Source organism: Citrobacter sp. Cf072, from assembly GCF_030334485.1.
Taxonomy (GTDB): Bacteria; Pseudomonadota; Gammaproteobacteria; order Enterobacterales; family Enterobacteriaceae; genus Citrobacter; species Citrobacter freundii.
The window spans coordinates 402,972-460,642 of record NZ_JAOWDX010000044.1 but is presented as its reverse complement, the minus strand read 5'-3'; the positions used below and the strand labels follow the sequence as shown (position 1 = coordinate 460,642).

Genomic DNA, 57,671 nt, shown 5'->3' with positions numbered 1-57,671 from the left:
GATGGTCACAAAGAAGTTGATACCGGTCAGGGTAGTACCAATACCGGACAACTGGACTGCCCATATCCAATAATCGACCCCGACGCTTGGACTGTACTCTATTCCCGAAAGTGGTGGATACGCCAGCCAACCGGTCTGTGCGAATTCACCTACGCCCAGAGACAGGTTAACCAGGATTACGCCGACAACGGTGAACCAGAAGCTCAGGTTGTTCAGGAACGGGAATGCAACGTCACGTGCACCGATCTGCAGTGGAACCACCAGGTTCATCAGACCGATAACAAATGGCATTGCCACGAAGAAGATCATAATCACGCCGTGAGCCGTGAAGATCTGATCATAGTGGTGAGGTGGCAAGAAGCCCGCTTCACCTGCAGAAGCCAGCGCTTGCTGACTACGCATCATGATGGCGTCGGCAAAGCCACGAATCAACATGACGATTGCAACAATGACATACATGATGCCAAGGCGTTTGTGGTCAACCGAAGTCAGCCACTCTTTCCACAGGTAGGTCCACTTACCGAAGTAAGTGATTAGGCCCAGTAAGGCCGCACCACCGATGATAATGGCAGCGATCGTAACCATGACAATGGGTTCATGGAACGGCACTGCATCCAGCGTCAATTTTCCGAACATCGTATTCTTCCTCGGCCCCTTAGTGAGCGGATTCCGCGTGGCTCATGTCCATGCCTTCCATGCCTTCGTGTGCGTTGTGCTCACCTTCGGGTTGGGTCATGTCCATGCTCTTACCGTGAGCCATAAATTTGTTAATAACATCTTTAAACAAATCGGGTTTCACGTTGGAGAAGTATTCCACCTGGTTGTATTCGCTTGGCACAGCCACTTTCTCGAACGCAGCCATGTCGCTCATGGTGTTCGTGGACTGTTTAGCTTTAGCAACCCATTGGTCGAATTCGGCGCGGTCCTTTGTTGCGATAGCCTTGAACTTCATACCGGAGAAGCCTGGTCCGCTATAGCTTGCGGAGATACCATCATAAGTACCGACTTCGTTGGCGATCAGATGCAGTCGAGTCTGCATACCGGCCATGGCATAAATTTGGCTACCCAGACGCGGGATAAAGAAGGAGTTCATCACGGAGTTGGATGTCACTTTGAACTCAACCGGAGTATTCGCCGGGAAGGCGATTTCATTCACGGTAGCGATACCCTGTTCCGGATAGATGAAGAACCATTTCCAGTCCATGGAAACCACTTCGATGGTAATGGGCTTCTCGTCATGCGCCAGCGGTTTGCTTGGCTCAAGAGCGTGAGTGGTTTTCCAGGTCAGAACGGCAAGGAAAATGATGATTAAGATCGGCACCGTCCAGACCACAGCTTCCACTTTATTGGAGTGTGACCAGTTCGGGCTGTACTTCGCATCTTTATTGCTTGCACGATACTTCCAGGCAAAACCAACAGCCATCAAGATGGCAGGAATAACGACAATCAACATCAGGCCAAATGCCGTCAGTATCAGTGAACGTTGTTCCAGTCCAATCTGTCCTTTAGGGTCAAGCAGCGCAGAATTACAGCCACTGAGTAACGCAGTGCCTGCAATTAATGACAACCATCCCAAACTTTTATTGTATTTCCTGAGTCTCATTTAACGACCTCAATTCCACGGGACCGGGTGGCGTTTAAAGTGTGAGGGCATTTTACGGGAAGGTTACATTACTGTAAACATCCTTGGATCTGTGTTACTGGGTTCTGCCGTGCATGTCACATATGTTGCAATATATGTCGCTTTGACTTTAAGAACCTGTTGCAACATCACGTTATAACGAAAGCAGGCAGGTGGGGGACAGGCTGAGGGCAATTGGTATAACCAATACGAAAATAAAACAATTGTTTAACAATTGATTATCAATAAAAAGACAATTTGGGAACAAAAAATAAATCTGTAGTGGCTGAATCGAGTAAGGAAAATAAAATATATAAAAGGCGTCAATAATTTCCAAATTCTTTGGCGCACAAAATAACAAATATTATTTTTATCAATTGTTGTTTATTTAGCCGTTATAATTACGCAAGGTGATTACAACGGCTTATTAATACGGTTTTTTACGCCAGACGGTTTTTGCGCAGAGCCAGATAATCCAGCAATCCGCCAAAAATCACCCCGCAGACCGCGACCGCCACCGAGACTTCAAGCAGTTCCGGCAGGAAGGAGAAGTTGGTGTAATCCAGCGCATTCATGGTTAACAGCAGCAGCCAAGCCAGCAGCAGGCAGCAGCCCACTACCAACGTCATTAATGCCAGACTGTACGCTCCACGAAATTCCGTACGCGGAATAAAGCTTTCATTTTTCCAGCTATGTTCCAGGGTCTGGCGACATACCAGCAGCAGTATGAGGCCGGGGATCGCTGCAAACACGGAGAACAGATAAAATGTCGGCCAGCCGTGTGCTTCGACAAACCAACCCGCCACCGGGCCAACATAAACGCGACCAACGGCTGAAAGCGCGGAGAGCAGGGCGAACTGGGTCGCTGAGAAGGACTTATTGCACAGCGTCATTAATAAAGCGACAAACGCCGCCGTGCCCATTCCGCCACACAGGTTTTCAAAGAAGACGGCAGCCGCCATACTGAACATGTGTTTGTCAGTGATGGACAATAGCCAGTAGCCTGCATTTGACGCCCCTTGCAGGATGCCAAATATCAGCAATGCGCGAAACAGTGAAAGGCGCTGCATCAGGATCCCGCCGTACAATGCACCAACGATGGTTGCCAGAAGCCCCAGCGTTTTATTCACCACGCCAACTTCACCTGCGTCAAATCCAACGCCGCGGATCAAAAAGGTGGTGGTCAGGCTCATGGCGAAGGCATCCCCGAGCTTATACAGCACAATAAGCAGCAGGATAAGCCAGGCGTTGTTACGACCAAAGAAGTCGCGCAGCGGAGCCGCAACCGCCTGTTCCAGCGTTTTAGGTACCGGAATGGTGTCAGTCGGTTCAGGTGCTAACAGGGTGGCGATGATACAAGGAATCAACAGCGCTGCCATCAGCCAGTACATCCCTTGCCAGCCCAGCCAGCGATCGGCCATCCACAGGGCCAGTCCGCCTGAAACCAGCATCCCTAATCGATAGCCCAGCACGCTGATAGCCGCGCCGGTGCCGCGCTCTTCTGTGGGCAACACGTCGGTTTTCCAGGCATCAAAGACGATATCCTGCGAGGCCGAGCAAAAAGCGATCACTACTGCGAGTGCGGCCATCCAGCGTAACTGTGTGCCAGGCTCCAGAAAGCCCATCGCGGCGATAGAAATTAACAACAGCACCTGGGTCGCCAGCAGCCAGCCGCGACGTCGACCTAAAAACGGTGGCGTGTAACGGTCCATCAACGGGGACCAGAGAAACTTAAATACGTAGGCCTGACCTACCAGGGAAAAGAAACCGATGGTTTTAAGATCGATATTCTCGACCGTCATCCACGCCTGAAGCGTACCGGAGGTGAGTGCGAGCGGTAAACCGGAGGCGAACCCCAGAATAAGCAGGATAGCTGAGCGTGGTTGCTGAAAAATACGTAAGTAATGACTGGACATGGGCTTCTATAGGCCCGACGAACGCCGGGCCATATGGGCAGAAATTAACGAGCGTTCTGCTTGATGAAATCGTGAACGCTGGTGTCCTGAGACATATCAGCGATGGTGTCGGTCAGCACGCTGTTAACGGCGTCAGCGATATTTTTGTTAGAGGCCTGCAGTGCACCTTCAACAGAATAGCTTGCGCGGTAGTTTTTGGTCATCTTGTTGCCGTTAGCAGCGGTCGCAATGATGGCGATATCTGCTTTGGTGGCAATGTTATAGCGCACGCTACCCTGAGACACGTCAGCGTACAGCTGGCTAACAATGATTTGCAGGTTTACAGCCCCGTTTGGTCCAATCATATAACCGCGTGCGGTCATCTGTTTTTCCAGTACTTCTTGCAGCAGGAAGCGCAGATCGCGGGACGCAGTCAGCGTAACCAGTTGGTTGTCGCGGGTGACTTTTGCCAGCGCTTGATCCTGACGCTGGTCGGCACCGTTGATGCTAACGGTCACGCCCATCAGGCTTGGGTCCTGCTGTGGCAGGGTAATTTTCGGGGAGACTTCAATAGTGGTCGGCGGCGTTGCGCATCCAGCTAACATGAACATTGCGACTAACGGGAAGAGGATTTTTTTAAACATGCCAGGGCTCTCAGCGAATCTAAATTGTATGGTTGGAGAAAATTCCCGCCATCATAACATCGCCAACGATGAGGGGAAGTGGGTAACGCATGTAAATTCATTGTGTTGTCCGTTTTATGGCTTTGTGGAGACCATAAACGGACTTTTTGCAATAAATCGAAGTGAGGATTCAGTGAACTTCATCCGTTTGGCTGAGAAAATCAGACAAGCGCTAATTTTTTGTTGCTAAGGTGTAATGAAAACGGTAAAAGCGGCTAGTATTTAAAGGGATGGGTGACATCTCAGCGTTGTCGGAGGAAAATTTCATGATGATTCGTGAGCAAATAGAAGAAAAATTAAGGGCAGCGTTCGAACCCGTGTTCCTCGAAGTTGTGGATGAAAGCTATCGTCACAATGTCCCGGCTGGTTCTGAAAGCCACTTTAAGGTTGTGCTGGTTAGCGATCGCTTTACAGGTGAACGTTTTCTTAATCGTCATCGGATGATTTACAGCACGTTAACGGCGGAGCTTTCCACAACCGTTCATGCTCTTGCCCTGCATACCTACACCATTAAGGAGTGGGAAGCGTTGCAGGATACGATTTTTGCATCGCCTCCGTGTCGTGGGGCGGGAAGCATCGCGTAAAACGGATTTGCAACAACCGACGCTTTTCCAGTATGTTGCTACAGATTATGTGAAAACGGCCTGCGGGCCGTTTTGTTTTGTCTGAATTCTGGGGCAGTCGTACAGTATTCAGACAAAAATTAGCCGGGAATTGTGAAAAAAGCCGCAGCAACGCGCGATAACCGTTCTCGACTCATAAAAGTGATGCCGCTATAATGCGCGTCTTATTTTTCGGAATGTCTTCGGGATGATTCTGACGACAGGGAATGTGATTGCTTATGAGAACATCCCAGTTCCGCGAAGCCAACAACCTGTGCTTGCGGAGAAGAGTTGACCGAGCACTGTGATTTTTTGAGGTAACAAGATGCAAGTTTCAGTTGAAACCACTCAAGGCCTTGGCCGCCGTGTAACGATTACTATCGCTGCTGACAGCATCGAGACCGCTGTGAAAAGCGAGCTGGTCAACGTAGCGAAGAAAGTGCGTATTGACGGTTTCCGCAAAGGAAAAGTACCGATGAATGTTGTTGCTCAGCGTTATGGCGCATCTGTTCGCCAGGACGTTCTGGGCGACCTGATGAGCCGCAACTTCGTTGACGCGATCATCAAAGAAAAAATCAATCCGGCTGGCGCACCGAACTACGTTCCGGGCGAATACAAACTGGGTGAAGATTTTACTTACGCGGTAGAGTTCGAAGTTTACCCGGAAGTTGAGCTGACTGGTCTGGAAGCAATCGAAGTTGAAAAACCGGTTGTTGAAGTCACCGACGCTGACGTTGACGTGATGCTGGATACCCTGCGTAAGCAGCAGGCTACCTGGAAAGACAAAGACGGCGCTGCTGATGCAGAAGACCGTGTAACCATCGACTTCACCGGTTCTGTAGACGGCGAAGAGTTCGAAGGCGGCAAAGCGTCTGACTTCGTACTGGCGATGGGTCAGGGTCGTATGATCCCAGGCTTTGAAGAAGGCGTTAAAGGCCACAAAGCTGGCGAAGAGTTCACTATCGACGTGACTTTCCCGGAAGAGTACCACGCTGAAAACCTGAAAGGTAAAGCCGCTAAGTTCGTTATCAACCTGAAGAAAGTTGAAGAACGCGAACTGCCGGAACTGACTGAAGAATTCATCAAACGTTTCGGCGTTGAAGATGGTTCCGTAGCAGGTCTGCGCGCTGAAGTACGCAAAAACATGGAACGCGAGCTGAAAGGCGCTGTGCGTAACCGCGTTAAGTCTCAGGCGATCGAAGGTCTGGTAAAAGCTAACGACATCGACGTTCCGGCTGCGCTGATCGACAGCGAAATCGACGTTCTGCGTCGTCAGGCTGCACAGCGTTTCGGCGGCAACGAGAAACAAGCTCTGGAACTGCCGCGTGAACTGTTCGAAGAACAGGCTAAGCGTCGCGTAGTTGTTGGTCTGCTGCTGGGCGAAGTGATTCGCACCAACGAACTGAAAGCTGACGAAGATCGCGTTAAAGGCCTGATCGAAGAGATGGCTTCTGCTTACGAAGATCCGAAAGAAGTGGTTGAGTTCTACAGCAAAAATAAAGAGCTGATGGACAACATGCGTAACGTCGCTCTGGAAGAGCAGGCTGTTGAAGCCGTTCTGGCGAAAGCGAAAGTGACTGAAAAAGCCACTTCCTTCAACGAGCTGATGAACCAGCAGGCGTAATTCGTCGCTTTTTTAGCACGAATTTCGTACGCAAGCCCGTCACCTTTTGGTGGCGGGTTTTTTTTTGTCACGCATTTTGCATGGGAAGAGTGCGAAAACAGCGTTTCAGTGTTAGCGTTACAACAAAAGATTGTTATGCTTGAATTATGGCGATGTCGTACCCATTACTGAGGGACTAGCTGATAATCCGTCCATAAGGTTACAATCAGCACAGCAGGTTTTTTCAAATTTTATCCAGGAGACGGAAATGTCATACAGCGGCGAACGAGATAACTTTGCACCCCATATGGCGCTGGTGCCGATGGTCATTGAACAGACCTCACGTGGTGAGCGCTCTTTTGATATCTATTCTCGTCTACTTAAGGAACGCGTCATTTTTCTGACCGGCCAGGTCGAAGACCATATGGCTAACCTGATCGTGGCGCAGATGCTGTTCCTGGAAGCAGAAAACCCAGAAAAAGATATCTACCTGTACATCAACTCCCCTGGTGGAGTGATCACTGCCGGGATGTCTATCTATGACACCATGCAGTTTATTAAGCCGGACGTCAGCACCATTTGTATGGGCCAGGCGGCCTCAATGGGGGCGTTCCTGCTGACCGCCGGGGCGAAAGGCAAACGTTTTTGCCTGCCTAACTCTCGCGTCATGATCCACCAGCCTCTGGGCGGTTACCAGGGCCAGGCAACGGATATTGAAATTCATGCCCGTGAAATCCTGAAGGTAAAAGGGCGCATGAACGAACTTATGGCGCATCATACGGGTCAATCTCTTGAGCAGATTGAACGTGATACCGAGCGCGATCGCTTCCTCTCCGCTTCTGAAGCGGTAGAGTACGGTCTGGTCGACTCGATTTTGACCCATCGTAATTAATGCCCAGTGCGCAGGTGTGCCGCTATAATTACCTGGAGCGGCACAACGCTGACTAGCGTCTTGCGCCTGAGAATGGCATTTGCGTCGTCGTGTGCGGCACAAAGAACAAAGAAGAGGTTTTGACCCATGACAGATAAACGCAAAGATGGCTCGGGCAAATTGTTGTACTGCTCTTTTTGCGGCAAAAGCCAGCATGAAGTGCGTAAGCTGATTGCCGGTCCATCCGTGTATATCTGCGACGAATGTGTTGATTTATGCAACGACATCATTCGCGAAGAGATTAAGGAAGTAGCACCGCACCGTGAACGCAGTGCGCTGCCGACGCCACATGAAATTCGCAACCACCTGGACGATTACGTTATCGGTCAGGAGCAGGCGAAGAAAGTGCTGGCGGTCGCGGTATACAACCATTACAAACGTCTGCGCAACGGCGACACCAGCAATGGGGTTGAGTTGGGCAAAAGTAACATCCTGCTGATTGGCCCGACGGGTTCCGGTAAAACGCTGCTGGCTGAAACGCTGGCGCGCCTGCTGGACGTTCCGTTCACTATGGCCGACGCCACCACGCTGACCGAAGCCGGTTATGTGGGTGAAGATGTTGAAAATATTATTCAGAAACTGTTGCAGAAGTGCGATTACGACGTGCAGAAAGCACAGCGTGGGATCGTCTATATCGATGAAATCGACAAGATTTCTCGTAAGTCTGATAACCCGTCCATTACCCGTGACGTTTCTGGCGAAGGTGTACAGCAGGCGCTGTTGAAACTGATCGAAGGTACGGTTGCTGCCGTTCCGCCGCAGGGTGGTCGTAAACATCCTCAGCAGGAATTCCTGCAGGTTGATACCTCCAAGATCCTGTTTATCTGCGGTGGTGCCTTTGCCGGTCTGGATAAAGTGATTGCTAACCGTGTTGAAACTGGCTCCGGCATTGGTTTTGGCGCAACGGTAAAAGCACAGTCTGATAAAGCCAGCGAAGGTGAACTGCTGTCGCAGGTCGAACCGGAAGATCTGATCAAATTTGGTCTGATCCCTGAGTTCATCGGTCGTCTGCCGGTTGTGGCAACCCTGAGCGAACTGAGTGAAGAAGCGCTGATTCAGATCCTCAAAGAGCCGAAAAATGCCCTGACCAAGCAGTACCAGGCGTTGTTCAATCTTGAAGGTGTTGATCTGGAGTTCCGTGAGGAAGCGCTGGATGCGATCGCCAAGAAAGCGATGGCGCGTAAAACCGGTGCCCGTGGTCTGCGTTCTATCGTCGAAGCCGCGCTGCTCGACACCATGTACGATCTGCCTTCTATGGAAGACGTCGAAAAAGTGGTGATCGACGAGTCGGTGATTGGCGGCCAGAGCAAGCCATTGCTGATTTACGGTAAGCCGGAAGCACAGCAGGCATCTGGCGAATAATTCATCAATTCATACAGACATTTAATTAAAAAGGGGGGATTTTATCTCCCCTTTTATTTTTCCGTAAACATGGCGTTGAATGTGTGGGAAACATCCCCATATACTGACATACATGTTAAAGGTGGTGTGAAGCACAGTCGTACCACCTGATTACCTGGCGGAAACTAAACTAAGAGAGAGCTCTATGAATCCTGAGCGTTCTGAACGCATTGAAATCCCCGTATTGCCGTTGCGCGATGTGGTGGTTTATCCGCACATGGTCATACCCTTATTTGTAGGGCGGGAAAAATCTATCCGTTGTCTGGAAGCGGCTATGGACCATGATAAAAAAATCATGCTGGTCGCACAGAAAGAAGCGTCAACGGATGAGCCGGGTGTAAACGATCTTTTCACCGTCGGGACCGTGGCCTCTATTTTGCAGATGCTGAAACTGCCTGACGGCACCGTAAAAGTGCTGGTCGAGGGGTTACAGCGCGCGCGTATTTCAGCGTTGTCTGACAACGGCGAGCATTTCTCTGCGAAAGCAGAGTACCTTGACTCGCCTGCTATTGATGAGCGCGAACAGGAAGTGCTGGTGCGTACTGCTATCAGCCAGTTCGAAGGCTACATCAAGCTGAACAAGAAAATCCCACCAGAAGTGCTGACGTCGCTGAACAGCATCGACGATCCTGCACGTCTGGCGGACACCATCGCAGCGCACATGCCGCTGAAGCTGGCTGACAAACAGTCCGTGCTGGAGATGTCCGACGTTAACGAACGTCTGGAATATCTGATGGCGATGATGGAGTCTGAAATCGATCTGCTGCAGGTTGAGAAACGCATTCGCAACCGCGTGAAAAAGCAGATGGAAAAATCCCAGCGTGAGTACTATCTGAACGAGCAGATGAAAGCTATTCAGAAAGAGCTCGGCGAGATGGACGATGCGCCGGACGAAAACGAAGCGCTGAAGCGTAAGATCGACGCGGCGAAAATGCCGAAAGAGGCAAAAGAGAAAGCGGAAGCGGAACTGCAGAAGCTGAAAATGATGTCTCCGATGTCGGCGGAAGCGACCGTAGTGCGTGGCTACATCGACTGGATGGTTCAGGTACCGTGGAATGCGCGTAGCAAGGTCAAAAAAGACCTGCGTCAGGCGCAGGAAATCCTCGATACCGACCATTACGGTCTGGAACGCGTCAAAGATCGTATCCTTGAGTATCTCGCGGTCCAAAGCCGTGTTAACAAAATCAAGGGACCGATCCTGTGTCTGGTTGGGCCGCCGGGGGTAGGTAAAACTTCTCTGGGGCAGTCCATCGCCAAGGCGACCGGGCGTAAATACATCCGTATGGCGCTGGGCGGCGTGCGTGATGAGGCTGAAATTCGCGGTCACCGCCGGACCTATATCGGTTCTATGCCGGGTAAACTGATCCAGAAAATGGCTAAAGTGGGTGTTAAAAACCCGCTGTTCCTGCTTGATGAGATCGACAAAATGTCTTCCGACATGCGTGGCGATCCGGCTTCCGCACTGCTTGAGGTGCTGGATCCAGAGCAGAACGTGGCGTTCAGCGATCACTACCTGGAAGTGGACTACGATCTCAGCGACGTGATGTTCGTTGCGACCTCTAACTCCATGAATATTCCGGCGCCGTTGCTGGATCGTATGGAAGTGATCCGTCTGTCCGGTTATACCGAAGACGAGAAGCTGAATATTGCAAAACGTCACCTGTTGCCGAAACAGATTGAGCGTAACGCGCTGAAAAAAGGTGAGCTGACGGTCGACGATAGCGCCATTGTAGGCATTATTCGTTACTACACCCGTGAAGCGGGCGTGCGTAGTCTGGAGCGCGAAATCTCCAAACTGTGCCGTAAAGCGGTGAAACAGCTGTTGCTCGACAAGTCGCTGAAACATATCGAGATCAATGGCGATAATCTGCACGACTATCTGGGCGTACAGCGCTTTGATTATGGCCGCGCGGACAACGAAAACCGCGTTGGTCAGGTAACCGGCCTGGCGTGGACGGAAGTGGGCGGCGATCTGTTGACCATCGAAACCGCCTGCGTACCGGGTAAAGGTAAGCTGACCTACACCGGTTCTCTGGGTGAAGTCATGCAGGAATCTATTCAGGCTGCACTGACCGTGGTACGTGCGCGTGCGGAAAAACTGGGTATTAATCCGGACTTTTACGAAAAACGCGACATTCACGTTCACGTACCTGAAGGAGCGACGCCGAAAGATGGCCCAAGTGCGGGTATTGCCATGTGTACCGCGCTGGTTTCTTGTCTTACCGGTAACCCGGTTCGCGCCGACGTGGCGATGACCGGCGAGATCACCCTGCGTGGTCAGGTTCTGCCAATCGGTGGTTTGAAAGAAAAACTGCTGGCGGCACACCGTGGCGGTATTAAAACGGTCTTAATTCCTGATGAGAACAAACGTGACCTGGAAGAGATTCCGGATAACGTAATTGCCGATCTGGACATCCATCCGGTGAAACGCATTGAGGAAGTTCTGGCTCTTGCGTTGCAAAATGAACCCTCTGGAATGCAGGTTGTGACGGCAAAATAGTGACCTCGCGCAAAGAGCATTAATAAAAACAGGGCTGGCAGGCCATTTCGGGCTTGCCAGCCTTTTTTTGTATAGCTAATTTAGATGACGGATTAGGCTTGCCATCATTAACGGGTGTTGTAAGGGCATGGCAGGCCTGATATAACTGCTGCGCGGTCGCACTTTGAAGGATTCAGGTGCGATATAAATTATAAAGAGGAAGAGAAGAGTGAATAAATCTCAACTGATCGACAAAATTGCTGCAGGGGCTGATATCTCTAAAGCTGCGGCTGGACGTGCGTTAGATGCAATTATTGCTTCTGTTACCGAATCTCTGAAAGAAGGTGATGACGTAGCGCTGGTAGGTTTTGGTACTTTTGCCGTTAAAGAGCGTGCTGCCCGTACTGGTCGCAACCCGCAAACAGGTAAAGAGATCACCATTGCCGCGGCTAAAGTACCGGGCTTCCGTGCAGGTAAAGCACTGAAAGACGCGGTAAACTAAGTGATTTCCCCTTTGGGGATGTGACGAAGTACAAGGGCGCATCGACTGATGTGCCTTTTTTATTTGTAATTCCGGTACTTTCTACGTGTTGTGGGCTGACAATTACCCCTGTTTCTTGTCACAATAGGCCTTTGTGCGCAGCGTTCAGGAAACGCTATGCTGCGTGAAGCATATATACTCATAATCCTTGCCGCCGTTGTTGTGTCAACGCGCAGGCGGCTTTAGAGATAACGCGTATAGTCATCTACAGCGGAGTGTGGTTACACCATGATGGACAGCTTACGCACGGCTGCTAACAGTCTCGTGCTCAAGATTATTTTCGGTATCATTATCGTGTCGTTCATTTTGACCGGCGTGAGTGGTTACCTGATTGGCGGGGGCAATAACTTCGCCGCCAAAGTGAATGGCCAGGAGATCAGCCGCGGGCAGTTCGAGAATGCGTTCAACAGCGAACGTAACCGCATGCAGCAACAGCTGGGCGATCAATACTCCGAGCTGGCCGCGAACGAAGGTTACATGAAAACGCTGCGTCAGCAGGTGCTGAATCGTCTTGTTGACGAAGCGCTGCTGGATCAGTATTCCCGCGAGCTTAAGCTCAACATCAGCGACGATCAGATTAAACAGGCTATTTTTGCCACGCCTGCTTTCCAGGTCGACGGTAAATTTGATAACAACCGCTATAACGCAATTGTTAATCAGATGGGCATGACTGCAGACCAGTACGCTCAGGCATTACGTAATCAGCTTACTACCCAGCAGCTGATTAACGGTGTTGCCGGTACGGACTTTATGCTGAAAGGCGAAACGGACGAACTGGCGGCGCTGGTCGCACAGCAGCGGATCGTGCGCGAGGCGACGATTGACGTTAACGCACTGGCCGCGAAGCAGTCTGTTACCGAGCAGGAAGTTGCCAGCTACTACGAGCAGAATAAAAACAACTTTATGACGCCGGAACAGTTCCGCGTGAGCTACATCAAGCTGGATGCTGCTGCTATGCAGGAGACGGCCAGCGATGCTGATATTCAGTCTTACTATGACCAGCATCAGGATCAGTTCACTCAGCCGCAGCGTAACCGCTATAGCATCATTCAGACCAAAACTGAAGATGAAGCCAAAGCGGTACTGGACGAGCTGAATAAAGGCGGTGACTTTGCTGCGCTGGCGAAAGAAAAATCTGCCGATATCATCTCTGCCCGTAAAGGCGGCGATATGGGATGGCTGGAAGATTCAACCACCCCGGATGAGCTGAAAAATGCCGGTCTGAAAGAAAAAGGCCAACTGTCTGGCGTAATTAAGTCTTCCGTTGGTTTCCTCGTTGCGCGTCTTGACGACGTACAGCCTGCACAGGTTAAACCGCTGAGCGAAGCCCGTGACGACATTGCGGCAAAAGTGAAGCAGGAAAAAGCGCTGGATGCCTACTATGCGCTGCAACAGAAAGTCAGCGATGCGGCCAGCAACGATAACGAATCTCTGGCGGGTGCAGAGCAGGCAGCAGGTATGAAAGCGGTTGAAACGGGCTGGTTTAGTCGTGACAGCCTGCCGGAAGAACTGAATTTCAAACCAGTCGCTGACATCATTTTCAATGGTGGTCTGGTTGGCGAGAACGGTACACCTGGCAGTAACTCCGATATCATCACCGTGGATGGCGATCGCGCGTTCGTGCTGCGTATTGCAGAGCACAAAGCTGAAGCCGTGAAGCCACTGGCTGAAGTGAAAGAGCAGGTAACTGCGCTCGTTAAGCACAATAAAGCAGAGCAGCAGGCGAAGCTTGATGCCGATAAACTGCTGGCGGATCTGAAAGCCGGTAAAGGTGATGAAGCGATGAAAGCTGCGGGTCTGAGCTTTGGCGAGGCAAAAACGCTGAGCCGTACGGGTCAGGATCCGTTGAGCCAGGCTGCCTTTGGTCTGAGCCTGCCGGCGAAAGACAAGCCGAGCTACGGCGTAGCGAACGACATGCAGGGTAACGTTGTTCTGTTGGCGCTGGACGAGGTGAAAGCCGGTTCTATGCCTGAAGCGCAGAAGAAAGCGATGGTTCAGGGGATCACTCAGAACAACGCGCAGATTGTCTTCGAAGCGCTGATGAGCAACCTGCGTAAAGCCGCAAAAATTAAAATCGGTGATGCGCTGGAACAGCAGCAATAACCGAGGCAGTTCGCAAAAAATTGCAAAAAGTTGTATCTACCAAAGGCCGCTTTCGCGGCCTTTTCCATTTCTGATATTTGCCATTTGTCTGCCGTTCTGCACCTCGCTATCGTGATTCCACTGTTAACAAACAAGGAGAAAACAGTATGAAACATGGAATCAAAGCCCTGCTTATCACTCTTTCATTGACCTGCGCTGGTATGGCCCAAACTGCATTGGCGGCTGAGCCTGTCGCCAAAAGCCAGGCGACTCAAACCAAAGCGGAAAACTCAGGGGCGGCACAAAGCAAAGCCACACTGCCCGCTAAAGCAAGCGACGATGAAGGCACCAGGGTAAGCATCAACAGCGCTTCTGCGGAGGATTTAGCGCGAGTCATGAATGGCGTAGGTCTGAAGAAAGCGCAGGCGATTGTGAGCTATCGTGAGGAGTACGGACCGTTTAAAACGGTGGAGGACTTAAAGCAGGTGCCGGGTATGGGCAGTTCGCTGGTGGAGCGTAATTTGGCAGTTTTAACACTTTAATAACTTGCACAGCGCTGAAAATTTGCCAGACTAGAGAGGTCATACCAGTTATGGCCTCACTACCCTGAATATATTCTTATAAAAACGTAAGGTTCCTGCGCTATGCAAACACAAATCAAAGTCCGTGGTTTTCATCTTGATGTCTATCAGCACGTCAACAACGCCCGCTATCTCGAGTTTTTGGAAGAAGCCCGCTGGGATGGTCTGGAAAACAGCGACAGCTTTCAATGGATGACTGCACACAACATCGCTTTTGTGGTCGTGAATATAAATATTAACTACCGTCGTCCAGCGGTGCTAAGCGACCTGCTGACCATCACTAGTCAGGTGCAACAGCTAAATGGCAAAAGCGGGGTGTTAAACCAGACAATTACCCTGGAGCCGGAAGGGCAGGTAGTGGCCGACGCGTTGATTACCTTCGTCTGTATTGATTTGAAAACGCAAAAAGCGCTGCCGCTGGAAGGGGAGTTACGCGAAAAACTGGAGCAGATGGTGCAGTAGCTCAACGTTGCCTGATGGCGCTTCGCTTATCAGGCCTACGGGCGATATTGTGTACGATGAATGCTGTCGGTAGGCCGGATAAGGCGTTTACGCCGCCATCCGGCACTATTCGCTCAATTATTTCAGGCCGGTTTTCTGCTTCATTGCCGCCATCACTCCCGGTTTATCCGCCAGATAATGATTCAGGCCATTGGCACGCAGATTACACGCCGCACAGTGACCGCAACCGTCACCTTTGATGCCGTTATAGCAAGTTAGTGTTTCTTCGCGTACCAGGTCCAGCTTGCCCCAGTAATCAGCCAGCGCCCAGGTTTCGGCTTTATCGATCCACATCAGTGGGGTTTCAAAGCGAATATCTTTCGCCATCCCCAGGCTTACGGCATGGTTCAGGGCTTTGACGAACTCATCGCGACAGTCCGGGTATCCAGAGAAATCCGTTTCACAAACGCCGGTAATGACAGCCTCTGCCTGCACCTGGTACGCGTAAATTGCTGCCAGCGTTAAGAACAGAATATTGCGTCCTGGCACAAAGGTATTGGGAATGCCGTTCGCATCCGGTTCATAATCGGGTACCGGAATATTATCGCGGGTCAGGCTGCTGACAGCCAGTTCACTGAGCAGCGTGACATCAAGCACTTTGTGCGCGTGTGCGCCAAGTTTTAAGGCCAGGTCACGTGTGACATCAATCTCAGCGCGATGGCGCTGACCATAATCAAAGGTCACGCAGTGCACTTCATCATACTGATGCAGCGCTTGCGCCAGACAAGTCGTGGAGTCCTGACCTCCACTGAATACAACAACGGCACGTTTCATGGCTTTTCCTGACAAAATAACGAAGCCCTTATGGTAGCGCCTGGGCGTGTCGCCGACCAGCTTCTTCACGCTGAAGGAGGTGGCAACCAGGCTTCGGTAAACTCAAACCAGCCACGAGGATTCAGGCGTACGCCGTTCACCCCTGGTGGCGCGCTGATGCGATAGTGATAATTGAACAGTGGCGTCAGGGTAGCGTCATGCATTAGCGTGGCGAAAACTTGTTGTAAAGCCGCGTGGCGATCGTCCTCATCGGCCTGGATTTGTAGGGCATCCAGGGTCGTTTGCAAATGTGTGTATGCTGGCGCATTCAATACATGTGACCAGAGCTGATCGCAGCGCAGCCACTGTTCGAGAGTATATTCAGGTGCTTCACCAATCAGCCTGTCGCCCATCATCAGGTCGGCCTGGGCTAGGGGATGATTGCCATCCCAGTTTTTAGCATTATGAAAAATAAGCGTTAATTCACAGCCGAGCAGAGCCAACGCATGGCAAAGCTGTTCAGCCATAGCGTGAAGTTCTACCGGCAGATGATAAGCCAGCGTCAGCTTTTCCGGTAATGCTACCTCGTCGAGTTCATCCCATTGCGGGATACTCCATCCGGGCAGCAGTGCATTGCTTGGCGTGATCAGATTTTCATCCACTTCAAGCGTTTGTAGCAGGGAAGAACGGTGGATAATATCGACCAGTCGACGAGCCTGCTGCGTATTCAGGCGCGCGCTTTTTCTGAGTGTGAGATAGCAAAAACCAAGGCTGATCCCGCTGCTTACCTGGCTTAGCATAGGTAACTCTTCGGGTTTACCAATCGCAATTTGCACCGGATGGCGGCAGCTGGTGCCCAAATCCTGGGAGAAGAGCTGCGGGGTTATCCAGTATTCAATGGCTTTTAGCAGCGGATGACTCAGATGGTAGTGATCGTGACTCTCGATACGCACCAGCTCAGGAGTAAACAGTGTCAACCGGAACGGGCCGGTACCCACAAACGGGTGCTCAGGATGCGCCAGGTGACTGCTGTAGCTCGCCAGACGGTGTGCCAGCCAGAAGTCGGGACGATGCAGAATAAAGGTCAGACACTGGGGATGCGTAACCTCAATGCGCTTTACGCTGATAAATAGCTTATTCAGCGCAGGTAACTCTAACAGCTTCAGCAACTGTTGATGTAGCTGCGTACTGCTTACCGTATCGCCGTTATGCCAATGCAGGGTGGAACGAATATAGAAATCCCAGCGTAGGCCGTCAGCGGAGATATTCCAGTGGTGGGCTAAGTCTCCACAGGGACGTTGCGTAGTGCTGTCAAATCGGGTCAGGCCAGAGAAAACTTGTCCAGCGAGGTGTTGCTCCGCGCGACCGGGGAGAAATCCAGGGTGCAAAGGGTCAAGCTGGCGATAATAGGGGATACGCAGGGTTGGCGTGTCGTTTTGCCATTGGCCGCCCATAAACGGTTGTAGCAACGTTCTTAATTCTCCCGGTGCTAACTGAGCCAGTTCCAGCACGCTAAGCTGTTCTCCCTTTTGCAGCGCCTGTTCCATCATGGTGTTGCGCAGGGAATCCGGCGTCACCAAAAAGCGTAATTGCCCGCGTTTCCCACGCCCAGACTGGGCGTGCCACTCCAGCCAGCCAGCATCCTGCGCTTGCTTCAGCAGGGTACGCACGTGGCGCTCACTGCAAAAACAGCGTTCGGCCAGTTCCCCGACGGTCACCGACTGCGGTTCGCCGTTCGAAGGCTGCCACAGGCGTTGGTACTGGTTCAGGCGATTCAACAATCTCATATAAACCCGGAACAATTCATTTTATCTATTCACTATTACTTCCGTATATCTCAGGTGATACTGAATCACAAGTTAACCGCGTCACAGTGTGGAGAAAGAAATGGCTCGTCTGGCTGCATTTGATATGGATGGCACCCTTTTGATGCCGAATCACCATTTAGGTGACGAAACGCTTTCAACGCTGGCGCGCCTGCGTGAACGCGATATCACCCTGACATTTGCCACTGGCCGCCATGTGCTGGAAATGCGCCACATTTTGGGTTCTATTTCACTGGACGCCTTTTTGATCACCGGTAACGGCACGCGCATTCACTCTCTTGAGGGCGATGTGTTGCACCGTCAGGATCTGGATCCGAATGTTGCGGATATCGTGTTACATCAGAAATGGGATACCACCGCCAGCATGCATGTCTTTAATGACAACGGTTGGTTTACCGGACAAGAGATCCCCTCGCTGCTACAGGCGCATGTGTATAGCGGATTTCGCTACCAGATCGTCGATGTGAAACGTATTCCGGCTCATCAGGTAACGAAGATCTGTTTCTGCGGCGATCATGAGTCTCTGATCCAGTTGCGCATTCAACTGAATGAAGCGCTGGGAGAACAGGCGAATCTCTGTTTCTCCGCGGTTGATTGCCTTGAGGTACTACCGCTGGGCTGTAACAAAGGATCCGCGCTGGCGGTATTGAGTGACCACTTAGGATATTCAATGTCCGAGTGTATGGCGTTTGGCGATGCTATGAACGATCGCGAAATGTTAGGCAGCGTTGGGCGCGGCCTGATTATGGGTAACGCAATGCCGCAACTGATGGCTGAACTGCCTCATTTATCGGTGATTGGACATTGCCGTAATCAGGCGGTGTCACACTTTTTGACGCATTGGCTGGATAATCCGCATCTACCTTATTCCCCCGAATGAGAGATCCCTTCCAGCAAGCCAGACTTCGCGTCTGGCTTTTTTTTGTCTGCTTAATGTGTATTCAGCAACTGGGCAAGTTCCACTTTCCACGGCGTTAAATCACCGATGTGCGCGTCAACCCATTGCGGGTTGTAGTAGGTTTCCAGATAGCGTTCACCGCTGTCGCAGAGCAGCGTCACCAGTGAACCGGTTTCTCCGGCGTTGCGCATGCGCGCGGCAAGTTGCAGCGTTCCCCACATGTTGGTGCCGGTTGAGGCACCGACTTTACGACCCAACTGCGTTTCCAGCCAGTGCGCGGTAGCCACGCTGGCGGCATCCGGCACGCGCAGCATTTCATCGACCACATCAGGAATGAAAGAGGGTTCTACGCGTGGACGCCCGATACCTTCAATTTTGCTTCCTACCGGGCTGCGCAATGTCGCATCGCGATCCTGCCAGAAGGGCAGAAAAACCGAATTCTCCGGATCCACTACCATCAGGCGAGTATCGTAGCCCTGACAGCGGATATAGCGGCCGATGGTTGCTGAGGTGCCGCCGGTGCCAGCGCTCATCACGATATGGCGGGGAACGGGATTGGGCTCGCACTGCATCTGACGAAAGATGCTGTCGGCAATATTATTATTGCCACGCCAGTCGGTGGCGCGCTCAGCATAAGTGAACTGGTCCATGTAATGACCGTTCAGTTCACGCGCCAATTGTTCAGAGGCCGCGTAGATTTCGCAGGCGCTTTGCACGAAATGACAGCGACCGCCGTAAAATTCAATCTGTTCAACTTTACGTTTCGCCGTACAGGAAGGCATGACGGCAATAAACGGCAGCCCTAACAGTCGAGCGAAATAAGCCTCAGATACCGCCGTTGAACCGGACGATGATTCAATGATGGTGGTGCCTTCTTTGATCCAGCCATTGCACAACCCGTACAGAAACAGTGAGCGCGCCAGACGATGCTTCAGGCTCCCGGTCGGATGCGTGCTTTCATCTTTTAAATAGATCTGAATGCCCGGAAACGCCGGTAGCGACAGACGAATGAGATGTGTATCTGCAGAACGCTGATAATCCGCGTTGATTTCATTGATGGCGTTTTTAACCCAGGAGCTATTCATCATTAATAAATATCCATTTGTCATTTTGTGCCCAGAATAGCGAAAAGCACGGAAAAAATTGTTGCCATTTAGCCTTTAAAATAGAATGTAAGTAGAAAATTCTTCTCTGTGGAGTGGATATGCTAGACAAAATTGACCGTAAGCTGCTTGGCTTACTGCAACAGGACTGCACCCTTTCTTTGCAGGCGTTAGCAGATGCCGTTAATCTGACTACCACTCCCTGTTGGAAACGCCTCAAACGGCTCGAGGATGATGGTGTTCTGCTGGGCAGAGTCGCCTTGCTGGATCCGGAAAAACTGGGGCTGGGCTTAACCGCGTTTGTGCTGATCAAAACTCAGCATCACAGCAGCGAATGGTATTGCCGCTTTGTCACTGAAGTGACCGGAATGCCCGAGGTTCTGGGGTTCTGGCGTATGGCAGGGGAGTATGATTACCTGATGCGAGTGCAGGTCGCTGATATGAAAAGCTACGATGAATTTTATAAGCGCCTGGTGAACAGCGTACCGGGCCTGTCTGACGTCACCTCCAGCTTTGCCATGGAACAGATTAAATACACAACTGCTCTCCCTATTGAATAATTCTCCCGGCGCTTATTGCCGGAAATTTTGTCAGGACATAACGCGTGCGATTATTTGCTCAATTAAGCTGGTACTTCCGCCGGGAGTGGCGTCGCTACCTCGGGGCGGTGGCTCTGCTTATCATCATCGCTATCCTTCAGCTTATTCCGCCGAAAGTGGTGGGGATCATTGTGGATGGCGTAACGACACAACGCTTCACCACCGAGCGGCTGCTGATGTGGGTGGGAACCATTGCTCTGATCGCCGTGGTAGTTTATTTACTGCGCTATGTCTGGCGCGTGCTGCTGTTTGGCGCATCCTACCAACTGGCAGTTGAGCTGCGGGAAGATTATTACCGTCAGTTGAGTCGTCAGCATCCAGAGTTTTATCTGCGTCACCGCACGGGCGATCTGATGGCGCGTGCAACTAACGATGTTGACCGCGTGGTATTCGCCGCTGGGGAAGGCGTACTGACGCTGGTAGATTCGCTGGTCATGGGATGTGCGGTGCTGATCGTGATGTCAACGCAGATAAGCTGGCAACTAACGTTGATTGCGCTGCTGCCGATGCCGGTGATGGCGATAATGATCAAACGTTACGGTGATCGACTCCATAACCGCTTTAAGCTGGCGCAGGCGGCGTTTTCCAGCCTCAACGATCGTACTCAGGAAAGCCTGACCAGTATTCGTATGATCAAGGCCTTTGGTCTGGAGGATCGGCAGTCGGCATTATTTGCCGCTGATGCTGAAGATACAGGTAAGAAAAACCTGCGCGTGGCGCGCATTGACGCCCGCTTTGATCCCACGATTTATATCGCCATTGGGATGGCTAACCTGCTGGCGATTGCCGGGGGAAGCTGGATGGTGGTGCACGGTTCGCTGACGCTCGGCCAGCTCACCAGCTTTATGATGTATCTCGGTCTGATGATTTGGCCGATGCTGGCGCTGGCATGGATGTTTAACATCGTCGAGCGTGGCAGCGCCGCGTATAGCCGAATTCGCGCCATGCTGGCAGAAGCGCCGGTAGTGGATGACGGTACTGAACTGGTGCCGGAAGGACGCGGCGAGCTGGCGGTAGCGATTCGCGAATTTTGTTACCCGCAAACCACCCACCCGGCGCTGGAAAATGTGAATTTTCAGCTTAAACCAGGGCAGATGCTGGGCATCTGTGGTCCGACCGGCGCGGGGAAAAGTACGGTGCTGTCGCTGATCCAGCGTCATTTTGATATCACCCAAGGCGATGTACGCTTTCATGATATCCCATTAACGCGCTTACAGCTGGATAGCTGGCGCAGCCGGCTGGCGGTTGTCAGCCAGACGCCATTCCTGTTTTCCGATACCGTCGGCAATAACATCGCCTTAGGACGCCCGCAGGCCACCCAGGCAGAGATCGAGCATGTGGCGCGCCTTGCCAGCGTTCATGAAGATATTCTACGTCTTCCTCAGGGCTATGACACCGAAGTGGGCGAACGTGGGGTGATGCTGTCTGGTGGACAAAAACAGCGTATTTCTATCGCCCGAGCGCTACTGCTGAATGCTGAAATCCTGATTCTGGATGATGCGTTATCGGCGGTAGATGGTCGTACCGAGCATCAGATCCTGCATAACCTGCGTCAGTGGGGCGAAGGCAGAACCGTGATTATCAGCGCCCACCGTTTATCGGCTCTGACGGAAGCCAACGAGATTATCGTGATGCAGCATGGGCATATTGCCCAGCGCGGTGAGCATGAATCTTTAGTGCAACAGCCCGGCTGGTATCGCGATATGTACCGCTATCAGCAACTGGAAGCGGCACTGTCTGATGCGCCAGAAATAAACGAGGAGGCGGCTAATGCGTAGTTTTGGGCAACTATGGCCGACCCTGAAAAGATTGCTGGCGTATGGTTCACCATGGCGAAAACAGTTGGCGATTGCGGTAGTTATGCTGTGGGTGGCGGCTGCGGCGGAAGTCAGCGGTCCGCTGTTGATTAGCTATTTTATCGATAACATGGTGGCGAAGAACAATCTGCCGTTGGCGATGGTTGTCGGGCTGGTTGCGGCCTATGTCGGTCTGCAACTGCTGGCGGCAGGCCTGCATTACGCGCAGTCGTTGTTGTTTAACCAGGCGGCGGTTGGCGTCGTACAACAGTTACGCACTGACGTAATGGACGCTGCGCTGCGCCAGCCGCTCAGCGCCTTTGATACTCAGCCCGTCGGGCAGCTTATCTCACGTGTGACCAATGACACCGAAGTTATTCGCGACCTGTACGTGACGGTGGTCGCAACGGTCCTGCGCAGCGCGGCCTTAATCGGTGCCATGCTGGTGGCGATGTTCAGCCTCGAGTGGCGTATGGCGCTGGTGGCGATGGCCATTTTCCCGGCGGTGATGGTGGTGATGGTGATTTATCAACGCTACAGCACCCCGATTGTGCGTCGGGTGCGCGCTTATCTGGCGGATATTAACGATGGCTTTAACGAAGTCATCAACGGCATGAGCGTTATCCAGCAGTTCCGCCAGCAGGCGCGATTTGGCGAGAGAATGGGGGAGGCCAGCCGCTCGCACTATATGGCGCGTATGCAAACCCTGCGACTGGATGGCTTTTTGCTGCGCCCGCTGCTGAGCCTTTTCTCGGCGCTGATCCTCTGCGGTTTGCTGATGCTGTTCAGCTTTACCTCTGGCAGCTCCATTGAGGTTGGCGTGCTGTACGCGTTTATCAGCTACCTCGGTCGTTTGAACGAGCCGCTGATCGAGCTGACCACCCAGCAATCCATGCTGCAGCAGGCGGTTGTCGCCGGCGAGCGAGTGTTCGAACTGATGGACGGGCCTCGTCAGCGCTATGGTGACGATGATCGACCGCTGAAGAGCGGGGTCATTGAGGTGGATAACGTTTCATTTGCCTATCGTGACGACAATCTGGTGCTGCAAAATATCAGTCTGTCCGTGCCTTCTCGCAGCTTTGTAGCCTTGGTCGGACACACCGGTAGCGGCAAAAGTACGCTGGCCAGTCTGCTGATGGGTTACTACCCGTTGACGCAGGGCGAAATCCGCCTTGACGGACGTCCGCTGTCTTCTCTGAGCCACAGTGCGTTACGTCAGGGCATCGCGATGGTGCAGCAGGATCCGGTGGTGATGGCGGATACCTTCCTGGCAAACGTCACGCTGGGTCGTGATATCTCAGAAGAGCGGGTATGGCAGGCTCTGGAGACTGTGCAACTGGCAGCACTGGCGCGGGGGCTGAGCGAGGGGATCCATACCCGGCTGGGCGAGCAGGGCAATAATCTCTCCGTTGGGCAGAAACAGCTGCTGGCGCTGGCGCGGGTATTGGTGGAAACGCCGCAGGTACTGATCCTCGATGAAGCCACGGCCAGTATTGATTCCGGTACTGAACAGGCCATTCAGCACGCGCTGGCGGCGGTACGTGAACACACCACGTTGGTAGTGATTGCACATCGGTTATCGACGATTGTCGATGCGGATACCATTCTGGTGCTGCATCGCGGGCAGGCGGTTGAGCGTGGTACGCACCAGCAACTACTGGCGGCGCAAGGCCGTTACTGGCAGATGTATCAGCTGCAACTGGCGGGTGAAGAGCTGGCGGCCAGCGCACATGAGGATTCGGTTATCGCCTGATGGCGCTGCGCTTATCAGGCCTACGGTCAACGCGGTTTTGTAGGCCGGATAAGGCGTTTACGCCGCCATCCGGCAATCAACAATCTGGTGCAAAAATGTAACGCACTATGCACCGTCATAGTGCGTTTTTTCTTTTTCTCCCCCAGCAATACCCTGCAAGCCTGAATTATTCCGCGTTTTTCATTCCTGGCACACCCCTTGCAATATTCCTCTCGTGTATCTGCAGCCACTACTGAATTCTGACTGGAGGGGATCTATGAAGCTGGTTACCGTGGTAATCAAACCGTTCAAACTGGAAGACGTCCGTGAAGCACTGTCGTCTATTGGTATTCAGGGGCTGACCGTCACCGAAGTGAAGGGCTTTGGCCGACAGAAAGGTCATGCTGAGCTGTACCGTGGGGCTGAATATAGCGTCAATTTTCTGCCAAAGGTGAAGATTGATGTGGCGATTGCCGACGACCAACTGGATGGCGTGATTGATGTCATCAGTAAAGCGGCATACACCGGAAAAATTGGCGACGGCAAAATCTTCGTCGCCGAGCTGCAACGTGTGATTCGTATTCGTACCGGCGAAGCCGACGAAGCCGCACTGTAACTTCTGGCACACAGTGATAGGAAACCAAAAAATGAAGATAGCAACGATGAAAACAGGTATTGCTTCACTGGCGCTACTGCCGGGACTGGCAATGGCGGCACCGGCGGTTGCGGATAAAGCAGATAACGCTTTTATGATGATCTGTACCGCGCTGGTGCTGTTTATGACTATCCCTGGCATTGCGTTGTTCTACGGCGGTTTGATTCGCGGTAAGAACGTGCTGTCGATGCTGACTCAGGTGACGGTGACATTCGCTCTGGTTTGTATTCTATGGGTGGTTTATGGCTACTCACTGGCCTTTGGCGAAGGGAATAATTTCTTCGGCAACTTCAACTGGGTATTGCTGAAGAACATCGCGCTGACGGCGGTCACGGGGAGCTTCTACCAGTACATTCACGTTGCTTTTCAGGGTTCTTTCGCCTGCATCACCGTTGGGCTGATTGTTGGGGCGCTGGCTGAACGTATTCGCTTCTCTGCAGTGCTGATTTTTGTAGTGGTATGGTTAACGTTGTCGTATATACCGATTGCCCATATGGTCTGGGGCGGCGGCTTGCTGGCTTCCCACGGTGCGTTGGATTTTGCCGGCGGAACAGTCGTGCATATCAACGCGGCGATTGCCGGTCTGGTTGGGGCGTATCTGATTGGCAAACGCGTCGGTTTTGGCAAAGAAGCCTTTAAACCGCATAACCTGCCGATGGTCTTCACCGGTACCGCTATTCTCTATATTGGTTGGTTTGGCTTTAACGCCGGTTCAGCGGGAACGGCGAATGAGATTGCTGCACTGGCCTTCGTCAATACGGTGGTCGCCACCGCCGCAGCCATCCTCGGATGGATCTTCGGTGAATGGGCGCTGCGTGGCAAACCGTCCCTGCTGGGCGCGTGTTCTGGCGCTATTGCGGGTCTGGTGGGGGTAACACCGGCATGTGGCTATATTGGTGTCGGCGGCGCGTTGATTATTGGTGTCGTTGCGGGACTGGCTGGCCTGTGGGGTGTGACCATCCTGAAGCGTATTCTGCGCGTGGACGATCCGTGTGATGTGTTTGGCGTGCACGGCGTGTGCGGCATTGTCGGCTGCATCCTGACCGGGGTGTTCGCTGCCAGCTCTCTGGGCGGCGTGGGCTTTGCCGAGGGCGTGACCATGGGGCATCAGCTGCTGGTGCAACTGGAAAGCGTGGCGATTACCATCGTCTGGTCCGGTGTGGTGGCTTTCATTGGCTATAAGCTGGCGGATATGACGGTGGGTCTGCGTGTACCGGAAGAGCAGGAACGCGAAGGTCTGGATGTGAACAGCCACGGCGAGAACGCTTACAACGCTTGATGTTTCAATCTGCCGGATGGCAACGCTTTTGCGCCGCCATCCGGTAATTCTCAATTACGATTACGCATTACCCCTTCCTGCACGGTAGAGGCGACCAGCACGCCGTCCTGCGTATAAAACTCCCCGCGTACAAAACCCCGGGCACCGGAGGCCGAAGTACTCTCGACGTTATACAACAACCACTCATTGATATTGAACGGACGATGGAACCACATGGAGTGGTCAATGGTGGCGATCTGAATCCCTTTTTCCAGGAAACCAATTCCGTACGGCTGCAGCGCAACAGGCAGGAAGTTCAGGTCTGAAGCATAACCCAGCAGATATTGATGGACGCGCAGATCGTCCTGCAGCTCGCCGTTTGCGCGGATCCAAACCTGGCGCGCCGGAGGTGCGACGTGACCTTTTAAGGGGTTATGAAATTCAACCGGACGCACTTCCAATGGACGATCGTTGATAAATTTTTCTTTCAACAGCGGCGGCAGCAAATGCGCCACTGAGCGGGCAATTTCTGTTTCTGATTTAAGCTCATCGGGACTCGGCGCATCCGGCATGGTTTTCTGATGTTCAAATCCGTCTTCCGGCGCCTGGAAAGAGGCTGTCATGTAAAAAATAGGTTTACCATTCTGGATTGCGGCAACGCGGCGCGCGCTGAAGCTGTTACCATCACGCAGGACTTCTACATCATAGATGATGGGCTTTTGGCTATCGCCGGGGCGTAAAAAGTAGCTGTGAAAGGAATGGACCAGACGCTCTTCTGGTACGGTTTCCTTTGCGGCATACAGCGCCTGACCGACAACCTGTCCCCCAAAAACCTGACGTAACCCTAAGTCTTCACTTTGGCCCCGAAAGAGTCCTTCTTCAATTTTTTCCAGATTTAACAATGTCAGCAAATTTTTCAGCGCCAGACTCATACGTGCTCTCCAGGTTATATCGTTCTCGCAGCGAGGTAGGCAGAGTATAACGCAATTTTGAAAGTGGTCCGATGGGTGCAATTGTCTGAATTAAAGGCCTATTACAGGCAAAAACAGCTATCTTGTGCCACACTTAGTCACGTTATGTTTTTGTTAACCACTCTTCTGGCGAGGAAAGTTCTCGCTGGTGCATAGATGAAAAGGAGAATTTAATGAAACTCGTGCACATGGTAAGTGGTTTAGCGGTTGCGGTCGCTCTGGCAGCCTGCGCCGATAAAAGCGCGGATATTCAGACACCTGCGCCAAGCCCTAATACGTCAATTGCTGACACACAGTCTAAAATTCAGCAGCCTAATGTCTCCGGTACAGTATGGATCCGCCAGAAAGTGGCCTTGCCACCTGATGCGGTGCTGACCGTAACGCTGTCAGATGCTTCACTGGCCGATGCACCGTCAAAAGTGCTGTCGCAAAAAGCGGTCCGTACTGAGGGTAAACAGGCGCCATTCAGCTTCGTATTACCGTTTAACCCGGCTGATATTCAACCTAACGCCCGTATTCTGCTAAGTGCGGCAATTACGGTTAATGACAAACTGGTCTTCATTACTGATACCGTGCAGACGGTCATTAATCAGGGGGGGACAAAAGCTGACCTGACGCTGGTCCCTGTACAGCAAACGGCAGTACCGGTTCAGGCGAGCGGTGGGGCTGCCACCACGGTGCCGTCAACGTCACCAACCCAGGTGAATCCGTCTTCTGCCGTCCCTGCTCCCACACAGTACTAAGGCAGTCGTAACCCTCTCCGCCCAGAGAGGGTTAGTACACCCAGCGATAGCGCTGTAAATCGATCTGTCCGCTTCCTGAAACCACTACTCCTTCAGCCAGCAACGCCTGGCGCTGCCGTTGCAGGTCCGGGCCTGTCAGCGAAATGGCACCATGACGATTAACCACCCGATGCCAGGGCAAAGTGCTGCCTTCGGGGAGACGCTTAAGCACGCCGCCTACCTGGCGCGCAGCACGCGGCGAACCGGCAAGCCTGGCAACATCGCCATAGGTGGTGACGAAACCTTCGGGGATTGACGCGACGATTTGCCAGACGCGTTGGGGGAAAGTGTCTTGTATATCCATCATTTATTCCTGCGCTAATCCTCCAGCATAATGCTGAACGGCGAAGGAGTGAAGCCGCATTGCACAAGAAAACAGCATCCGATGCTGGATGGGTTGCAATTACAGGGTGCAGCAGTGATAATGCGCCTGCGCGTTGGTTAACAACGCTCTCAATGGGGGCTCTGTTGGTTCTCCCGCAACACTACTCTGTTTACCAGGTCAGGTCCGGAAGGAAGCAGCCAAGGCAGATGACGTGTGTGCCGGGATGTAGCTGGCAGGGCCCCCACCCAATTCTGCCGTCCGGCAATTTTCCTTCTGCTTATCTTCTTTTCTTTGTCATCGTATTGTCATTTTAATGTCATCAAATGCTGTCAATGTGTTTCGGGGATGTTATTTGATGCTTTTGCCGCCGCCATCGCACTGTAACGACAGGGGTCTTACATTCGGTGTGTTTTGGCTGACCACAAGGATTTTCTACGATGTCGACCGCTGTATTGAATGTCAAAATTGATGAGGCGCTAAAAGAAAAGCTTCGCCATTACGCTGAAGTGCATAGTGAAAATTTAAGTATCGCGACGGAAAAACTACTGCTGATCGCGTTTTCCGCCGTTGAAGAGGCGGGAGTCTCCGCTGAGGATATCGATAGCCAGCATACGGAAGAATCCGTGGTTGAAGCACTGACTCCTAAAGAAATCAAAGCATTGCGAAGACTACTGAAGAAGAAAAAATGAAACAACAACCGCTCTCAACCGCCTGTAATTATGGCGAAGCCTGTGAAATGCTGCGTTCCGGTTATGTGAAACATGTTCGTCTGAGCTGGAACGTCGGCAGCGATGAGTTCTTCCGTATTGCCTCCGACTGGTGTGATGCCGGGGCAAAAATTAAGAAAGACGGTGAGAATTTCGTGATTTCTCTGAAGGGTTTTCCGGTTCCTCCTCAGCGGTAATATTGCCGGGACATCCTCGTCCATCACGGCATTCAAGGACGAGTCCTTTGACTCGTCGTTTAGATTATTTTACGTATTTTCCCGCTGCTGGCCTGCAAACGCAGGTTATCCCAAATGGGTTGCAACACCCGGAAGGCGGCACGCGTTGTGTCATCCGGTAATGTGAAGGGCATACGCAAAAAGCGGTCAAATGCACCATCAAGACCGAAACGCGTACCGGTTCCCAACTGAATGCCTGCGATTTCGGCGCGCGTAGCGAATAGCGTTGCCAGCGTATCGGGCAGTTCAACCCAAAAAGAGAGTCCTCCCTGTGGCTGGGTAAACTGCCACTCCGGGAAATGTGCGTTCATCAGATCCGAGCACAGATCTCGCTGCGATGTGAGTAGCCGTCTTCTGTCAGGAAGAAAGTCGGCGGCATTATCCAGCAGCCAGCTGGTGGCGAGTTGTTCAAGCACCGGGGAGCCTAAATCGAAGGTGTCGCGAGTTTGTACCAGCGCCGCAATGGTTCGCGCCGACGCCCGAATCCAGCCCAGACGTAATCCTCCCCAAAAGCTTTTCCCGGCAGATCCCAGCAGGATGATCGGCGCATCGCGGTTGAATGCGGCAAGCGGCGGTGGTGGCGGGGCGTCATACCACAGGTTCACCATGGTCTCATCAATCACCAGCGTGGTGCGGGTCCTTTCAGCAATATCTGCCACGACCTGGCGAGTTGCAGCGTCCATGCAACGCCCGGTCGGATTGTGAAAGTCCGGCATCAGATAGGCCATTCTCGGTGCGGTTTGCGCGATGGTGGCGACCAGACCTGCCGTATCCCAACCGTGTTCGGGCAGCGACACACCGACGGGACGACATGATGCACCTTGAATCGCGGCAATCGCCAGCGGATACGTGGGATGATCGACCACCACGCGATCGCCAGGGCCGGTGAGTAAACGCAGGATCAGCGCCAGGCCACTGACCGCGCCGTTCACGACCATAATCTCATCGGGCTGCGTCGGGAGTCCGCGTTCGCAATAATGCCGGGCGATGGATTCACGCAAAACCGCCAGTCCCTGTGGTAGATACCCGGAACTCAGCAAATGCTGCGGCATCGCAAACAGCGCTTGTTGGTAAGCATGGTGAATTTCGGGACCGGCACTCAGCGCCGCCGTGGACAAATCCAGCGCTGTACCGGTACTGGTTCGTGTAGGCACATGACGAATGTGTTCCGGCAGGATCACCCGTGAGCCGCTCCCATGACGGCTTTCCAGATATCCCTCTTCACGCAGTTGCGCCATGGCGCTGGCGACGGTGGTTCGGCTCACTTGCAGAACGGCAGCGAGCTCGCGTTCGCCGGGTAAGCGACTATCCAGCGCCAGTCGACCATCAAGGATCAGCAGACGTAACGCTTCTGCCAGCTGTCGCCAGATGGGCGTTCGTGAGGGGTTTTCCTGCCAGTGTCCGAGCAGGCGCTGCAAAGACTGGCTTCCGTAACGGCGTGATGACATAGCAGTCCACTTTTTGAAAACTGGACATTAATCATAGTGCCAATTGCGGTGATGATGAAAGTTATCTGAGAGTGAGAGGGGAAAAGCATGCTGCGTCGTTTACTTCAGCTGTTTATCGGGCTGACGCTGTACGGTGTGTCGACGGCGATGTTTGTCCGTGCCGATTTAGGGGCCGATCCGTGGAACGTATTTCACCTGGGCGTGGCCAATTTATTGTCGATGAATATCGGCGTGGTGATTATTGCCGTGGGTGTGTTGGTACTGCTGGCGTGGATACCGCTGCGCCAGCGTCCAGGGTTTGGCACGTTGAGCAACGTGATTATGATCGGGCTGGCGGCAGATGCCGCGCTGCTGGTGATTCCGGGATTTGAATCCCTGCTGGCGCGCAGCGGGCTGTTGGTGTCAGCGGTGATCTTGAATGCGTTAGCAACCAGCCTGTACATTGGTGCCGGTTTTGGCGCCGGTCCGCGTGATGGTCTGATGACCGGTATCCACGCACGTACCGGCTGGCCAGTACGACGAATTCGAACCGCAATTGAAGTGTCGGTGCTGCTTATCGGTTGGTTGCTGGGAGGAACAGTGGGGGTTGGTACGGTGCTGTATGCCTTGGCTATCGGACCGCTCATTCAGCTTTGCTTGCCGTGGTTTCGCCATCAGCCGCAGGCACGTATTCGCATCAAGAATACGCCTGGGGCGCGATCGCCTGCTGGCGACTAAACTTAACCTCGACTGACGCGGCCGGAATCGGCTTGCCGCGCAGTACACTTCGGAGGTTTTTCTCATGAAGTATGTTGATGGCTTTGTGGTTGCCGTACCCGCTGAAAACAAGGAGGCGTACATTGCGATGGCGGCAAAAGCAGCTCCGCTTTTCAAGGAATTCGGTGCATTGCGCGTGGTGGAGTGCTGGGCAGATGATGTCCCCGACGGCAAATTGACCGATTTTCGCATGGCTGTGAAAGCGCAGGATCATGAAGAAGTGGTATTCAGCTGGATTGAATACCCTTCCAAAGAGGTCCGCGACGCGGCGAATCAGAAGATGATGTCCGATCCCCGTATGAAGGAATTCGGTGAATCTATGCCATTTGATGGCAAGCGAATGATCTACGGTGGATTTGCGCCCATTATGGAAGAGTGATGTGACTGGCTGTGCGGCGTGCCGCCAGCCATCTCAACATCAACAGCCATGTTAAAGCCGTTTTTCTGCCCACAGTATAAATTCCGTTTTCGGCAGCGCTTTGCTGTAAAGCCAGCCTTGACCGTACTGCACTCCGTGCTTGCGTAGCCAGGTTTCCTGATTCTCGGTTTCGATACCTTCCGCCACCATCTCAAGTTTCAGCGCTTTTGCTATCTCGATGATATGCGGCGTGACGTTGTTGTACTCCAGTGCATCGACGAACGATTTGTCTATCTTCAGGATGTCTACATCCAGATCCTGCAAATAACTCAGGCTGGAATAGCCGGTACCAAAGTCATCAATATAGATTGAATGACCCGCCTGACGGTATTTGGCAATAAACGGCGCGCTGTTTTTTGGGTCAGCAAATTCGCGTTCAGTTAGCTCCAGCGCGATTTGCGCAGGCTTAAGTTGCCAGTGGTTCACCTTCTGGCTTAACAGGGCTGGAAGCGTTTCGGAGGACAGATCGGCTGACTCAAGGTTGATGGATATATGCTGCTCAGGATGCTGACGCAGCCATTTGCCTAAATCTTCAAATACGCTTTCAATAATCAACCGGGTGAGGGACTCTGTCAGCCCGGTTTCATGCGCCAGCGCGACGAAAATTTCAGGTGACAGATAACTCCCATCGGCCTGCTGCCAGCGAGCCAGCGCCTCCGCCCCAACCACTTTCCCCGTTTTGAGCGAGATAATTGGTTGATAGTGGACTTTGATGTCCCGATGCTGGATAGCGTCCTGCAACTGATGATGGGGCGACTGTAAGCGGCGCAAAATACGCAAAATAAAGGCGGCGGTGAGCAAGCCGATAAGAATGCCTGCCGGGAGCCAGATCAGTGCCTGCCGGTGCCAGGTTTTTTGCAATGGCAGGGTAGACGCCCAGGTTACGATCGTGATGCCCAACTCAGGAAAGGGGCGGGCGTTATAAATGCTGCCATCTTTGTTAAAATGGGTAATCGATCGTTCTTGCTGTATATGCTGCAAAACGTCCGATGGCAGATCGGCGCTACTGGCAACCACGACGTTGCGCATGGTGCCAATGATAGTCACTTCAATCGGCCATGAGCCAAACGGGATGACGTCAATGAAAGAACCCGGATCGACCATCACAATATAATGTTCGCTCCCTAATGCTGCCATAAAGCGCTTGATGCCCAAATCATTTTGCGTGGTAAGCCATGCGCGATATCCATCAGGAGTGACTTTCATTGCGGGTGGTAATGCGTCTGCCTGGCTTCTTTTTTCCAGAGATGAGCATTGCGGAACGTTATCTTTGAGGTACAGCACTTCCTGAATATAGCGATAGCTATATGACAAACGACGCATTTCCAGCAGATGCTCATCACTACAAGGCACCCCCTGAAATGCTTCAATATGGCGTAATGCTTTTTTCGCCTGCTCGCCTACGCGTTCCGTACGTAATGCGACTCGTGTTGAGAACATGTCGAGTTCATCGATAAATTTCGTTTCGACCTGACGATGTGCAAGCCACAGGCTTAAACCTACAGGCGCGAGGATGGAAAGGAACAGTACCCCAGTCACCAGGCTTATCAGATGTCGTGTTGTCACAGTGATATCCTTATTTACACAGCGTAGGGAAAGTATATCCGAAACCCCGAAAAGCTATTCGATTGACATCATATATTTACGGCCACTTATCATCCCGTTTAACTCCCTGTAGCGTAAATCAGATTGTGGTTTGTACAAGAGTGGTGTATTTTGTTGGTTACGTTATAACGTAACAAATTGAGGTTGCCATGAAACCGGATATTCATCCTTTTTACCGTACTGTGGTGTTTCACGATACCAGTGCCAATGAATTCTTTAAGGTCGGTTCGACCATTAAGACTGAGCGTGAAATTGAGTTTGAGGGGGAAATGTACCCGTACGTGACCCTCGATATCTCTTCTAAATCGCATCCGTATTATACCGGGAAACAAAAAACCTTTGATAATGAAGGTAGTGCAGCACGTTTCCAAAAACGTTTTGGTCATTTTATTGGCGTTAAGCGGGGTTAAAATGCAGGTACTCAATTCACTTCGCAGCGCAAAACAGCGCCATCCTGACTGCCAGATAGTAAAACGCAAAGGGCGTTTGTACGTTATCTGCAAAACGAATCCGCGCTTTAAAGCAGTACAGGGGCGTAAAAAGAGACGTTAGTTTCTTTGCCAGCATTTCAGGGATTAAAGTGCGTTGCCTGGGCTGGAACGCACTTTTTTATCTGCGTTGAGATACCGTTACTGGGTGGTCTGGGCGCGGGTAAGCGTAAAGACATCGTAAAACGAGAGTTCGCCTTTGCGCGATATCATCTTTTGCAGCTGTGCTTTATGTTCGCTATCCACGGACGGTGAGTGCAGGATAGTATCGATGAGTGAGGAGGGGACAAAGCGCGTGTTGTACCATTCTCCGTTATAGCAAACTCTAAAATCCAGAACGTCGATATCTTCAAAGCGGTACCGTGGCGCAACGTCGAAAAAGAAAAAGCCGTTGAGTACAACGAACAGCACCACCAGCAGCCATACTGAATCGACTAACGTTTCTGACTGTAGCATCACCGCCAGCGTGGCAAACCAGGCAACATACATGCCGATAAACAGCCCAGGGTGTTTGCGAATAAAGCTGATGCTAAAGCGCGGTTTGTTGTCGCGCTTCTCGCGAATATTTAAGTCGTCGATTGTTTCAGTAAGCAGGCGCTGTATTTCTGTCATCTCTTGCCTTCATGATATCTGCAAAATTCAGGAGGGATCGCCCTATTTTAAAAGGGGATACCCTTTTAAGAAAGTAACAGATTAACCGCAATTTAGCATAACAGTTACATTTAAGATCACAGCGTTTTGATGATCCTTGCGGGATTGCCCCCAACCACGGTGTTTGCTGGAACGCTTTTAGTGACTACTGCGCCTGATGCCACAACCACGTTATCGCCCAGCGTGACGCCAGGATTGATCACTGCACGGCCACCTATCCAGACATTATTGCCGATAGTCACGGGCTTTCCGAACTCAAGGCCACTGTTGCGCTCGGTAGCATCCAGCGGATGGGTCGCGGTATAGATATGAACGCCAGGTGCCAGCATGCAGTTGTCGCCAATATGAATTGGACAGACGTCGAGCATAACGCATTCGAAATTAGCGTAAAAGTCTTTACCAAGATAGATGTTATAACCGTAATCACACCGGAAAGAGGGTTCAATATAGGCACCCTCACTCTGACCTAACAGATCATGCAGGATTGCCTGACGCTCATTTTTTTCATCGGGAGCGGTGAGATTGTAGCGATGGATCAATTGACGAGCGCGTAGTCGGTCACTGCGCAGCGTTTCATCTGCCGGGCGATAGTATTCGCCGGCGATCATTTTTTGCTTTTCATTACGCATTACGATTTCCCTGTGTACTGAAGGTTATTTCAGCACAGTAAAACGTAATGCAAGCAAGGGGAACGTTCCCGCTTCTTTGCTGTGATCATAGTCACGTGATTTGAATTAAATAACCATTGTAAATACGAAAATGGTTAGCCAGACAACTGTGCCGCTATACCTGACTTAACCTTGAGTGCAATTAGCGAATGAATTTCCAAACAGAAGTTGGGATCTTGTCGTAAAGCTTATTCATGGTCAATTCAGCAAGGCGATGATCTGCTGCTGAGTAAAATACAGCCAGTTCGTTGTCGGACAATTCATATTTATTTTTTTCAATAACGCGCTCTAGCGTATCAATTGTCTGGCAACGTCGCAGGCGCATCAAATAATCTGTTTTAGTTAATGGTTTATCGGACATAACTCTTACCTATGATTGTAATAATTTTTAACAAGACAAACTAACAGGATTAGCCCTGGTGGCATTGACAAAACAGCGAAACAGTCGATTACCTGACTTCCGCCATTTCTGCAGATCCTGCGTATTAATACCATAACTGCTGAACAACATAAAAGTGTCATCCAGGTATTCATCTATCTGCGCGATCAGCTTATTGTCCTCATTGTACTTAATTTTATAATTAAGTGCGAAGGTTGCAATATGCTCTATCAGTTCATTGAGCTGCAAGCTGGTTGCAGAGGTAGGGTCATTAACCCAGCCATGGTTACTTTGTTCAAGGTTTGCAAGACAGTCATGATACAGAGTTTCGCAGAGAAATTTAAGCTGCGCGATATCATGTCTTTTGGGTGAGTATTCATCCATAACGCATCCCCTTCTTAGTGGCTTAAACTAACCGAACACCTTTCGGGATGGATACAACAACTACCTGGAAGTTGCCCGCGACTCCTGATGATTTAACTATAATCTACTCTAAAAAAGATTTCATCGTCATATCACGAAAAATTACAATTATGTAAAATTATGATGCTACGTCATTTTTACATTTTAACAGATAAATGCCGCAATTCGAAATGGGACAGTTTCTTTATTCTTCGGGCAATCATCGGGTTATCTTGTTTAGGTTTAGCAACGAAAGGCAACAACCGACAATGAAAACCAGTGGATAGGATTAATCTTAATATTTATTAAAGTAAATAAGAACTCTCGCTGTTTTTTTAAGAATAGCCTTTAAGGCTGCAAGGATTATATCGCTTATTTACCCGATAGAAAATAAACGGAATGGCAATAAGTGATTTTTATGATTTTTCCAGAAAAAAGGCCGCTTGCGCGGCCTTATCTTTAGAGATGTATCAATGATGCTCTACTGAGTGGCTATGCTCAATATCTTCATTTTTGCGGCTAAAGCGGCGGCGTACCACCACAAAGAACACCGGAACAAAGAAGATCGCCAACACGGTTGCCGTCACCATCCCACCCATTACGCCAGTACCAACGGCGTTCTGCGCACCGGAGCCTGCGCCGGAGCTGATGACCAGCGGCATTACGCCCAGAATAAAGGCCAGTGACGTCATCAGGATTGGACGTAAACGCATGCGTACTGCGTCCAGCGTCGCCTCTATCAGACCTTTACCCTCTTTATCCATCAAGTCTTTGGCGAATTCGACGATAAGTATCGCGTTCTTCGCCGACAACCCAATGGTTGTAAGCAGGCCTACCTGGAAGTAAACGTCGTTGGTCAGGCCGCGGAACGTTGCTGCCAGCAATGCACCGATAACACCCAGCGGTACAACCAGCATTACGGAGAACGGAATTGACCAGCTCTCGTACAACGCTGCCAGACACAAGAATACGACGATCAGTGAAATGGCATACAAGGCAGGAGCCTGGTTGCCGGACAGTCGTTCCTGGTAGGACATACCGGTCCAGTCATAACCGATACCGGATGGCAGTTTGCTGGCCAGTTGCTCCATCATCGCCATGGCTTCACCGGTACTTTTACCCGGAGCGGCCTGGCCTAAGATTTCCATGGAAGGCAAACCGTTATAGCGTTCCAGACGCGGCGAACCGTATTCCCAACGTGAGGTTGAGAAGGCGGAGAACGGTACCATCTGTCCATCGCTACCGCGGACATACCAGTTGCCAATATCTTCTGGCAACATACGGTATTTCGCTTCAGACATGACGTAAACTTTCTTCACACGACCACGGTCGATGAAGTCATTCACGTAGCTTCCACCCCATGCTGCACCCAGCGTTGTATTAATATCACTAATGGAAACGCCCAGAGCCTGCGCTTTTTCCTGATCGATATCGATCTTGAACTGCGGCGTATCTTCCAGACCGTTAGGACGAACACCGACCAACAGATCAGGATGCTTCGCGACTTCACCAAACAGTTGGTTACGCGCCTGAGTCAGCTTCTCATGGCCCAGACCCGCCTGGTCAATCAACTGGAAGTCAAAACCGGTTGCGGTCCCTAACTCCACAATCGCTGGCAGGTTAAAGGCAAAGACCATCGCGTCTTTAATCTGCGAGAATGCGCCCATTGCACGCTGAGTAATCGCTTCAACCTTGTTCTCTTCGCCAGGACGTTCGCTCCAGTCTTTCAAAGAAACGAACGCGATGCCGGTGTTCTGACCACGACCAGCAAAACCGAAACCGTTAACGGCAAACACCGATTCAACGTTCGCTTTTTCCTTGGTCAGGTAGTAATCCGTCATTTCGTCCAGTACCTTCTGGGTACGCTCTTGCGTCGCACCCGCTGGCAGCTGAGCCATAGACAGGAATACCCCCTGGTCTTCATCTGGCAGGAACGAACTTGGCAGACGAACGAACAGATAGGCCATGCCCACAACGATAATCAGATACAGCGCCAGATAACGACCGGTGCTGCGCAGAATACCGCCCACGCTATCGGTGTAATGATGCGTGCTCTTATCGAACATGCGGTTAAACCAGCCGAAGAAGCCTTTTTTGCCTTCTCCGTGATCGCCTTTAGCAATCGGTTTGAGCATGGTCGCACACAGGGCAGGGGTCAGAATCAATGCCACCAGTACAGACAGCGCCATCGCGGAAACAATGGTGATGGAGAACTGACGGTAAATTGCACCGGTCGACCCACCGAAGAACGCCATTGGGATAAATACCGCTGACAGCACCATCGCGATACCCACCAATGCGCCCTGAATCTGGCCCATCGATTTTCGCGTTGCTTCCTTCGGCGGTAGTCCTTCCTCAGCCATTACACGTTCAACGTTCTCGACCACAACGATGGCGTCATCCACCAGCAGGCCGATGGCGAGCACCATCCCGAACATCGTCAGGGTATTTATTGAGAAGCCGAAAATCGCCAGGACGGCAAACGTACCCAAGAGTACCACCGGCACGGCGATAGTCGGAATCAGCGTCGCGCGGAAGTTCTGCAGGAACAGATACATTACCAGGAACACGAGGATGATTGCTTCTGCCAGCGTTTTCACTACTTCGTGAATAGAAATTTTCACGAACGGCGTGGTGTCATACGGGTAAACGATCTTCAGACCTGACGGGAAGAACGGCTCCATCTTCTTCAGTTCTTCGCGGATAGCGTTTGCGGTGTCCAGGGCGTTAGCACCTGTTGCCAGCTTGATACCCAGACCGGATGCCGGTTTACCGTTGAACTTCGCAATGATGTCGTAGTTCTCACCGCCCAGTTCCACTTTCGCTACGTCACGCAGACGAACCTGTGAACCATCCTGATTCACTTTCAGCAGGATTTTGCCGAACTCATCAGCGGAGGTCAGACGGGTTTGCGCAATGATCGATGCGTTAAGCTGCTGACCTTTCACCGGCGGCGTACCACCTAACTGACCGGCTGCAACCTGGGCGTTCTGCGCTTTGATGGCGCTGATTACATCAACCGGTGTCAGCTGGAAGTTGTTCAGTTTGTTCGGATCCATCCAGATACGCATCGCGTACTGAGAACCAAACAGCTGAACGTCGCCCACCCCTGAAGTACGGCTAATGGCATCCTTCATGTTGGCGCCAACGTAGTCGGAAATATCCTCCTGCGTCATGGTGCCGTTGGTGTTGATAACACCAACAACCATCAGGAAGCTGCTGGATGACTTCTCAACGCTAACCCCTTGCTGCTGTACTTCCTGAGGCAGCAACGGCATGGCCAGCTGCAGTTTGTTCTGCACCTGTACCTGTGCGATATCCGCATCAGTACCAGACTGGAAGGTCAGGGTGATCTGCACGGTACCCGTGGAGTCACTGTTTGAGGACATGTACATCAGGTTATCGATACCGTTCATATTCTGTTCGATAACCTGCGTAACAGTATCCTGTACTGTTTTGGCATCAGCGCCAGGATAGGTCGCGGAGATCGTCACTGCTGGCGGTGCAATAGTCGGATATTGCGCTACCGGCAATTTGAGGATCGCGAGCCCCCCTGCCAACATGATGATAATGGCGATCACCCACGCAAATATTGGGCGATCGATAAAGAAATTAGGCATGTCTTAACGGCTCCTGTTTAAGTTAAGACTTGGACTGTTCAGGCTGGCTACCGCTTTGGCCTTGCTGGTTGTTTTCAGCGGTGATTTCCTGCGCTTTTACCTGCGCGCCAGGACGTACTTTCTGCAGCCCAGTAACAATCACGCGGTCGCCCGGCTTAAGTCCATCAGTGACTAACCATTTGTCGCCAATCGCTTGTGCGGCGACAATTTGACGAGTTTCAACTTTGTTGTCTGCACCGATAACCAATGCACTGGCATCGCCACGCGGTGTGCGGGTAACGCCTTGCTGTGGAACCAGTAATGCTGTTGGGTTAATCCCTTCTTCCAGACGTGCGCGGACGAACATACCCGGCAGTAAGGTATGATCCGGGTTCGGGAAAATTGCGCGTAACGTAATCGACCCAGTGGTTTGATCTACCGTCACATCAGAAAATTCCAGCGTACCGGACTGCGGGTATTTAATGCCGTCATTGGTCACCAGTTCGACTTTCGCTTTACCGTTCTCTTGCTTCAGCGTGCCGTTGGCCAGCTCTTGTTTCAGGCGCAGGAAGTCGTTGCTTGACTGCGTCACGTCTACATAGATGGGATCCAACTGCTGAACGGTCGCCAGTGCGGTCGCCTGACCGTTTTGCACCAGAGCGCCTTCCGTAACGGATGATTTACCAATGCGACCGCTGATCGGTGACGTCACTTTGGTGTAAGCCAGATTGATGCGTGCAGTTTCTACCGCAGCTTTCGCGGCAACAACGGCGGCGTTTGCCTGCTGTGCGTCAGCCAACGCGCTATCGTAGTCCTGTTGGCTGATGTACTTAGTACCCAACAGTTTCTGATAACGTTTCACCGTCAGTTGAGCAATATTTGCTGCGGCTTGTGCTTTGGCCAGATCGCCTTTTGCACTTTCATAAGCGGCCTGGTAAGTAGCAGGATCAATCTGATAGAGAGATACACCCGCTTCGATGTCACCACCTTCCGTGAAATTACGTTTCAGGATAATCCCGCTAACCTGAGGACGAACTTCAGCAATACGAAACGCACTGGTGCGACCCGGAAGTTCGGTTGTGATCTGTAGAGGTTCAGTTTTGAGCGTAACAACTCCAACCTCTGGCATTTGCTGGCCCCCTTGCTGGGCCTGTTTGTCGTCACATCCTGTTAGCGCTAAGCTGCCTGAGAGCATCAGAACGACTGCCAGAGGCGTTAACCCTCTGTTTTTGTTCATATGTAAACCTCGAGTGTCCGATTTCAAATTGATCAATGGCTTAAAGCCCATAAACCCATTGCTGCGTTTATATTATCGTCGTGCTATGGTACATACATTCACAAATGTATGTAAATCTAACGCCTGTAAATTCACTGACCTATGGCACGAAAAACCAAACAACAAGCACAGGAAACACGACAACACATTCTTGATGTCGCTCTGCGTATGTTTTCGCAACAAGGGGTCTCATCCACCTCGCTGGCTGAGATCGCAAAAGCCGCTGGTGTGACGCGCGGTGCAATCTATTGGCATTTCAAAAACAAATCGGATTTATTCAGTGAAATCTGGGAGCTAGCAAAACCTAACATTGATGAGTTAGAGACTGAGTATCAGGCAAAATTCCCTGACGATCCACTATCAGTATTAAGAGAAATTTTAATTTACGTTCTTGAAACTACCGTGACAGAAGAACGCCGACGTTTATTGATGGAGATTATATTCCACAAATGCGAATTTGTCGGGGAAATAGCATCAGTTCAGTTAGTCGAACGTAGCCTGTGTCTGGAAAACTATGACCGTATAGAAAAAACGTTACGCCACTGTATGGATGTCAACATGTTGCCGGAAAACCTGAACACACGTCGTGTAGCGGTGTTAATGCGTAGCTATATTTCCGGGATCATGGAGAACTGGTTATTTGCTCCCGAATCGTTTGATCTGAAGAATGAGGCTCGTCAGTACGTGGCGGTGCTGCTGGAGATGTGTCTGCTTTGTCCAAGCTTGCGCCTGCAGGCAGGAGAGACAAGCTAGTTTGCCATTCTGCACCAGGAATTCTCCTGGTCGTTTTGCCTGCTGCTATTCTGCCGGTCACAGCCGTGATATTCTTGCCGCTTGACTATTTCCGGTCACTTTCCCGGTTCAGAAACATTCATTCTCATGACTATGTTGCAGCTCTATAAACGTTCACAGCATGTAATTGCTATTAGCATACTTTTCTTCATTCTATTGTTATCCTGCCAGTCATCTGCATTTGCGCGGGCGCAACAGAGTGGTGAACTGCCGACGAAAGCAGATATTCAGAGCCAACTGGACGCACTGAGTAAACAAAAAGATCTCTCCGCGCAGGATAAGCTGGTCCAACAGGATCTCATCGATACTATCGCCACGCTGGATAAAATCGATCGCGTGAAAGATGAGACCGTACAGCTTCGCCAGAAAGTGGCCCAGGCGCCGGAGAAAATGCGCCAGGCGACGGATGCGCTAAATTCGCTCAGCGATGTCGACAATGACGACGAAACGCGAAAAACGCTGAGCACGCTTTCCTTACGACAGCTTGAGTCACGCGTCGCGCAGGTGCTCGATGACCTGCAAAGCTCGCAAAACGATCTGGCCACGTATAACAGCCAGCTGGTGTCGCTCCAGACTCAGCCAGAGCGCGTACAAAATGCGATGTACACCGCGTCGCAGCAGATGCAGCAAATCCGCAACCGACTTGATGGTACTAATGTAGGCGAAGGTGCTTTACGCCCCAGCCAGCAGGTGCTGTTACAGGCGCAGCAGGCGCTGCTGAATGCGCAGATCGACCAACAGCGTAAGAGCCTTGAAGGTAATACGATTTTGCAAGATACCTTGCAAAAACAACGTGATTACGTGACGGCGAACAGTAACCGCCTTGAGCATCAGCTCCAGCTCCTGCAGGAAGCGGTGAACAGCAAGCGACTGACGTTAACCGAAAAAACGGCGCAGGAAGCAGTCACGCCGGATGAAGCCGAGCGTATTCAGTCCAATCCGTTAGTGAAGCAGGAGCTTGATGTTAACCATCAGCTCAGCCAGCGTCTGATTGCCGCGACCGAAAACGGCAACAGCCTGATGCAGCAAAATATCAAAGTCAAAAACTGGCTTGACCGCGCGCTGCAATCCGAACGTAACATTAAAGAACAGATCGCCGTTCTGAAAGGCAGTCTGCTGCTGTCGCGTATTCTGTATCAGCAACAACAAACGCTGCCGTCGGCGGATGAACTTGCCGATATGACCAATCGGATCGCCGACTTGCGTCTGGAGCAGTTCGAGGTCAACCAGCAGCGCGACGCGCTGTTCCAGAATGATGCGTTTGTCGCCAAACTGGAAGAAGGGCACAGCAACGAAGTTAACGGCGAAGTCCATGATGCCTTACTGCAGGTTGTGGATATGCGTCGTGAACTGTTGGATCAGCTCAATAAGCAACTGGGCAACCAGCTGATGATGGCGATTAATCTGCAAATTAACCAGCAGCAGTTAATGAGCGTGTCGAAAAACCTGAAAGGGATCCTCACGCAGCAGATTTTCTGGGTTAACAGTAACCGTCCGATGGACTGGGACTGGATCAAAGCTTTCCCGCAAACGCTTAAAGACCAGTTTAAGTCGATGAAAATCACGGTGAACTGGGAAAAAGCGTGGCCCGCAGTATTTATTGCGTTCCTGGCGGGATTGCCGCTGCTGCTCATTGCCGGGTTAATCCGCTGGCGTCTGAAATGGTTGAAAGAGTATCAGGCGAAATTAGCCGCTGCGGTGGGTAACCTGCGTAATGACAGTCAGCTCAACACGCCAAAAGCGATTCTGATCGATCTCATCAGAGCCTTGCCGGCGTGCCTGATTATCCTTGCGGTAGGTCTGATTCTGCTTACCATGCAGTTGAATATCAGCGACCTACTGTGGGCGTTCAGTAAGAAGATGACAGTCTTCTGGCTGGTGTTTGGTTTGTGCTGGAAGGTGCTGGAAAAAGATGGCGTGGCAATTCGTCATTTTGGTATGCCAGCAAAACAAACTAGCCATTGGCGCCGCCAAATCGTGCGTATTAGCCTGGCGCTGTTGCCGCTTAATTTTTGGTCGGTCATTGCTGAACTGTCACCGCTCAATCTGATGGACGATGTGCTGGGTCAGGTGGTGATTTTCCTCAACCTGCTGCTGATCGCCTTCCTGGTATGGCCAATGTGCCGCGAAAGCTGGCGTGATAAAGAGTCGCACGGTCTGCGTCTGGTGACGATTACCGTGCTGTCTATTATCCCGATAGCATTAATGGTGCTGACGGCGACCGGCTATTTCTACACCACGCTGCGTCTGGCGGGACGCTGGATTGAAACGGTTTATCTGGTCATTCTCTGGAACCTGCTGTACCAGACCGTACTGCGTGGATTGAGCGTCGCGGCACGCCGTATCGCCTGGCGTCGTGCGCTGGCGCGTCGTCAGAACCTGGTGAAAGAAGGTGCGGAAGGTGCCGAACCGCAGGAAGAACCGACCATCGCGCTTGAGCAGGTTAACCAGCAAACGCTGCGTATAACTATGCTGGTGATGGTTGCCCTGTTTGGTGTCTTGTTCTGGGCCATTTGGTCTGATTTGATCACCGTGTTCAGCTATCTCGACAGCATTACGCTCTGGCATTACAACGGTACCGAAGCGGGTGCGGCAGTAGTGAAAGACGTCACCATGGGTAGCCTGCTGTTTGCGATTATTGCCTCAATGGTCGCGTGGGCGCTGATCCGTAACTTACCCGGCCTGTTGGAAGTGCTGGTGCTCTCGCGACTGAAGATGCGTCAGGGCGCTTCGTATGCGATCACCACGATCCTTAACTACGCGATCATCGCCATCGGCGCGATGACGGTCTTCGGATCGCTCGGTGTTTCGTGGGATAAACTACAGTGGCTGGCAGCAGCCCTGTCGGTTGGTCTTGGTTTTGGTTTGCAGGAAATCTTCGGTAACTTTGTTTCGGGTCTGATTATTTTGTTTGAACGCCCGGTCCGCATCGGCGATACCGTGACTATCGGTACGTTCTCAGGAACGGTCAGCAAGATCCGTATCCGTGCCACCACCATTACCGACTTCGATCGCAAAGAGGTGATCATCCCGAACAAAGCCTTTGTGACGGAGCGTTTGATCAACTGGTCGCTTTCCGATACCACCACGCGTCTGGTGATCCGCATCGGCGTGGCCTACGGTTCGGATCTGGACAAAGTGAAGAAAGTGCTGCTGCAGGCGGCGATGGAACACCCGAAAGTGATGCACGATCCGGAGCCTGCTGTGTTCTTTACCGCCTTCGGCGCCAGCACGCTGGATCATGAACTGCGTTTATACGTGCGTGAACTGCGCGATCGTAGTCACACGGTTGATGAACTGAACCGTGCGGTCGATCGTTTGTGCCGTGAAAACGACATTGATATCGCCTTTAACCAGCTTGAAGTGCACCTGCACAACGCGAAGGGCGACACCGTGACCGAGGTTAAGCGTGACATCATTAAAGGTGATGATTCGACGCCTTCGGTAGGTTAATAGAAAAACTCATCAGGCCTGCGAGCTTCGATTCATTCGTAGGCCTGGTAAGTGCAACGCTATCAGGCATTTCAGCTATAGCGCGTTTTTTGAAGAAGAGAGCTGTTTCTTTTCGTAATCCCGTTTAACAATCTCCAGCGCCTTCAGTACGGTTTCAGGTGCAACCTGATTTTCCTCAAGTAAAACAATCAAATCGACGGCTAGTTTGACCTCGTCCGGGGCGTTCTCTAATGACATAAATTCTCCGGGGATTAACGGGTTAAACGCGCCAACACGTTTTCTATTCTTGCCAGAGCATGACGGCAGCGCGCCAGTCGCGCCTCGAATGCTTCTACTTCACGATGCAGTTTTTGCTGTTCTGCAAAGCCGGTAGCCTGAGCCAGACGCTCTTTGCGTTCACGCGTCATTTCAACCAGACGGCGTTCAAACTCCTGATGTTGGACCCGCTTGCGCTGCCAGCGCGCCAGACCTGGAGATGAGCTGTCCCACTCGCGTAGCGACCAACTGGCAGTTTCACGTGAAATCGCCTCTAACTGTGAGGCAAGGTGTTCCGCAAGCCAGGTGATTTGTGGTAGTTGTTGCTGCTCAACGGCGCGACGTAGGGCAGTAAGATTATCGTCAGCTTCATCCAGGCAGGCCTGCAGCAATGTGCTGCGCGTGTGAAACAGATGCCTGTCAAAGCGGGCGCTAAGCGTTGTGTGGTGCGCCAGCGGAGCACAACGCTGTCGCAGGCGGTTAAGCTGGTTTTCGAGCGTCTGTAACAGCATGGCGGTTTTCACAACAACACTCCGATGAAAATGAGAACTGTTATGCTAAAGTAGCGATTCTCTGTGTTAAGTACTGATATTATGCAACGCATTATTCTAATCATCATTGGCTGGATAGCGGTAGTGCTAGGTACGCTGGGCGTAGTATTGCCTCTGTTACCGACGACGCCGTTTATACTGCTGGCCGCCTGGTGTTTTGCCCGCTCATCGCCGCGTTTTCACGACTGGTTGCTTTACCGTTCGTGGTTCGGCGGGTATCTGCGTCACTGGCAAAAACATCGCGCGATGCCGCCGGGAGCAAAACCGCGCGCTATTTTGTTGATCCTGGTGACGTTTGCTATTTCCCTCTGGCTGGTCAATATGATGTGGGTACGCGGCCTGCTGCTGGTTATTCTCGCCTGTTTACTGATTTTTATGTGGCGGATCCCGGTGATTGATGAAAAACAACAAAAGCAGTAAAGCGCAATAATCGCTGTTGCAATTGTCTCTCGCAGCCAGTAAATTCGACCGTTTTCGAGCACAGGCGCAGATGGTCAAAGGTTAACCAAGTGTAACCTTGGCCCTAATATAGACACAAAATCATTCAAGATACGTCGAGGATGAAGTGTATAGTGCGCCGTGAAGTAATACTGTATTAATCAGGCACAAACTTATGACCGCGACTGCACAGCAGCTTGAGTTTCTCAAAAATAGCATCAAAAGCATCCACGACTACCCAAAACCGGGCATTCTTTTCCGTGATGTCACCAGTTTACTGGAAGATCCGAAAGCCTACGCCCTCAGCATTGAATTGCTGGTTGAGCGCTACAAAAATGCGGGGATCACTAAAGTGGTTGGCACCGAAGCGCGTGGCTTCCTGTTTGGCGCGCCGGTAGCGTTGGGGCTGGGCGTCGGCTTTGTTCCGGTACGCAAACCGCGTAAGCTTCCGCGTGAAGTTATTGCTGAGACCTATGAGCTGGAGTACGGCACCGATCAGCTGGAAATCCACGTTGATGCCATCAAACCGGGTGATAAAGTCCTGGTTGTGGACGATCTTCTGGCAACTGGTGGCACGATTGAAGCGACCGTGAAGCTGATCCGCCGTCTGGGTGGCGAAGTGACCGATGCTGCCTTTATCATTAACCTGTTTGATCTGGGCGGCGAGCAGCGTCTGGAAAAGCAGGGGCTGACCTGTTATAGCCTAGTTCCATTCCCGGGCCACTAATTTAGGGCTATCTTTTTTGCCATTTTGGCCCCGGTCAGTGCTCGAAATCCTCACGTACTGCGTGTACGCTCCGGTTTCTGTGCGCTGCCCGAAACCAAACTGACTGCAACGATAACGCCCGAATATAACGTGTCAACCTCGCCGTTGCTGCGAGGTTGTGTTAGCATTACCCTCCTGTGAATCCACCCTCCAGCCTTTCAGAGCCTGCCAATGAGTTATCAGGTCTTAGCCCGAAAATGGCGCCCACAAACCTTTGCTGACGTCGTCGGCCAGGAACATGTGCTGACGGCACTGGCGAACGGCTTGTCGTTAGGGCGTATTCATCATGCTTATTTGTTTTCCGGCACCCGTGGCGTCGGAAAAACCTCTATCGCCCGCTTGCTGGCGAAGGGATTAAACTGTGAAACTGGCATCACCGCTACGCCGTGCGGCGTGTGCGATAACTGCCGGGAAATTGAGCAGGGGCGTTTTGTCGATTTGATTGAAATCGATGCCGCCTCACGCACCAAAGTCGAAGATACTCGCGATCTGCTGGATAACGTTCAGTATGCGCCCGCGCGCGGTCGCTTTAAGGTCTATTTGATCGACGAAGTGCACATGCTGTCGCGCCACAGTTTTAACGCCTTGCTGAAAACGCTCGAAGAGCCGCCCGCGCACGTCAAATTTCTGCTGGCGACCACCGATCCGCAGAAGCTGCCGGTGACCATCCTGTCGCGCTGTCTGCAATTCCATCTTAAAGCGCTGGATGTCGAACAGATTCGCCATCAGCTTGAGCATATTCTCAAAGAAGAGCATATCGCCCATGAACCGCGTGCGCTGCAACTGCTGGCTCGCGCCGCAGACGGCAGCCTGCGCGATGCGCTAAGCCTGACCGATCAGGCGATTGCCAGCGGCGATGGTCAGGTCTCGACCGACGCGGTCAGCACCATGCTCGGCACGCTGGACGACGACCAGGCGCTCTCGCTTGTTGAAGCGGTTGTGGCTGCGGATGGCGAACGCGTGATGACGCTGGTGAACGACGCCGCCGCGCGTGGTATCGAATGGGAAGCGCTGCTGGTTGAGATGTCGGCTTTGCTGCATCGTATTGCCATGGTTCAGCTTTCACCTGCCGCGCTCGGTAGCGATATGGCCGCCATTGAACAGCGTATGCGTGAACTGGCGCGAATTGTACCGCCTACCGATGTGCAGCTTTACTACCAGACCCTGTTAATCGGGCGCAAAGAACTGCCGTATGCGCCGGACAGGCGAATGGGCGTCGAAATGACGCTGCTGCGTGCGCTGGCTTTTCATCCGCGCATGCCGCTCCCGGAACCTGAAGTCCCGCGCCAGTCGTTTGCCCCGGTCGCACCCACAGCGGTGATGACCCCGACGCAGGTGCCACAGCAGCAACCTGCGCCAGCGCAACAGCAACAGAATGTGCCGCTTTCCGATGCCACCAGTCAGGTGCTGGCGGCGCGCAGTCAACTGCAACGTGCTCAGGGAGCAACCAAAGCAAAAAAGAGTGAACCGGCAGCCGCTTCCCGCGCGCGGCCGGTGAATAATGCTGCGCTGGAAAGACTGGCTTCGGTGTCGGAACGTGTTCAGGCGCGTCCGGCAGTCTCTGCGCTGGAAAAAGCACCGGCGAAGAAAGAAGCGTATCGCTGGAAAGCGACCAATCCTGTTGCAGAAGTCAAAGAAGTCGTCGCCACGCCGAAAGCGCTGAAAAAAGCGCTCGAGCATGAAAAAACGCCGGAACTGGCGGCAAAGCTTGCGGCTGAAGCCATTGAACGCGACCCGTGGGCCGCCCAGGTGAGCCAGCTCTCGCTGCCTAAACTGGTGGAGCAGGTGGCGCTTAATGCCTGGAAAGAAGAGAATGGCAACGTGGTTTGCCTGCACCTGCGTTCCACGCAGCGACACCTTAATTCCAGCGGCGCGCAGCAAAAACTGGCCGAAGCACTGAGTTCCTTAACGGGGTCAACGGTTGAATTGACCATCGTTGAAGATGATAATCCTGCGGTGCGCACGCCGCTGGAGTGGCGTCAGGCCATTTATGAAGAGAAGCTCGCGCAGGCGCGTGAGTCGATTATTGCGGATAATAACATCCAGACGCTGCGTCGTTTTTTCGATGCGGAGCTGGACGAAGAGAGTATTCGCCCCATTTGATCGTCAGCCTAATGGTTTGACGGTCGTCATCCCTTAACGTGATTGAGAGAGAAGCCTATGTTTGGTAAAGGCGGTCTGGGTAACCTGATGAAACAGGCCCAGCAGATGCAAGAAAAAATGCAGCAGATGCAGGAAGAAGTCGCCAAGCTGGAAGTGACCGGCGAATCTGGCGCGGGTCTGGTAAAAGTGACCATCAACGGCGCGCATAACTGCCGTCGCGTGGAGATCGATCCAAGCCTGCTGGAAGACGACAAAGAGATGCTGGAAGACCTGGTTGCTGCGGCATTCAACGACGCGGCGCGTCGCATTGAAGAGACGCAGAAAGAGAAGATGGCCTCTGTTTCTTCCGGAATGCAGCTGCCGCCTGGCTTTAAGATGCCGTTCTGATGCAAACCAGCCCGCTGTTAACTCAGCTTATGGAAGCACTGCGCTGTCTGCCGGGCGTTGGCCCGAAGTCGGCGCAGCGCATGGCGTTCACGCTGCTTCAGCGCGATCGCAGCGGCGGGATGCGTCTGGCGCAGGCGTTAACGAAGGCGATGTCGGAAATCGGCCACTGTGCCGATTGCCGCACCTTCACGGAGCAGGACGTCTGCAACATCTGTTCGAACCCGCGTCGCCAGGAAAACGGTCAGATTTGCGTGGTGGAGAGTCCGGCGGACATCTACGCCATTGAGCAAACCGGGCAATTTTCCGGACGTTACTTCGTGCTGATGGGACACCTGTCGCCGCTGGACGGTATCGGGCCTGATGATATCGGGCTGGATCGTCTTGAACAGCGACTGGCGTCTGAGCAAATCAACGAACTGATTCTGGCGACCAATCCCACGGTCGAAGGAGAGGCGACCGCCAACTATATTGCTGAGCTTTGCATGCAATATGGCGTTGAAGCCAGCCGTATCGCCCATGGCGTTCCGGTAGGCGGCGAGCTGGAAATGGTCGATGGCACCACGCTGTCGCACTCTCTGGCAGGACGACACAAGATTAAATTCTGAACAAACGGAGGCCGCGACGGCGGCTTCCGCTTGAAATCCTTCCCGCTTGTCCCCATTTCACCCTCAACGTGTTTTTACCATTGAATATGGCATTGTTGAGGTAGATCTACATGAAAGGACAAGAAACTCGTGGTTTTCAGTCAGAAGTAAAACAGCTTCTGCACCTGATGATCCATTCTCTGTATTCCAATAAAGAAATCTTCCTGCGTGAGCTTATCTCTAACGCCTCGGATGCGGCAGACAAGCTGCGTTTCCGCGCACTGTCTAACCCGGACCTGTATGAAGGTGACGGTGAGCTGCGTGTGCGTGTTTCCTTCGATAAAGATAAGCGTACGTTGACCATTGCCGATAACGGCGTGGGGATGAATCGTGATGACGTTATCGATCATCTGGGGACCATTGCGAAATCCGGCACCAAATCTTTCCTCGAATCCATGGGCTCCGATCAGGCGAAAGACAGCCAGTTGATCGGTCAGTTCGGGGTTGGTTTCTACTCTGCCTTCATCGTGGCGGACAAAGTCACCGTGCGTACCCGTGCTGCGGGTGATAAACCGGAAAACGGCGTGTTCTGGGAATCTGCGGGCGAAGGCGAGTACACCGTTGCTGATATTACCAAAGAAGACCGTGGTACCGAAATCACTCTGCATCTGCGTGAAGGCGAAGACGAGTTCCTCGATGACTGGCGCGTACGTTCCATCATCAGCAAATATTCCGACCATATTGCGCTGCCGGTAGAGATCGAAAAATCCGAAGAGAAAGACGGCGAGACCGTGGTTTCCTGGGAAAAAATCAACAAGGCGCAGGCGCTGTGGACCCGTAACAAGTCGGAAATCAAAGACGACGAGTACAACGAATTCTACAAGCACATCGCTCACGACTTCACTGACCCGCTGACCTGGAGCCACAACCGTGTGGAAGGTAAGCAGGAGTACACCAGCCTGCTGTATATCCCGTCGCAGGCGCCGTGGGATATGTGGAACCGCGATCACAAGCATGGTCTGAAACTGTACGTCCAGCGTGTCTTCATCATGGACGATGCCGAGCAGTTCATGCCGAACTACCTGCGCTTTGTCCGCGGTCTGATAGATTCCAACGATCTGCCGCTGAACGTTTCTCGCGAGATCCTGCAGGACAGCACCGTCACCCGTAACCTGCACAGCGCGCTGACCAAACGCGTACTGCAGATGCTGGAAAAACTGGCGAAAGACGACGCGGAAAAATACCAGACCTTCTGGAAGCAATTCGGCCTGGTGCTGAAAGAAGGCCCGGCGGAAGACCACGCCAACCAGGAAACGATCGCTAAACTGATGCGCTTCGCGTCTACGCACACTGACTCCTCCGCGCAAACCGTGTCGCTGGAAGATTACATGTCGCGAATGAAAGAAGGGCAGGAGAAAATCTACTACATCACTGCAGACAGCTATGCGGCGGCGAAGAGCAGCCCGCACCTGGAACTGCTGCGTAAGAAAGGCATCGAAGTGCTGCTGCTTTCTGACCGCATCGATGAGTGGATGATGAACTACCTGACCGAGTTCGACGGTAAGGCATTCCAGTCCGTTGCTAAAGCTGACGAGTCCATCGACAAGCTGGCGGATGAAGTTGACGAATCGGCAAAAGAAGCGGAAAAAGCGCTGACGCCGTTCGTTGAGCGTGTGAAAACCCTGTTGGGTGACCGCGTGAAAGAAGTGCGTCTGACTCACCGTCTGACCGACACGCCAGCCATCGTTACCACCGATGCGGATGAAATGAGCACCCAGATGGCGAAACTGTTTGCCGCTGCGGGCCAGGCCGTACCGGAAGTGAAATATATCTTTGAACTGAACCCGGACCACGTGCTGGTAAAACGCACGGCGGATACTCAGGACGAAGCACAGTTCAAAGAGTGGGTTGAGCTGCTGCTGGATCAGGCGCTGTTTGCCGAGCGCGGCACGCTGGAAGACCCGAACCAGTTCATTCGTCGTATGAACCAGTTGCTGGTATCCTGATACCTGTAATGTAATGCCGGATGGCGCTAACGCTTATCCGGCCTACAACATCTTTTTGATCGTAGGCCGGATAAGGTGTTTACACCGCCATCCGGCAATTTCTTTCCTTATTTTCAATTTTCCCGCCATTAACCGTTTCAGCGCAGACTACCTTCCTTGAGCCAATTGCGTGATGGTGGTATCGTTTAGCGCTTTTTAAAAAATATCGACAACCTTTAAGGGGATTTTCGTAATGCGTATCATTCTGCTTGGCGCTCCGGGCGCGGGTAAAGGAACTCAGGCTCAGTTCATCATGGAGAAGTATGGTATTCCGCAAATCTCCACCGGTGATATGCTGCGTGCCGCCGTGAAATCTGGCTCCGAGCTGGGCAAACAAGCGAAAGACATCATGGACGCCGGTAAGCTGGTGACTGATGAGCTGGTGATCGCGCTGGTAAAAGAGCGTATTGCTCAGGAAGACTGCCGTAATGGTTTCCTGCTTGATGGCTTCCCGCGTACTATTCCGCAGGCAGACGCCATGAAAGAAGCGGGCATCAACGTGGACTACGTTCTGGAGTTTGACGTACCTGACGAACTGATCGTTGACCGTATCGTCGGTCGCCGCGTACACGCTGCTTCTGGCCGCGTTTACCACATCAAATTCAACCCGCCTAAGGTTGAAGGCAAAGACGACGTGACCGGCGAAGAGCTGACCACCCGTAAAGACGATCAGGAAGAGACCGTACGTAAGCGCCTGGTGGAATACCATCAGATGACCGCACCGCTGATTGGCTACTACTCTAAAGAAGCGCAGGCGGGTAACACCAAATACGCGAAAGTTGATGGCACTCAGGCAGTTGCTGACGTGCGCGCAGCGCTGGAAAAAATCCTCGGCTAATTTTTTCGCGTAATAAACCTCTTATCAGGTCTGCCATTATCTCGTAGGCCTGATAAGCGCATCGCCATCAGGCAAATTCTCGTCTTACCTTTCACAGCAATTAGTTCTTCTTTACCGCTTTTCCGCTACAATTATCAACAATTTGAATCGATAAGAGGCGGTAATGCGTCAGACGAAAACCGGTATCCTGCTGGCAAACCTCGGCACTCCCGATGCCCCAACTCCCGAAGCCGTTAAGCGCTACCTGCGCCAGTTTTTAAGCGATCCACGCGTAGTCGATACGTCCCCTGCGCTGTGGTGGCCGCTGCTGCGTGGTGTGATTTTGCCGCTGCGAGCGCCGCGTGTGGCAAAGCTGTACCAGTCAATCTGGATGGAAGACGGTTCCCCACTGATGGTCTACAGCAAGGCGCAACAGCAGGCGCTGGCACAACGTCTGCCTGATACCCCTGTCGCGCTGGGGATGAGCTACGGTTCGCCATCGCTCGAAAGCGCGGTCGATGAACTGTTGGCAAGCGGAGTGGAACACATGGTGGTGTTACCGCTGTACCCGCAATATTCCTGTTCGACGGTTGCAGCAGTCTGGGACGAGCTGGCGCGCATCTTAGCGCGTAAACGTGGTATTCCCGGCGTCTCTTTTATTCGTGATTACGCCGATGACAGCAGCTACATTGATGCGCTGGCCAAGAGTGCCCGGGATTCATTCGCTCAACATGGCGAACCTGATTTACTGCTGCTCTCCTACCACGGCATTCCGCAGCGCTACGCCGATGAAGGCGATGACTACCCGCAGCGCTGTCGCGATACGACGCGTGAGCTGGTTTCAGCGCTTGGTCTGCCGCCGGAAAAAGTCATGATGACCTTCCAGTCTCGCTTTGGCCGCGAACCCTGGCTGACGCCGTATACCGACGAAACGTTAAAAATGCTGGCGGAGAAAGGAACCAGACATATCCAGGTTATGTGTCCGGGCTTCGCGGCTGATTGCCTCGAAACGCTGGAAGAGATAGCGGTGCAAAACCGGGAGATTTTCCTTGAGGCTGGCGGTAAGCAATATGAGTATATTCCGGCGTTGAATGCCACACCGGAACATATCGAAATGATGGTTAAACTGACCGCCGCCTACCGCTAAAGCTGTTGCTTAAAGAAACGCGCGCCGTCCTGCAGAGCTTCATCGGCGGTTTTCATCACCCGCGAATAGTGCAGGAAGGCGTGCAGCGTACCGGGATACATTTTGTACTGGCAGGGCTGCTGATGCGCCTGTAACGTCTGGAATAATAAGCGGCTATCGTCAATCAGTGGATCGAACTCCGCGCCGGCGATAAAACACGGCGGCACGTCACGCGTCAGGTCGTTATTAAACAGGCAATAGTACGGTGACTCGCGATCGTCAGCGCTACGTAGGTACGCGTTTTCATACATCTGCAAGTCCTCGCGGGTTAACCCATCCCACGCTCCGCCCATCAGCCGTCGGCTCAGTGAATCCTGTAGCCCGTAAAGCCCATACCACAACAGTATGCCAGCCACCTTGCCGCAGGCAATGCGTTTATCCCGCAGCCACAGCGCACTGGCAAGCGCCAGCATGGCTCCGGCGGAATCGCCCGCAAAACCAATCGTATTGATATTGAGGGAATAGTCGCCAGCATGTTGATGATAGTACTGGCAAACGGCGACGATCTCTTCGACGGCTTGTGGGTAGCGGGCCTCCGGCGCCAGCGAATAGTCGATGCCGATCACCGTGCACTGGGTGTAATGCGCAAGTAAACGCATAATACGGTCATGGGTATCCAGATTACCGAGAATAAAACCGCCGCCGTGCAGGTAATACAGCGTGGCCTGGCTTTGGGGCTGCGGAGCGTAGATGCGTGTGGCAACGGGGCCGCACGCGGTAGAAATCACGCATTCTCGGGTATGCATCTGCGGGGCATCGGCATTCCACAGCCGCCGCTCATGAATGTAGTGTTGGCGCTGGGCCACGAAGTCATCGGCAGCGGGCCACGGCGGCAAATCGTCGCGATGAAAATTCACCACGCTTTTCATTTCATCCGAAATTTTGTCGAGTACGGGGATTTTGTTTTCCGGCTTCATAAAACGCTCCTTGTGAAGGTGAGTTATTGTAGAAATTAATCCCGGATAAACTGCGATCTCACCGTCCGATATTGAAACTCAGCGTCGCATCGCATGCGCAGCAGGGAATGTGCTACCATGCATCGCTCAGTTAACCACCCGTAAAATCGACCATGAAATTTCCCGGTAAACGTAAATCCAAACACTATTTTCCCGTCAGCGCGCGCGATCCGTTGTTGCAACAAATTCAGCCAGAAAATGAAACCAGCGCAGCCTGGGTGGTGGGCATCGACCAGACGCTGGTGGATATTGAAGCCAAAGTGGATGATGACTTTGTAAAACGTTATGGATTAAGCGCCGGGCATTCTCTGGTGATTGCCGATGATGTCGCAGAAGCGCTCTATCAGGAACTGGTGCGTGAAAATTTGATCACCCATCAGTTTGCGGGCGGTACGATCGGTAACACGATGCACAACTACTCCGTGCTGGCGGATGACCGCTCGGTGCTGCTGGGCGTGATGTGCAGCAATATCGAGATTGGCAGCTATGCGTACCGCTATTTATGCAATACCTCCAGCCGTACCGATCTGAACTACCTGCAAGGCGTTAATGGACCGATTGGTCGTTGCTTTACGCTGATTGGTGAATCCGGAGAGCGTACCTTCGCCATTAGCCCTGGGCATATGAATAAGCTACGGGCGGATAGCATCCCTGAGTCGGTGATTGCCGGAGCGTCCGCGTTGGTGCTGACGTCCTATCTGGTGCGCTGCGAGCCGGGCGAGCCGATGCCGGAAGCGACCATGAAGGCGATTGAATACGCTAAAAAACACAATGTGCCGGTGGTACTGACGCTGGGCACCAAATTCGTCATTGCCGATAACCCGCAGTGGTGGCAGGCATTCCTCAAAGAGCATGTCTCTATTCTGGCGATGAATGAAGAAGAGGCTGAAGCGCTGACCGGCGAGAACGATCCGCTGCTGGCGTCTGACAAGGCGCTGGACTGGGTGGATCTGGTGCTGTGCACTGCGGGTCCGGCGGGTCTGTATATGGCGGGCTTTACGGAAGAAGAAGTCAAACGTAAAACCCAGCATCCGCTGCTGCCTGGAGCGATTGCCGAATTCAATCAGTACGAATTCAGCCGCGCCATGCGCCATAAAGACTGTACCAATCCGCTGCGTGTGTATTCGCACATTGCACCGTATATGGGCGGGCCAGAAAAGATAATGAATACCAACGGTGCTGGCGACGGCGCGCTGGCGGCATTGCTGCATGATATTACTGCCAACAGCTATCACCGCAGTAACGTGCCTAACTCCAGCAAGCACAAGTTCACCTGGCTGACCTATTCGTCGCTAGCCCAGGTGTGTAAATATGCTAACCGCGTGAGTTACCAGGTGCTGAACCAGCATTCACCGCGCCTGACGCGCGGTTTGCCGGAACGTGAAGACAGTCTCGAAGAGTCGTACTGGGATCGCTGAGTTCTTGCCCGATGGCGCTACGCTTATCGGGCCTACGCGTAGCAATAGCAGGCCGGATAAGGCGTTTTACGCCGCCATCCGGCACGTAACATTAACTGGCGGTAGCAACTTCACCGGCAGGCGGCGTTTCAATTAGCTCCAGCATGGTACGGGCGATTTCACGCTCGCCCATGACGACCTGATTGGCGCCGCGCTCAGTAATATATTCCACCTCATCGTCATAATGTGCGCGGGCGATAATCTCAATCGACGGGCACTTCTCACGAGCGGAAGCGACAATTTCACCCGCTTCATAGCCATTCGGAATGGTTAGCAACAGCCAGCGTGCGCAATCCAGATGCGCCAGATTCATGATCTCTTCGTTAGCGGCATTTCCCAGCACCGCGCGGATCCCACGCTCGCGCAGTTCATCCACCCGGGTACGTGAGGTTTCGATAACCACCAGCGGGATCCCGGCAGCCATCAATTTCTCACCCAGCAGGCTGCCGACGCGACCAAAGCCAACCAGCAGGGCGTGATTGCAGATATCCACCGGAATTTGCTTCTCTTCTTCGATAGCCTCTTCCAGAGTCTGCTCTTCCAGCGTTTCTGTTTTGGCGAGATATTTTTCTAACACCGCGAACAGCACCGGGTTGAGCATTATGGACAGGATTGCCCCTGCCAGCACCAGATTCTGTCCGGCCTGCGGCAGCAGGTTTAACGCCATTCCCAGACCCGCCAGGATAAAGGCAAATTCACCAATTTGCGCCAGACTGGTGGCAATGGTGAGCGCCGTGCGTTGAGAGTGACCAAACATGCGCACCAGGAAATAGGCGGCAAGGGATTTACCAAAGATGATAATCGCCAGCGTGCCCAGTACTGCCAACGGCTGCTGGATCAGGACTAACGGATCGAACAGCATTCCGACGGAAACGAAGAACAGCACGGCGAACGCATCGCGCAGCGGCAGGGTGTCATGCGCCGCACGGTGGCTCAGCTCAGATTCATTCAGCACCATACCGGCGAAGAACGCGCCCAGTGCAAAGGAGACATCGAACAGCTCTACTGCGCCGAAGGCGATACCTAAGGCGAGGGCGAGGACTGAGAGGGTAAACAGTTCGCGTGAACCGGTTGCGGCGCTGCGGGCCATAATCCACGGTACCAGGCGACGACCCACCAGCATCATAATCGCGATAAACGCCACCACCTTACCGATGGTAATGCCCATATCGACAGCCAGAGAAGCGAAGCCGACATCTTCTTTTTCCAACATTCCGGCGACGGCTGGCAGGAGAACCAGCGTCAGTACCATCATCAGATCTTCGACAATCAGCCAGCCAATGGCAATTTGCCCGCGCTGGCTGTCAATGAGCTGTCGTTCTTCAAGCGCACGCAGTAGCACCACGGTGCTGGCGGTTGAAAGACACAGACCAAACACGATCCCCACCATCAGCGACCAGCCTAATACAGCTGAAAGCGCCATACCCAGCAGCGTTGCCACTGCTATCTGGGCAATCGCGCCGGGAATGGCGATTGACTTTACCGCCATCAAATCCTTCAGGGAAAAGTGCAGCCCGACGCCGAACATCAGCAGAATAACGCCAAGCTCGGCCAGTTCAGGCGCGAGCTTAGTATCAGCAACAAAACCAGGTGTAAATGGACCGGCCAGAACGCCCGCTAACAGATATCC

The 57,671-nt window shown here is 52.4% G+C and carries 53 protein-coding genes, 1 other RNA gene, 1 pseudogene and 1 other annotated feature (2 of these 56 cut by a window edge); of the genes and pseudogenes, 34 read left to right on the top strand and 21 right to left on the bottom strand.

Annotated features, from left to right (window positions below):
* The 4 genes from cyoB to OGX66_RS11205 all read right to left on the bottom strand — a co-directional run.
* Window positions 1-636: the 5' portion of a cytochrome o ubiquinol oxidase subunit I gene (cyoB, locus tag OGX66_RS11220; protein ID WP_003021610.1), read on the bottom strand. It extends 1,356 nt beyond the left edge of the window; 636 of the gene's 1,992 nt are visible here — the first part of the coding sequence; it begins with the start codon at window positions 634-636; its stop codon lies beyond the left edge, outside the window.
* A gap of 19 nt (window positions 637-655) precedes the next feature.
* Window positions 656-1,603, bottom strand: a complete 948-nt coding sequence (gene cyoA, locus OGX66_RS11215; RefSeq protein WP_003021613.1) for a cytochrome o ubiquinol oxidase subunit II — start codon at window positions 1,601-1,603, stop codon at window positions 656-658.
* Window positions 1,604-2,061: 458 nt separating this feature from the next.
* A complete protein-coding gene (gene ampG, locus OGX66_RS11210) occupies window positions 2,062-3,537 on the bottom strand; it encodes a muropeptide MFS transporter AmpG (RefSeq protein ID WP_181641279.1) in 1,476 nt (491 codons plus the stop codon).
* A gap of 44 nt (window positions 3,538-3,581) precedes the next feature.
* Window positions 3,582-4,160 carry a lipoprotein gene (locus OGX66_RS11205; protein WP_003021617.1) on the bottom strand — a complete coding sequence of 193 codons (579 nt, stop codon included), beginning with the start codon at window positions 4,158-4,160 and terminating at the stop codon, window positions 3,582-3,584.
* A gap of 305 nt (window positions 4,161-4,465) precedes the next feature.
* Between OGX66_RS11205 and bolA the strand changes: the two genes are divergently transcribed.
* The 9 genes from bolA to fadM all read left to right on the top strand — a co-directional run bounded on the left by bolA (window position 4,466) and on the right by fadM (window position 14,881).
* Window positions 4,466-4,783 carry a transcriptional regulator BolA gene (bolA, locus tag OGX66_RS11200; RefSeq protein WP_003021619.1) on the top strand — a complete coding sequence of 106 codons (318 nt, stop codon included), beginning with the start codon at window positions 4,466-4,468 and terminating at the stop codon, window positions 4,781-4,783.
* 343 nt (window positions 4,784-5,126) lie between these two features.
* Entirely contained in the window at window positions 5,127-6,425 is a 1,299-nt protein-coding gene (gene tig, locus OGX66_RS11195; protein WP_003021622.1) for a trigger factor, read from the top strand.
* Between the two features lie 247 nt (window positions 6,426-6,672).
* Window positions 6,673-7,296, top strand: coding sequence for an ATP-dependent Clp endopeptidase proteolytic subunit ClpP (gene clpP / locus OGX66_RS11190; RefSeq protein WP_003021624.1), 624 nt, complete (start codon window positions 6,673-6,675; stop codon window positions 7,294-7,296).
* Window positions 7,297-7,422: 126 nt separating this feature from the next.
* Complete coding sequence (gene clpX / locus OGX66_RS11185) at window positions 7,423-8,697, top strand: ATP-dependent protease ATP-binding subunit ClpX (RefSeq protein ID WP_003831013.1); 1,275 nt, start codon at window positions 7,423-7,425, stop codon at window positions 8,695-8,697.
* A 184-nt stretch (window positions 8,698-8,881) separates the two neighbouring features.
* Complete coding sequence (gene lon / locus OGX66_RS11180) at window positions 8,882-11,236, top strand: endopeptidase La (protein WP_003021627.1); 2,355 nt, start codon at window positions 8,882-8,884, stop codon at window positions 11,234-11,236.
* A gap of 190 nt (window positions 11,237-11,426) precedes the next feature.
* Window positions 11,427-11,717: a nucleoid-associated protein HU-beta gene (gene hupB, locus OGX66_RS11175; RefSeq protein WP_219352570.1), complete on the top strand. Its 291-nt coding sequence runs from the start codon at window positions 11,427-11,429 to the stop codon at window positions 11,715-11,717.
* Between the two features lie 267 nt (window positions 11,718-11,984).
* On the top strand, window positions 11,985-13,859 hold the full coding sequence (gene ppiD / locus OGX66_RS11170; RefSeq protein ID WP_016149702.1) for a peptidylprolyl isomerase: 1,875 nt from the start codon (window positions 11,985-11,987) through the stop codon (window positions 13,857-13,859).
* A gap of 146 nt (window positions 13,860-14,005) precedes the next feature.
* On the top strand, window positions 14,006-14,380 hold the full coding sequence (locus OGX66_RS11165; RefSeq protein ID WP_003021633.1) for a helix-hairpin-helix domain-containing protein: 375 nt from the start codon (window positions 14,006-14,008) through the stop codon (window positions 14,378-14,380).
* A 102-nt stretch (window positions 14,381-14,482) separates the two neighbouring features.
* Window positions 14,483-14,881 (top strand): long-chain acyl-CoA thioesterase FadM, encoded by a 399-nt coding sequence (gene fadM, locus OGX66_RS11160; protein ID WP_003021636.1) that lies wholly within the window; start codon window positions 14,483-14,485, stop codon window positions 14,879-14,881.
* A gap of 117 nt (window positions 14,882-14,998) precedes the next feature.
* On the opposite strand, the gene queC is transcribed toward fadM, so the two are convergent.
* Both queC and OGX66_RS11150 read right to left on the bottom strand, forming a co-directional pair.
* Entirely contained in the window at window positions 14,999-15,694 is a 696-nt protein-coding gene (gene queC, locus OGX66_RS11155; protein WP_088902656.1) for a 7-cyano-7-deazaguanine synthase QueC, read from the bottom strand.
* A 65-nt stretch (window positions 15,695-15,759) separates the two neighbouring features.
* Entirely contained in the window at window positions 15,760-17,460 is a 1,701-nt protein-coding gene (locus OGX66_RS11150; protein ID WP_032936972.1) for an SgrR family transcriptional regulator, read from the bottom strand.
* Window positions 17,461-17,560: 100 nt separating this feature from the next.
* Here OGX66_RS11150 and cof point away from each other — a divergent pair, with 100 nt between their 5' ends.
* Complete coding sequence (cof, locus tag OGX66_RS11145; protein WP_003021643.1) at window positions 17,561-18,379, top strand: HMP-PP phosphatase; 819 nt, start codon at window positions 17,561-17,563, stop codon at window positions 18,377-18,379.
* A 50-nt stretch (window positions 18,380-18,429) separates the two neighbouring features.
* Here cof and OGX66_RS11140 read toward each other — a convergent pair whose 3' ends face one another.
* A complete protein-coding gene (locus OGX66_RS11140) occupies window positions 18,430-19,485 on the bottom strand; it encodes a PLP-dependent cysteine synthase family protein (protein ID WP_220128868.1) in 1,056 nt (351 codons plus the stop codon).
* A 116-nt stretch (window positions 19,486-19,601) separates the two neighbouring features.
* On the opposite strand from OGX66_RS11140, the gene OGX66_RS11135 reads away from it, so the two are divergent.
* From OGX66_RS11135 to amtB, 5 genes are all read left to right on the top strand, one after another.
* On the top strand, window positions 19,602-20,060 hold the full coding sequence (locus OGX66_RS11135; protein WP_003021649.1) for an Lrp/AsnC family transcriptional regulator: 459 nt from the start codon (window positions 19,602-19,604) through the stop codon (window positions 20,058-20,060).
* A 44-nt stretch (window positions 20,061-20,104) separates the two neighbouring features.
* Entirely contained in the window at window positions 20,105-21,877 is a 1,773-nt protein-coding gene (locus OGX66_RS11130; protein WP_016149705.1) for a SmdA family multidrug ABC transporter permease/ATP-binding protein, read from the top strand.
* Window positions 21,870-23,648: a SmdB family multidrug efflux ABC transporter permease/ATP-binding protein gene (locus OGX66_RS11125; RefSeq protein WP_088902655.1), complete on the top strand. Its 1,779-nt coding sequence runs from the start codon at window positions 21,870-21,872 to the stop codon at window positions 23,646-23,648. The genes OGX66_RS11130 and OGX66_RS11125 overlap by 8 nt, the downstream gene beginning before the upstream one ends.
* A gap of 256 nt (window positions 23,649-23,904) precedes the next feature.
* Window positions 23,905-24,243 (top strand): P-II family nitrogen regulator, encoded by a 339-nt coding sequence (gene glnK, locus OGX66_RS11120; RefSeq protein WP_003021657.1) that lies wholly within the window; start codon window positions 23,905-23,907, stop codon window positions 24,241-24,243.
* 31 nt (window positions 24,244-24,274) lie between these two features.
* The gene (gene amtB, locus OGX66_RS11115; protein ID WP_003835936.1) at window positions 24,275-25,561 is read left to right on the top strand and encodes an ammonium transporter AmtB; all 1,287 of its coding nucleotides are present in this window, start codon (window positions 24,275-24,277) and stop codon (window positions 25,559-25,561) included.
* A 50-nt stretch (window positions 25,562-25,611) separates the two neighbouring features.
* Here amtB and tesB read toward each other — a convergent pair whose 3' ends face one another.
* Window positions 25,612-26,472, bottom strand: coding sequence for an acyl-CoA thioesterase II (tesB, locus tag OGX66_RS11110; RefSeq protein ID WP_003835934.1), 861 nt, complete (start codon window positions 26,470-26,472; stop codon window positions 25,612-25,614).
* Between the two features lie 212 nt (window positions 26,473-26,684).
* On the opposite strand from tesB, the gene OGX66_RS11105 reads away from it, so the two are divergent.
* Window positions 26,685-27,254, top strand: a complete 570-nt coding sequence (locus tag OGX66_RS11105) for a YbaY family lipoprotein (RefSeq protein WP_003021666.1) — start codon at window positions 26,685-26,687, stop codon at window positions 27,252-27,254.
* 31 nt (window positions 27,255-27,285) lie between these two features.
* Here the strand turns inward: OGX66_RS11105 and OGX66_RS11100 are convergent.
* Window positions 27,286-27,675 (bottom strand): annotated as a pseudogene (locus OGX66_RS11100) (MGMT family protein).
* 84 nt (window positions 27,676-27,759) lie between these two features.
* Between OGX66_RS11100 and ffs the strand changes: the two are divergent.
* From ffs to OGX66_RS11085, 3 genes are all read left to right on the top strand, one after another.
* Window positions 27,760-27,856, top strand: an RNA gene (gene ffs / locus OGX66_RS11095) — signal recognition particle sRNA small type.
* A 199-nt stretch (window positions 27,857-28,055) separates the two neighbouring features.
* Entirely contained in the window at window positions 28,056-28,307 is a 252-nt protein-coding gene (locus tag OGX66_RS11090) for a hypothetical protein (protein WP_003021699.1), read from the top strand.
* On the top strand, window positions 28,304-28,522 hold the full coding sequence (locus OGX66_RS11085; protein ID WP_003021701.1) for a hypothetical protein: 219 nt from the start codon (window positions 28,304-28,306) through the stop codon (window positions 28,520-28,522). Before OGX66_RS11090 ends, OGX66_RS11085 begins: the two co-directional genes overlap by 4 nt.
* A gap of 59 nt (window positions 28,523-28,581) precedes the next feature.
* Here OGX66_RS11085 and yczR read toward each other — a convergent pair whose 3' ends face one another.
* Window positions 28,582-30,009: a MocR-like transcription factor YczR gene (yczR, locus tag OGX66_RS11080; protein WP_032936970.1), complete on the bottom strand. Its 1,428-nt coding sequence runs from the start codon at window positions 30,007-30,009 to the stop codon at window positions 28,582-28,584.
* A gap of 87 nt (window positions 30,010-30,096) precedes the next feature.
* Here yczR and yczE point away from each other — a divergent pair, with 87 nt between their 5' ends.
* Together yczE and OGX66_RS11070 are read left to right on the top strand one after the other, a co-directional pair.
* Window positions 30,097-30,726: a membrane protein YczE gene (gene yczE, locus OGX66_RS11075; RefSeq protein ID WP_003835929.1), complete on the top strand. Its 630-nt coding sequence runs from the start codon at window positions 30,097-30,099 to the stop codon at window positions 30,724-30,726.
* Between the two features lie 64 nt (window positions 30,727-30,790).
* On the top strand, window positions 30,791-31,144 hold the full coding sequence (locus OGX66_RS11070) for a DUF1428 domain-containing protein (protein ID WP_003831033.1): 354 nt from the start codon (window positions 30,791-30,793) through the stop codon (window positions 31,142-31,144).
* A 51-nt stretch (window positions 31,145-31,195) separates the two neighbouring features.
* On the opposite strand, the gene pdeB is transcribed toward OGX66_RS11070, so the two are convergent.
* Window positions 31,196-32,749: a cyclic di-3',5'-guanosine monophosphate phosphodiesterase PdeB gene (gene pdeB / locus OGX66_RS11065; protein WP_044712838.1), complete on the bottom strand. Its 1,554-nt coding sequence runs from the start codon at window positions 32,747-32,749 to the stop codon at window positions 31,196-31,198.
* Between the two features lie 188 nt (window positions 32,750-32,937).
* Here pdeB and OGX66_RS11060 point away from each other — a divergent pair, with 188 nt between their 5' ends.
* Together OGX66_RS11060 and ykgO are read left to right on the top strand one after the other, a co-directional pair.
* Window positions 32,938-33,198, top strand: coding sequence for a type B 50S ribosomal protein L31 (locus OGX66_RS11060; RefSeq protein WP_003021719.1), 261 nt, complete (start codon window positions 32,938-32,940; stop codon window positions 33,196-33,198).
* 1 nt (window position 33,199) lies between these two features.
* A complete protein-coding gene (gene ykgO / locus OGX66_RS11055) occupies window positions 33,200-33,340 on the top strand; it encodes a type B 50S ribosomal protein L36 (protein WP_005125190.1) in 141 nt (46 codons plus the stop codon).
* A gap of 77 nt (window positions 33,341-33,417) precedes the next feature.
* Here the strand turns inward: ykgO and OGX66_RS11050 are convergent, their stop codons facing one another.
* The 6 genes from OGX66_RS11050 to acrA all read right to left on the bottom strand — a co-directional run bounded on the left by OGX66_RS11050 (window position 33,418) and on the right by acrA (window position 40,212).
* Window positions 33,418-33,888, bottom strand: a complete 471-nt coding sequence (locus tag OGX66_RS11050) for a YlaC family protein (protein WP_003021724.1) — start codon at window positions 33,886-33,888, stop codon at window positions 33,418-33,420.
* Window positions 33,889-34,004: 116 nt separating this feature from the next.
* A complete protein-coding gene (gene maa / locus OGX66_RS11045) occupies window positions 34,005-34,556 on the bottom strand; it encodes a maltose O-acetyltransferase (protein ID WP_044712836.1) in 552 nt (183 codons plus the stop codon).
* 181 nt (window positions 34,557-34,737) lie between these two features.
* Entirely contained in the window at window positions 34,738-34,956 is a 219-nt protein-coding gene (hha, locus tag OGX66_RS11040) for a hemolysin expression-modulating protein Hha (RefSeq protein ID WP_002892050.1), read from the bottom strand.
* A 27-nt stretch (window positions 34,957-34,983) separates the two neighbouring features.
* Window positions 34,984-35,358 carry an Hha toxicity modulator TomB gene (tomB, locus tag OGX66_RS11035; protein WP_003021733.1) on the bottom strand — a complete coding sequence of 125 codons (375 nt, stop codon included), beginning with the start codon at window positions 35,356-35,358 and terminating at the stop codon, window positions 34,984-34,986.
* 488 nt (window positions 35,359-35,846) lie between these two features.
* Complete coding sequence (acrB, locus tag OGX66_RS11030; RefSeq protein WP_003021736.1) at window positions 35,847-38,996, bottom strand: efflux RND transporter permease AcrB; 3,150 nt, start codon at window positions 38,994-38,996, stop codon at window positions 35,847-35,849.
* 22 nt (window positions 38,997-39,018) lie between these two features.
* The gene (gene acrA, locus OGX66_RS11025) at window positions 39,019-40,212 is read right to left on the bottom strand and encodes a multidrug efflux RND transporter periplasmic adaptor subunit AcrA (protein ID WP_088902653.1); all 1,194 of its coding nucleotides are present in this window, start codon (window positions 40,210-40,212) and stop codon (window positions 39,019-39,021) included.
* A 141-nt stretch (window positions 40,213-40,353) separates the two neighbouring features.
* Between acrA and acrR the strand changes: the two genes are divergently transcribed.
* Entirely contained in the window at window positions 40,354-41,004 is a 651-nt protein-coding gene (acrR, locus tag OGX66_RS11020) for a multidrug efflux transporter transcriptional repressor AcrR (protein ID WP_003021744.1), read from the top strand.
* Between the two features lie 126 nt (window positions 41,005-41,130).
* Window positions 41,131-44,496 carry a mechanosensitive channel MscK gene (gene mscK / locus OGX66_RS11015; protein WP_088902652.1) on the top strand — a complete coding sequence of 1,122 codons (3,366 nt, stop codon included), beginning with the start codon at window positions 41,131-41,133 and terminating at the stop codon, window positions 44,494-44,496.
* Window positions 44,497-44,571: 75 nt separating this feature from the next.
* Here the strand turns inward: mscK and rsmS are convergent, their stop codons facing one another.
* Both rsmS and priC read right to left on the bottom strand, forming a co-directional pair.
* Window positions 44,572-44,733, bottom strand: coding sequence for a pleiotropic regulatory protein RsmS (gene rsmS / locus OGX66_RS11010; protein ID WP_003021750.1), 162 nt, complete (start codon window positions 44,731-44,733; stop codon window positions 44,572-44,574).
* Between the two features lie 14 nt (window positions 44,734-44,747).
* Window positions 44,748-45,275, bottom strand: a complete 528-nt coding sequence (priC, locus tag OGX66_RS11005) for a primosomal replication protein N'' (RefSeq protein WP_048233189.1) — start codon at window positions 45,273-45,275, stop codon at window positions 44,748-44,750.
* A gap of 69 nt (window positions 45,276-45,344) precedes the next feature.
* Between priC and OGX66_RS11000 the strand changes: the two genes are divergently transcribed.
* The 8 genes from OGX66_RS11000 (at window position 45,345) to hemH (ending at window position 53,589) form a co-directional block, all read left to right on the top strand.
* A complete protein-coding gene (locus OGX66_RS11000; RefSeq protein WP_003847534.1) occupies window positions 45,345-45,722 on the top strand; it encodes a DUF454 family protein in 378 nt (125 codons plus the stop codon).
* A gap of 193 nt (window positions 45,723-45,915) precedes the next feature.
* Window positions 45,916-46,467, top strand: coding sequence for an adenine phosphoribosyltransferase (gene apt / locus OGX66_RS10995; RefSeq protein ID WP_003021759.1), 552 nt, complete (start codon window positions 45,916-45,918; stop codon window positions 46,465-46,467).
* A gap of 210 nt (window positions 46,468-46,677) precedes the next feature.
* Window positions 46,678-48,609 (top strand): DNA polymerase III subunit gamma/tau, encoded by a 1,932-nt coding sequence (gene dnaX, locus OGX66_RS10990; protein WP_003021761.1) that lies wholly within the window; start codon window positions 46,678-46,680, stop codon window positions 48,607-48,609.
* Window positions 47,942-48,006 (top strand) — a sequence feature (DnaX frameshifting element). It overlaps the preceding gene by 65 nt.
* A 57-nt stretch (window positions 48,610-48,666) precedes the next feature.
* Window positions 48,667-48,996 (top strand): YbaB/EbfC family nucleoid-associated protein, encoded by a 330-nt coding sequence (locus OGX66_RS10985; RefSeq protein ID WP_003021764.1) that lies wholly within the window; start codon window positions 48,667-48,669, stop codon window positions 48,994-48,996.
* A complete protein-coding gene (recR, locus tag OGX66_RS10980) occupies window positions 48,996-49,601 on the top strand; it encodes a recombination mediator RecR (RefSeq protein WP_003021767.1) in 606 nt (201 codons plus the stop codon). Before OGX66_RS10985 ends, recR begins: the two co-directional genes overlap by 1 nt.
* Before the next feature lie 110 nt (window positions 49,602-49,711).
* On the top strand, window positions 49,712-51,586 hold the full coding sequence (htpG, locus tag OGX66_RS10975) for a molecular chaperone HtpG (RefSeq protein WP_286511516.1): 1,875 nt from the start codon (window positions 49,712-49,714) through the stop codon (window positions 51,584-51,586).
* Window positions 51,587-51,818: 232 nt separating this feature from the next.
* On the top strand, window positions 51,819-52,463 hold the full coding sequence (gene adk, locus OGX66_RS10970) for an adenylate kinase (RefSeq protein ID WP_003021773.1): 645 nt from the start codon (window positions 51,819-51,821) through the stop codon (window positions 52,461-52,463).
* 163 nt (window positions 52,464-52,626) lie between these two features.
* Entirely contained in the window at window positions 52,627-53,589 is a 963-nt protein-coding gene (hemH, locus tag OGX66_RS10965; RefSeq protein WP_003021775.1) for a ferrochelatase, read from the top strand.
* Here hemH and aes read toward each other — a convergent pair.
* Complete coding sequence (gene aes, locus OGX66_RS10960) at window positions 53,586-54,545, bottom strand: acetyl esterase (protein ID WP_057101236.1); 960 nt, start codon at window positions 54,543-54,545, stop codon at window positions 53,586-53,588. The genes hemH and aes overlap by 4 nt on opposite strands.
* A 152-nt stretch (window positions 54,546-54,697) precedes the next feature.
* Between aes and gsk the strand changes: the two genes are divergently transcribed.
* Window positions 54,698-56,002, top strand: a complete 1,305-nt coding sequence (gene gsk, locus OGX66_RS10955; RefSeq protein WP_003021781.1) for an inosine/guanosine kinase — start codon at window positions 54,698-54,700, stop codon at window positions 56,000-56,002.
* Between the two features lie 91 nt (window positions 56,003-56,093).
* Here the strand turns inward: gsk and ybaL are convergent, their stop codons facing one another.
* Window positions 56,094-57,671: the 3' portion of a YbaL family putative K(+) efflux transporter gene (gene ybaL, locus OGX66_RS10950; RefSeq protein ID WP_003835904.1), read on the bottom strand. The gene runs 102 nt beyond the window's last position; 1,578 of the gene's 1,680 nt are visible here — the last part of the coding sequence; its start codon lies beyond the right edge, outside the window; the stop codon is at window positions 56,094-56,096.

Bases quoted from the DNA above. Each gene is read 5' to 3' on its own strand.
- cyoA (WP_003021613.1), bottom strand. From the start codon at position 1,603: ATGAGACTCAGGAAATACAATAAAAGTTTGGGATGGTTGTCATTAATT.
- ampG (WP_181641279.1), bottom strand. From the start codon at position 3,537: ATGTCCAGTCATTACTTACGTATTTTTCAGCAACCACGCTCAGCTATC.
- OGX66_RS11205 (WP_003021617.1), bottom strand. From the start codon at position 4,160: ATGTTTAAAAAAATCCTCTTCCCGTTAGTCGCAATGTTCATGTTAGCT.
- bolA (WP_003021619.1), top strand. From the start codon at position 4,466: ATGATGATTCGTGAGCAAATAGAAGAAAAATTAAGGGCAGCGTTCGAA.
- tig (WP_003021622.1), top strand. From the start codon at position 5,127: ATGCAAGTTTCAGTTGAAACCACTCAAGGCCTTGGCCGCCGTGTAACG.
- clpP (WP_003021624.1), top strand. From the start codon at position 6,673: ATGTCATACAGCGGCGAACGAGATAACTTTGCACCCCATATGGCGCTG.
- clpX (WP_003831013.1), top strand. From the start codon at position 7,423: ATGACAGATAAACGCAAAGATGGCTCGGGCAAATTGTTGTACTGCTCT.
- lon (WP_003021627.1), top strand. From the start codon at position 8,882: ATGAATCCTGAGCGTTCTGAACGCATTGAAATCCCCGTATTGCCGTTG.
- ppiD (WP_016149702.1), top strand. From the start codon at position 11,985: ATGATGGACAGCTTACGCACGGCTGCTAACAGTCTCGTGCTCAAGATT.
- OGX66_RS11165 (WP_003021633.1), top strand. From the start codon at position 14,006: ATGAAACATGGAATCAAAGCCCTGCTTATCACTCTTTCATTGACCTGC.
- fadM (WP_003021636.1), top strand. From the start codon at position 14,483: ATGCAAACACAAATCAAAGTCCGTGGTTTTCATCTTGATGTCTATCAG.
- queC (WP_088902656.1), bottom strand. From the start codon at position 15,694: ATGAAACGTGCCGTTGTTGTATTCAGTGGAGGTCAGGACTCCACGACT.
- OGX66_RS11150 (WP_032936972.1), bottom strand. From the start codon at position 17,460: ATGAGATTGTTGAATCGCCTGAACCAGTACCAACGCCTGTGGCAGCCT.
- cof (WP_003021643.1), top strand. From the start codon at position 17,561: ATGGCTCGTCTGGCTGCATTTGATATGGATGGCACCCTTTTGATGCCG.
- OGX66_RS11140 (WP_220128868.1), bottom strand. From the start codon at position 19,485: ATGATGAATAGCTCCTGGGTTAAAAACGCCATCAATGAAATCAACGCG.
- OGX66_RS11135 (WP_003021649.1), top strand. From the start codon at position 19,602: ATGCTAGACAAAATTGACCGTAAGCTGCTTGGCTTACTGCAACAGGAC.
- OGX66_RS11125 (WP_088902655.1), top strand. From the start codon at position 21,870: ATGCGTAGTTTTGGGCAACTATGGCCGACCCTGAAAAGATTGCTGGCG.
- glnK (WP_003021657.1), top strand. From the start codon at position 23,905: ATGAAGCTGGTTACCGTGGTAATCAAACCGTTCAAACTGGAAGACGTC.
- amtB (WP_003835936.1), top strand. From the start codon at position 24,275: ATGAAGATAGCAACGATGAAAACAGGTATTGCTTCACTGGCGCTACTG.
- tesB (WP_003835934.1), bottom strand. From the start codon at position 26,472: ATGAGTCTGGCGCTGAAAAATTTGCTGACATTGTTAAATCTGGAAAAA.
- OGX66_RS11105 (WP_003021666.1), top strand. From the start codon at position 26,685: ATGAAACTCGTGCACATGGTAAGTGGTTTAGCGGTTGCGGTCGCTCTG.
- OGX66_RS11090 (WP_003021699.1), top strand. From the start codon at position 28,056: ATGTCGACCGCTGTATTGAATGTCAAAATTGATGAGGCGCTAAAAGAA.
- OGX66_RS11085 (WP_003021701.1), top strand. From the start codon at position 28,304: ATGAAACAACAACCGCTCTCAACCGCCTGTAATTATGGCGAAGCCTGT.
- yczR (WP_032936970.1), bottom strand. From the start codon at position 30,009: ATGTCATCACGCCGTTACGGAAGCCAGTCTTTGCAGCGCCTGCTCGGA.
- yczE (WP_003835929.1), top strand. From the start codon at position 30,097: ATGCTGCGTCGTTTACTTCAGCTGTTTATCGGGCTGACGCTGTACGGT.
- OGX66_RS11070 (WP_003831033.1), top strand. From the start codon at position 30,791: ATGAAGTATGTTGATGGCTTTGTGGTTGCCGTACCCGCTGAAAACAAG.
- OGX66_RS11060 (WP_003021719.1), top strand. From the start codon at position 32,938: ATGAAACCGGATATTCATCCTTTTTACCGTACTGTGGTGTTTCACGAT.
- ykgO (WP_005125190.1), top strand. From the start codon at position 33,200: ATGCAGGTACTCAATTCACTTCGCAGCGCAAAACAGCGCCATCCTGAC.
- OGX66_RS11050 (WP_003021724.1), bottom strand. From the start codon at position 33,888: ATGACAGAAATACAGCGCCTGCTTACTGAAACAATCGACGACTTAAAT.
- maa (WP_044712836.1), bottom strand. From the start codon at position 34,556: ATGCGTAATGAAAAGCAAAAAATGATCGCCGGCGAATACTATCGCCCG.
- hha (WP_002892050.1), bottom strand. From the start codon at position 34,956: ATGTCCGATAAACCATTAACTAAAACAGATTATTTGATGCGCCTGCGA.
- tomB (WP_003021733.1), bottom strand. From the start codon at position 35,358: ATGGATGAATACTCACCCAAAAGACATGATATCGCGCAGCTTAAATTT.
- acrB (WP_003021736.1), bottom strand. From the start codon at position 38,996: ATGCCTAATTTCTTTATCGATCGCCCAATATTTGCGTGGGTGATCGCC.
- acrA (WP_088902653.1), bottom strand. From the start codon at position 40,212: ATGAACAAAAACAGAGGGTTAACGCCTCTGGCAGTCGTTCTGATGCTC.
- acrR (WP_003021744.1), top strand. From the start codon at position 40,354: ATGGCACGAAAAACCAAACAACAAGCACAGGAAACACGACAACACATT.
- mscK (WP_088902652.1), top strand. From the start codon at position 41,131: ATGACTATGTTGCAGCTCTATAAACGTTCACAGCATGTAATTGCTATT.
- rsmS (WP_003021750.1), bottom strand. From the start codon at position 44,733: ATGTCATTAGAGAACGCCCCGGACGAGGTCAAACTAGCCGTCGATTTG.
- OGX66_RS11000 (WP_003847534.1), top strand. From the start codon at position 45,345: ATGCAACGCATTATTCTAATCATCATTGGCTGGATAGCGGTAGTGCTA.
- apt (WP_003021759.1), top strand. From the start codon at position 45,916: ATGACCGCGACTGCACAGCAGCTTGAGTTTCTCAAAAATAGCATCAAA.
- dnaX (WP_003021761.1), top strand. From the start codon at position 46,678: ATGAGTTATCAGGTCTTAGCCCGAAAATGGCGCCCACAAACCTTTGCT.
- OGX66_RS10985 (WP_003021764.1), top strand. From the start codon at position 48,667: ATGTTTGGTAAAGGCGGTCTGGGTAACCTGATGAAACAGGCCCAGCAG.
- recR (WP_003021767.1), top strand. From the start codon at position 48,996: ATGCAAACCAGCCCGCTGTTAACTCAGCTTATGGAAGCACTGCGCTGT.
- htpG (WP_286511516.1), top strand. From the start codon at position 49,712: ATGAAAGGACAAGAAACTCGTGGTTTTCAGTCAGAAGTAAAACAGCTT.
- adk (WP_003021773.1), top strand. From the start codon at position 51,819: ATGCGTATCATTCTGCTTGGCGCTCCGGGCGCGGGTAAAGGAACTCAG.
- hemH (WP_003021775.1), top strand. From the start codon at position 52,627: ATGCGTCAGACGAAAACCGGTATCCTGCTGGCAAACCTCGGCACTCCC.
- aes (WP_057101236.1), bottom strand. From the start codon at position 54,545: ATGAAGCCGGAAAACAAAATCCCCGTACTCGACAAAATTTCGGATGAA.
- gsk (WP_003021781.1), top strand. From the start codon at position 54,698: ATGAAATTTCCCGGTAAACGTAAATCCAAACACTATTTTCCCGTCAGC.